Source organism: Mesorhizobium sp. M0633, from assembly GCF_040320645.1.
In the GTDB taxonomy this organism is placed as follows: domain Bacteria; phylum Pseudomonadota; class Alphaproteobacteria; order Rhizobiales; family Rhizobiaceae; genus Mesorhizobium.
The window spans coordinates 1-54,117 of record NZ_JAMYQC010000014.1 but is presented as its reverse complement, the minus strand read 5'-3'; the positions used below and the strand labels follow the sequence as shown (position 1 = coordinate 54,117).

The 54,117-nt window shown below is 63.4% G+C and carries 54 protein-coding genes and 3 pseudogenes; 29 read left to right on the top strand and 28 right to left on the bottom strand.

Annotated elements, in window-relative coordinates; genetic code table 11:
- Positions 1-102: 102 nt before the first annotated feature.
- The 5 genes from NKI47_RS16750 to rph are packed head-to-tail and all read right to left on the bottom strand — an operon-like array spanning position 103 to position 3,412.
- Entirely contained in the window at positions 103-426 is a 324-nt protein-coding gene (locus tag NKI47_RS16750) for a low molecular weight protein tyrosine phosphatase family protein (RefSeq protein ID WP_023678977.1), read from the bottom strand.
- A 4-nt stretch (positions 427-430) separates the two neighbouring features.
- Positions 431-1,594 carry a radical SAM family heme chaperone HemW gene (gene hemW, locus NKI47_RS16745; RefSeq protein ID WP_352575340.1) on the bottom strand — a complete coding sequence of 388 codons (1,164 nt, stop codon included), beginning with the start codon at positions 1,592-1,594 and terminating at the stop codon, positions 431-433.
- A complete protein-coding gene (gene rdgB / locus NKI47_RS16740) occupies positions 1,591-2,253 on the bottom strand; it encodes an RdgB/HAM1 family non-canonical purine NTP pyrophosphatase (protein WP_023678979.1) in 663 nt (220 codons plus the stop codon). Before rdgB ends, hemW begins: the two co-directional genes overlap by 4 nt.
- Complete coding sequence (locus NKI47_RS16735) at positions 2,253-2,663, bottom strand: VOC family protein (RefSeq protein ID WP_023678980.1); 411 nt, start codon at positions 2,661-2,663, stop codon at positions 2,253-2,255. Before NKI47_RS16735 ends, rdgB begins: the two co-directional genes overlap by 1 nt.
- A gap of 32 nt (positions 2,664-2,695) precedes the next feature.
- A complete protein-coding gene (rph, locus tag NKI47_RS16730; RefSeq protein ID WP_023678981.1) occupies positions 2,696-3,412 on the bottom strand; it encodes a ribonuclease PH in 717 nt (238 codons plus the stop codon).
- A 146-nt stretch (positions 3,413-3,558) separates the two neighbouring features.
- On the opposite strand from rph, the gene hrcA reads away from it, so the two are divergent.
- The 6 genes from hrcA to NKI47_RS16700 all read left to right on the top strand — a co-directional run bounded on the left by hrcA (position 3,559) and on the right by NKI47_RS16700 (position 9,011).
- Entirely contained in the window at positions 3,559-4,671 is a 1,113-nt protein-coding gene (gene hrcA / locus NKI47_RS16725; RefSeq protein WP_036239090.1) for a heat-inducible transcriptional repressor HrcA, read from the top strand.
- 36 nt (positions 4,672-4,707) lie between these two features.
- Positions 4,708-4,905 carry a hypothetical protein gene (locus tag NKI47_RS16720; RefSeq protein ID WP_023678983.1) on the top strand — a complete coding sequence of 66 codons (198 nt, stop codon included), beginning with the start codon at positions 4,708-4,710 and terminating at the stop codon, positions 4,903-4,905.
- 99 nt (positions 4,906-5,004) lie between these two features.
- Complete coding sequence (locus NKI47_RS16715) at positions 5,005-6,360, top strand: PQQ-dependent sugar dehydrogenase (RefSeq protein WP_352575336.1); 1,356 nt, start codon at positions 5,005-5,007, stop codon at positions 6,358-6,360.
- 87 nt (positions 6,361-6,447) lie between these two features.
- Positions 6,448-7,065, top strand: coding sequence for a LysE family translocator (locus NKI47_RS16710; RefSeq protein WP_352591732.1), 618 nt, complete (start codon positions 6,448-6,450; stop codon positions 7,063-7,065).
- 166 nt (positions 7,066-7,231) lie between these two features.
- Positions 7,232-8,212, top strand: a complete 981-nt coding sequence (gene cysK, locus NKI47_RS16705; protein WP_023678986.1) for a cysteine synthase A — start codon at positions 7,232-7,234, stop codon at positions 8,210-8,212.
- A gap of 175 nt (positions 8,213-8,387) precedes the next feature.
- The gene (locus tag NKI47_RS16700) at positions 8,388-9,011 is read left to right on the top strand and encodes a glutathione S-transferase family protein (RefSeq protein WP_352575452.1); all 624 of its coding nucleotides are present in this window, start codon (positions 8,388-8,390) and stop codon (positions 9,009-9,011) included.
- 15 nt (positions 9,012-9,026) lie between these two features.
- Here the strand turns inward: NKI47_RS16700 and NKI47_RS16695 are convergent, their stop codons facing one another.
- A complete protein-coding gene (locus NKI47_RS16695) occupies positions 9,027-10,283 on the bottom strand; it encodes an RNA polymerase sigma factor (protein WP_352591729.1) in 1,257 nt (418 codons plus the stop codon).
- Positions 10,283-10,636, bottom strand: coding sequence for a YciI family protein (locus NKI47_RS16690; protein WP_023718846.1), 354 nt, complete (start codon positions 10,634-10,636; stop codon positions 10,283-10,285). The genes NKI47_RS16695 and NKI47_RS16690 overlap by 1 nt, the downstream gene beginning before the upstream one ends.
- Positions 10,637-10,894: 258 nt before the next feature.
- On the opposite strand from NKI47_RS16690, the gene NKI47_RS16685 reads away from it, so the two are divergent.
- From NKI47_RS16685 to NKI47_RS16675, 3 genes are all read left to right on the top strand, one after another.
- A complete protein-coding gene (locus NKI47_RS16685; protein ID WP_352457892.1) occupies positions 10,895-11,854 on the top strand; it encodes a TAXI family TRAP transporter solute-binding subunit in 960 nt (319 codons plus the stop codon).
- 161 nt (positions 11,855-12,015) lie between these two features.
- Positions 12,016-14,112 carry a TRAP transporter permease gene (locus tag NKI47_RS16680; protein ID WP_352591726.1) on the top strand — a complete coding sequence of 699 codons (2,097 nt, stop codon included), beginning with the start codon at positions 12,016-12,018 and terminating at the stop codon, positions 14,110-14,112.
- Positions 14,109-14,492, top strand: coding sequence for a DUF1850 domain-containing protein (locus NKI47_RS16675; protein ID WP_352451865.1), 384 nt, complete (start codon positions 14,109-14,111; stop codon positions 14,490-14,492). The genes NKI47_RS16680 and NKI47_RS16675 overlap by 4 nt, the downstream gene beginning before the upstream one ends.
- 75 nt (positions 14,493-14,567) lie before the next feature.
- Here the strand turns inward: NKI47_RS16675 and NKI47_RS16670 are convergent.
- The 3 genes and pseudogenes from NKI47_RS16670 to NKI47_RS16660 form a co-directional block, all read right to left on the bottom strand.
- A pseudogene (locus NKI47_RS16670) lies at positions 14,568-15,149 on the bottom strand (DUF4166 domain-containing protein); the annotation flags it as partial.
- A 767-nt stretch (positions 15,150-15,916) separates the two neighbouring features.
- Complete coding sequence (locus tag NKI47_RS16665; protein WP_352591904.1) at positions 15,917-16,297, bottom strand: thiol-disulfide oxidoreductase DCC family protein; 381 nt, start codon at positions 16,295-16,297, stop codon at positions 15,917-15,919.
- 257 nt (positions 16,298-16,554) lie between these two features.
- Positions 16,555-16,701: a hypothetical protein gene (locus NKI47_RS16660; protein WP_023678994.1), complete on the bottom strand. Its 147-nt coding sequence runs from the start codon at positions 16,699-16,701 to the stop codon at positions 16,555-16,557.
- Positions 16,702-17,108: 407 nt separating this feature from the next.
- Between NKI47_RS16660 and NKI47_RS16655 the strand changes: the two genes are divergently transcribed.
- The 3 genes from NKI47_RS16655 (at position 17,109) to ligD (ending at position 21,094) form a co-directional block, all read left to right on the top strand.
- Positions 17,109-17,615, top strand: a complete 507-nt coding sequence (locus NKI47_RS16655; protein ID WP_352591901.1) for a YciE/YciF ferroxidase family protein — start codon at positions 17,109-17,111, stop codon at positions 17,613-17,615.
- A 119-nt stretch (positions 17,616-17,734) separates the two neighbouring features.
- Complete coding sequence (gene ku / locus NKI47_RS16650; protein WP_352591723.1) at positions 17,735-18,586, top strand: non-homologous end joining protein Ku; 852 nt, start codon at positions 17,735-17,737, stop codon at positions 18,584-18,586.
- 9 nt (positions 18,587-18,595) lie between these two features.
- Positions 18,596-21,094, top strand: coding sequence for a DNA ligase D (gene ligD / locus NKI47_RS16645; RefSeq protein ID WP_352591720.1), 2,499 nt, complete (start codon positions 18,596-18,598; stop codon positions 21,092-21,094).
- Between the two features lie 119 nt (positions 21,095-21,213).
- Here ligD and NKI47_RS16640 read toward each other — a convergent pair whose 3' ends face one another.
- A complete protein-coding gene (locus NKI47_RS16640; protein WP_352591717.1) occupies positions 21,214-21,888 on the bottom strand; it encodes an ArsR/SmtB family transcription factor in 675 nt (224 codons plus the stop codon).
- A 69-nt stretch (positions 21,889-21,957) separates the two neighbouring features.
- On the opposite strand from NKI47_RS16640, the gene NKI47_RS16635 reads away from it, so the two are divergent.
- The 3 genes from NKI47_RS16635 (at position 21,958) to NKI47_RS16625 (ending at position 22,943) form a co-directional block, all read left to right on the top strand.
- On the top strand, positions 21,958-22,173 hold the full coding sequence (locus NKI47_RS16635) for a DUF1127 domain-containing protein (RefSeq protein ID WP_023678999.1): 216 nt from the start codon (positions 21,958-21,960) through the stop codon (positions 22,171-22,173).
- Positions 22,174-22,269: 96 nt separating this feature from the next.
- Positions 22,270-22,602, top strand: a complete 333-nt coding sequence (locus NKI47_RS16630; protein WP_352591714.1) for an NIPSNAP family protein — start codon at positions 22,270-22,272, stop codon at positions 22,600-22,602.
- Positions 22,599-22,943 (top strand): antibiotic biosynthesis monooxygenase family protein, encoded by a 345-nt coding sequence (locus NKI47_RS16625; protein ID WP_352591711.1) that lies wholly within the window; start codon positions 22,599-22,601, stop codon positions 22,941-22,943. The genes NKI47_RS16630 and NKI47_RS16625 overlap by 4 nt, the downstream gene beginning before the upstream one ends.
- A gap of 6 nt (positions 22,944-22,949) precedes the next feature.
- Here the strand turns inward: NKI47_RS16625 and mbfA are convergent, their stop codons facing one another.
- Positions 22,950-23,933, bottom strand: coding sequence for an iron exporter MbfA (gene mbfA / locus NKI47_RS16620; RefSeq protein ID WP_352451856.1), 984 nt, complete (start codon positions 23,931-23,933; stop codon positions 22,950-22,952).
- Positions 23,934-24,114: 181 nt separating this feature from the next.
- Between mbfA and NKI47_RS16615 the strand changes: the two genes are divergently transcribed.
- The 3 genes from NKI47_RS16615 (at position 24,115) to NKI47_RS16605 (ending at position 26,361) form a co-directional block, all read left to right on the top strand.
- Positions 24,115-24,432 (top strand): hypothetical protein, encoded by a 318-nt coding sequence (locus NKI47_RS16615; RefSeq protein ID WP_023679003.1) that lies wholly within the window; start codon positions 24,115-24,117, stop codon positions 24,430-24,432.
- 205 nt (positions 24,433-24,637) lie between these two features.
- Complete coding sequence (locus tag NKI47_RS16610; protein ID WP_352591708.1) at positions 24,638-25,615, top strand: threonine ammonia-lyase; 978 nt, start codon at positions 24,638-24,640, stop codon at positions 25,613-25,615.
- 92 nt (positions 25,616-25,707) lie between these two features.
- Positions 25,708-26,361: a glutathione S-transferase family protein gene (locus NKI47_RS16605; protein WP_352591705.1), complete on the top strand. Its 654-nt coding sequence runs from the start codon at positions 25,708-25,710 to the stop codon at positions 26,359-26,361.
- Between the two features lie 36 nt (positions 26,362-26,397).
- Here the strand turns inward: NKI47_RS16605 and NKI47_RS16600 are convergent, their stop codons facing one another.
- Genes NKI47_RS16600 through NKI47_RS16585 form a run of 4 tightly spaced genes read right to left on the bottom strand, consistent with a single transcriptional unit; the run spans position 26,398 to position 30,126 of the window.
- A complete protein-coding gene (locus tag NKI47_RS16600) occupies positions 26,398-27,534 on the bottom strand; it encodes an ABC transporter permease (protein ID WP_023679006.1) in 1,137 nt (378 codons plus the stop codon).
- An 8-nt stretch (positions 27,535-27,542) separates the two neighbouring features.
- Positions 27,543-28,463 carry an ABC transporter ATP-binding protein gene (locus NKI47_RS16595; RefSeq protein ID WP_023679007.1) on the bottom strand — a complete coding sequence of 307 codons (921 nt, stop codon included), beginning with the start codon at positions 28,461-28,463 and terminating at the stop codon, positions 27,543-27,545.
- On the bottom strand, positions 28,460-29,413 hold the full coding sequence (locus NKI47_RS16590; protein WP_352571577.1) for an HlyD family secretion protein: 954 nt from the start codon (positions 29,411-29,413) through the stop codon (positions 28,460-28,462). Before NKI47_RS16590 ends, NKI47_RS16595 begins: the two co-directional genes overlap by 4 nt.
- Positions 29,410-30,126 carry a CerR family C-terminal domain-containing protein gene (locus tag NKI47_RS16585; protein WP_352571576.1) on the bottom strand — a complete coding sequence of 239 codons (717 nt, stop codon included), beginning with the start codon at positions 30,124-30,126 and terminating at the stop codon, positions 29,410-29,412. The genes NKI47_RS16590 and NKI47_RS16585 overlap by 4 nt, the downstream gene beginning before the upstream one ends.
- 88 nt (positions 30,127-30,214) lie before the next feature.
- Here NKI47_RS16585 and NKI47_RS16580 point away from each other — a divergent pair, with 88 nt between their 5' ends.
- The 3 genes and pseudogenes from NKI47_RS16580 (at position 30,215) to NKI47_RS16570 (ending at position 32,469) form a co-directional block, all read left to right on the top strand.
- Entirely contained in the window at positions 30,215-30,688 is a 474-nt protein-coding gene (locus NKI47_RS16580) for a CYTH domain-containing protein (RefSeq protein ID WP_352571575.1), read from the top strand.
- Complete coding sequence (locus NKI47_RS16575; protein WP_352591700.1) at positions 30,685-31,632, top strand: CHAD domain-containing protein; 948 nt, start codon at positions 30,685-30,687, stop codon at positions 31,630-31,632. The genes NKI47_RS16580 and NKI47_RS16575 overlap by 4 nt, the downstream gene beginning before the upstream one ends.
- Positions 31,633-31,673: 41 nt before the next feature.
- Positions 31,674-32,469, top strand: a pseudogene (locus NKI47_RS16570) (C40 family peptidase).
- 126 nt (positions 32,470-32,595) lie between these two features.
- Here NKI47_RS16570 and NKI47_RS16565 read toward each other — a convergent pair.
- Complete coding sequence (locus tag NKI47_RS16565) at positions 32,596-33,399, bottom strand: helix-turn-helix domain-containing protein (protein WP_352575308.1); 804 nt, start codon at positions 33,397-33,399, stop codon at positions 32,596-32,598.
- Positions 33,400-33,514: 115 nt separating this feature from the next.
- Here NKI47_RS16565 and NKI47_RS16560 point away from each other — a divergent pair, with 115 nt between their 5' ends.
- On the top strand, positions 33,515-34,375 hold the full coding sequence (locus NKI47_RS16560) for an SMP-30/gluconolactonase/LRE family protein (RefSeq protein ID WP_352575306.1): 861 nt from the start codon (positions 33,515-33,517) through the stop codon (positions 34,373-34,375).
- Between the two features lie 36 nt (positions 34,376-34,411).
- On the opposite strand, the pseudogene NKI47_RS16555 reads toward NKI47_RS16560, so the two are convergent.
- The 3 genes and pseudogenes from NKI47_RS16555 to NKI47_RS16545 all read right to left on the bottom strand — a co-directional run.
- Positions 34,412-34,635: pseudogene (locus tag NKI47_RS16555) on the bottom strand (sodium-independent anion transporter); the annotation flags it as partial.
- A 259-nt stretch (positions 34,636-34,894) separates the two neighbouring features.
- Entirely contained in the window at positions 34,895-35,596 is a 702-nt protein-coding gene (locus NKI47_RS16550; protein ID WP_023679016.1) for a phosphatase PAP2 family protein, read from the bottom strand.
- A gap of 14 nt (positions 35,597-35,610) precedes the next feature.
- Positions 35,611-35,949, bottom strand: coding sequence for a hypothetical protein (locus NKI47_RS16545; protein ID WP_023679017.1), 339 nt, complete (start codon positions 35,947-35,949; stop codon positions 35,611-35,613).
- Between the two features lie 201 nt (positions 35,950-36,150).
- Between NKI47_RS16545 and NKI47_RS16540 the strand changes: the two genes are divergently transcribed.
- Complete coding sequence (locus NKI47_RS16540) at positions 36,151-38,142, top strand: PhoX family protein (protein ID WP_352591698.1); 1,992 nt, start codon at positions 36,151-36,153, stop codon at positions 38,140-38,142.
- Positions 38,143-38,243: 101 nt separating this feature from the next.
- On the opposite strand, the gene NKI47_RS16535 is transcribed toward NKI47_RS16540, so the two are convergent.
- From NKI47_RS16535 to NKI47_RS16520, 4 genes are all read right to left on the bottom strand, one after another.
- The gene (locus tag NKI47_RS16535; RefSeq protein WP_352591695.1) at positions 38,244-38,924 is read right to left on the bottom strand and encodes a GNAT family N-acetyltransferase; all 681 of its coding nucleotides are present in this window, start codon (positions 38,922-38,924) and stop codon (positions 38,244-38,246) included.
- Positions 38,921-39,412 (bottom strand): MarR family winged helix-turn-helix transcriptional regulator, encoded by a 492-nt coding sequence (locus tag NKI47_RS16530; protein ID WP_023679020.1) that lies wholly within the window; start codon positions 39,410-39,412, stop codon positions 38,921-38,923. The genes NKI47_RS16535 and NKI47_RS16530 overlap by 4 nt, the downstream gene beginning before the upstream one ends.
- Before the next feature lie 161 nt (positions 39,413-39,573).
- Complete coding sequence (locus NKI47_RS16525; protein ID WP_352451914.1) at positions 39,574-40,335, bottom strand: ABC transporter permease; 762 nt, start codon at positions 40,333-40,335, stop codon at positions 39,574-39,576.
- Positions 40,336-40,349: 14 nt separating this feature from the next.
- Positions 40,350-41,276, bottom strand: coding sequence for an ABC transporter ATP-binding protein (locus NKI47_RS16520; protein WP_352571566.1), 927 nt, complete (start codon positions 41,274-41,276; stop codon positions 40,350-40,352).
- 242 nt (positions 41,277-41,518) lie between these two features.
- Here NKI47_RS16520 and NKI47_RS16515 point away from each other — a divergent pair, with 242 nt between their 5' ends.
- From NKI47_RS16515 to NKI47_RS16505, 3 genes are all read left to right on the top strand, one after another.
- Positions 41,519-42,892: a cytochrome ubiquinol oxidase subunit I gene (locus NKI47_RS16515; protein WP_352591691.1), complete on the top strand. Its 1,374-nt coding sequence runs from the start codon at positions 41,519-41,521 to the stop codon at positions 42,890-42,892.
- Positions 42,889-43,893 carry a cytochrome d ubiquinol oxidase subunit II gene (locus NKI47_RS16510; protein ID WP_352571564.1) on the top strand — a complete coding sequence of 335 codons (1,005 nt, stop codon included), beginning with the start codon at positions 42,889-42,891 and terminating at the stop codon, positions 43,891-43,893. The genes NKI47_RS16515 and NKI47_RS16510 overlap by 4 nt, the downstream gene beginning before the upstream one ends.
- A gap of 99 nt (positions 43,894-43,992) precedes the next feature.
- Positions 43,993-46,527, top strand: coding sequence for a mechanosensitive ion channel family protein (locus NKI47_RS16505; protein WP_352591688.1), 2,535 nt, complete (start codon positions 43,993-43,995; stop codon positions 46,525-46,527).
- 198 nt (positions 46,528-46,725) lie between these two features.
- Here the strand turns inward: NKI47_RS16505 and msrA are convergent, their stop codons facing one another.
- The 4 genes from msrA to NKI47_RS16485 form a co-directional block, all read right to left on the bottom strand.
- Complete coding sequence (msrA, locus tag NKI47_RS16500) at positions 46,726-47,454, bottom strand: peptide-methionine (S)-S-oxide reductase MsrA (protein WP_352591685.1); 729 nt, start codon at positions 47,452-47,454, stop codon at positions 46,726-46,728.
- 77 nt (positions 47,455-47,531) lie between these two features.
- On the bottom strand, positions 47,532-47,852 hold the full coding sequence (locus NKI47_RS16495) for a hypothetical protein (protein ID WP_352571561.1): 321 nt from the start codon (positions 47,850-47,852) through the stop codon (positions 47,532-47,534).
- 79 nt (positions 47,853-47,931) lie between these two features.
- Positions 47,932-48,642 carry a DUF1223 domain-containing protein gene (locus NKI47_RS16490; RefSeq protein WP_352591682.1) on the bottom strand — a complete coding sequence of 237 codons (711 nt, stop codon included), beginning with the start codon at positions 48,640-48,642 and terminating at the stop codon, positions 47,932-47,934.
- A 214-nt stretch (positions 48,643-48,856) separates the two neighbouring features.
- On the bottom strand, positions 48,857-49,921 hold the full coding sequence (locus NKI47_RS16485) for a TadE/TadG family type IV pilus assembly protein (protein ID WP_352591679.1): 1,065 nt from the start codon (positions 49,919-49,921) through the stop codon (positions 48,857-48,859).
- Positions 49,922-50,079: 158 nt separating this feature from the next.
- Between NKI47_RS16485 and lepA the strand changes: the two genes are divergently transcribed.
- The 3 genes from lepA (at position 50,080) to holA (ending at position 53,883) form a co-directional block, all read left to right on the top strand.
- A complete protein-coding gene (gene lepA / locus NKI47_RS16480; RefSeq protein WP_352591676.1) occupies positions 50,080-51,885 on the top strand; it encodes a translation elongation factor 4 in 1,806 nt (601 codons plus the stop codon).
- Positions 51,886-52,143: 258 nt separating this feature from the next.
- Complete coding sequence (locus NKI47_RS16475) at positions 52,144-52,656, top strand: hypothetical protein (protein ID WP_352591673.1); 513 nt, start codon at positions 52,144-52,146, stop codon at positions 52,654-52,656.
- 183 nt (positions 52,657-52,839) lie between these two features.
- Positions 52,840-53,883: a DNA polymerase III subunit delta gene (gene holA / locus NKI47_RS16470; RefSeq protein ID WP_352591670.1), complete on the top strand. Its 1,044-nt coding sequence runs from the start codon at positions 52,840-52,842 to the stop codon at positions 53,881-53,883.
- Positions 53,884-54,117: the final 234 nt, after the last annotated feature.

Below are 54,117 nucleotides of genomic sequence, written 5' to 3'. Positions count from 1 at the left end.
GCGCCAAACACCGCCACAAGCACGAGGCTTGACCCCGCAAACCTTAGCGATCGGTCGAGACAGTTCTCGAAGCGCGGTTGCGAATGCTCCGCGATGTATCATTCAACCCAGATACTTCGAGACACGCGCCTCCAGCAGGCCCACCAGAGCCGGGTCCATGAATGCATAGTCGTCGGGAATATCGAGGCAGATTACTCGAGCCTTTTTCAGGCTTGTCTTGAATTTCTGCTGCAGTTTGGCGCGGTGCGTTTTTTCCATCACGAAGATGATGTCGGCCCAGGCGACGAGTTCATGCGTCAACGGTATGTCGGCATCGTGATTAGTGCCGGCCGAAGCGACCTCGATGTCCCGCCGCTTGGAAAACACCTGCTCCGCCGTCGGGCTGCGCAAGCGATTCTGGCTGCAGATGAAGAGAACGTTCTTCAACGTGCTATCTGGCCAAATCCGCCACGACCGCATCGAGCACGATCATGCCGGCCGGCGTGGCGCGCAGGCGGGCATTGCCGATCGGCGCCACCAGGCCTTCGTCCTGCAGCACCGACAGCCGTGCCGTCGACAGGCCGCGCCCTGAAAATGCCTCGTAGCGGGAAAGGTCGATGCCTTCCGCCAGCCTCAGCCCCATCAGCAGGAACTCGTCGGCCTCTTCCGACCGCGTCAGGACCTCGCCGCCGGTAACGCCATGACCCTTGGCCTCGACCAGATTGGCCCAGGTCTCCGGCATTTTCTCGGCGATCGTCACCACGCGGCGGCCATTTTCGACGAACCGGCCATGCGCGCCGGGACCGACGCCGACATATTCGCCATAACGCCAATAGGTGAGATTGTGCCGGCTTTCGGCGCCGGGCCTGGCGTGGTTGGAAATCTCGTAGGCCGGCAGTCCGCGCGCGGTGGTGATCTCCTGTGTCAACGCGTAGAGATCGGCGGCAAGCTCATTGTCTGGAATGATGAATTTCCTTGCCGCATGCAGTGCATGGAACGGCGTGCCTTCCTCGATGGTCAGCTGATAGAGCGACAGATGGTCTGCGGCGTGGCCGATCGCCTGCTCGAGCTCCGTCTGCCACGCTTTAAGCGTCTGGCCCGGCCGCGCGTAGATCAGGTCGAACGACAGCCGTGGGAATATCTCGCGCGCCAGGCCGATCGCATGCAGGGCCTCATCGACATTGTGCAAACGGCCGAGGAAGCGCAGATCCTTGTCGTGCAGCGCCTGCACGCCAAGCGATACCCGGTTGACGCCGGCCGCGCGATAGCCGCGAAAGCGCTCGGCCTCGACCGAGGAAGGATTGGCCTCCAGCGTCACCTCGATGCCATCAGGCACCGTCCAGTTCTTCGCCACTGCATCCAGCACCGCCGCCACGGTCTGCGGCTTCATCAGCGATGGCGTGCCGCCGCCAAGAAAGATGCTGGTCACCTCGCGCGGTCCGGTGCGGCCGCGCATCGTCGCCAGCTCGGTCTCGAAGGCGCGGGCAAAACGCTCCTGGTCGACCGGCTGGTGGCGGACATGGCTGTTGAAGTCGCAATACGGGCATTTGGCCGCGCAGAACGGCCAGTGGACGTAGACGCCGAAACCAGGCCTGCGGTCGAGCAGCATGGTCATACGCCGGCCAATCGGGCTTGCGCGAATTTCTGGAAGGCGCGGGCACGGTGCGACAATGTGGTTGGCTGGCCGGGCTTCCAGCCATGCTTTTCCTTCGCGCTCATCTCGCCGAAGGTCTTTTCGAACCCGTTGGGCAAGAACACCGGATCGTAGCCGAAGCCGAGCTCGCCGCGCGGTGGCCATACCAGCGTGCCCTCGACCTCACCGCGAAAATATTCCGCCTGGCCATCGGGAAAGGCCAGGCAGATGACCGCGACAAAGCGGCCCTTGCGCTGGGCAGGCGTGATCGCGCCAACTTCTTGCAAGGCCACTTCCGTGCGCTGCATGGCCATGCCGAAGTCGCGGGAGCCGTCCGGCGTCTCAGCCCAGTTGGCGGTGTAGACGCCGGGTGCGCCGTCGAGCGCATCGACACACAGGCCGGAATCGTCCGACAGCGCCGGCAGTCCAGTGGCCTTGGCGGCGGCCAAGGCTTTTATGAGGGCGTTCTGCTCGAAAGTGGTGCCGGTCTCGTCCGGCTCCGGCAAGCCGTATTCCTTTGCGGACTTCGCTTCTATGCCGAATGGCGCCATCAGATCGGCGAATTCCCGCAATTTACCGGCATTATGGCTGGCGACGACGATCTTATGCCCGTCAAGCGAATGGACAGTTGGCGAATGCATCAGATGCCCCAGATTCTTGGCTCGGCGAATTCGATCGAATTGCCCGACGGGTCGCGAATATAGATCGAGCGGCCGCCCTGCGGCCATTCGAACTCGCTTTCGATGGCAATTTTCTTCGCCTCAAGATGCGCTTTCCAGCGTGGGATTTCATCCGCGCTTGCGGCGAAGCAAAGATGGCCCTGGCCGACCGCGCCATGCGGCGGTACTTTGAGCTTGGCGTCGGCCGGCGGCGGCACTTTGGTCGCCTCGGCATTGAACATAAGCAGCACGCTGTCGCCGCAGCGGAAGAAGAGATGCCTGCCATCGACCTTGCCGAGCAGATCGAGCCCGAGCACGCCCGAATAGAACCGTTCCGCGGCAGCAAGGTCCGTCACGTAGAGTGCTGATTCCAGGATTGCAGAAGGGGTCACAGGATCGCCAATCTCATCAATATTGACCGCAGCTAAGCCACCGCCATTTGCTGCAAGCTGACCAGGCGCTGAATACCTTTCTTGGCGAGCCCCATCAGCGCCGCGAACTGCTCTTCCGAGAACGGCTCGCCCTCGGCCGTGCCTTGGATCTCGACGATGCCGCCCTTGCCGGTCATGACGAAATTGGCGTCGGTGCCGGCCGAGGAATCCTCGATATAGTCGAGGTCGATGACCGGCTGGCCATCATGGATGCCGCAGGAGATCGCCGCAACGTGATCCTTCAGCACCTTGCCCAGGCTCGCCATCTGGCGGGTTTCCATCCAGCGCAGGCAGTCGTAGAGCGCCACCCAGCCGCCGGTGATCGAAGCGGTGCGCGTGCCGCCGTCGGCCTGGATCACGTCGCAGTCGACGGTGATCTGCTGCTCGCCGAGCGCCTGCAGATCGACCACGGCGCGCAGGGAGCGGCCGATCAGCCGCTGGATTTCCAGCGTGCGGCCGCCTTGTTTGCCGGCCGAAGCCTCGCGGCGCATGCGCTCGCCGGTCGAACGCGGCAGCATGCCGTATTCCGCCGTCACCCAGCCCTTGCCGGAGTTGCGCATCCAGCCCGGCACCTTTTCCTCCAGGCTGGCCGTACACAGCACATGCGTGTCGCCGAACTTCACCAGGCACGAGCCTTCCGCATGCTTGGAGACGCCGCGCTCGAAGGAGATGGGGCGCATTTCGTCGAATTGGCGTTTGGAAGGGCGCATTCAGGCTTCTTTCTTTCTTCGGAATCTTGGCCGGGGAATCTTGGCCGGCTTGTAGCCGCACGGGGCGTGAGGCGCAAAGGAAAATGGACCGGTTGCGCCGACACCGCGGAAGTCTATATCTTCGGGGCGGAGGTTTTTGGCTCGAAATGACAAAGGCAGTCGATCCCGGTTTGCAGTCGCACGTGCTCCCGTCGCACGCGCTGCAATCGCCCGCGCTTCAATCGCTCGACATGCGTTCGCGCGACATCTTCCGGCGCATCGTCGATTCCTATTTGAGGGATGGCGAGCCGGTCGGTTCGCGCAGCCTGTCGCGCATCCTGCCGTCGTCGCTGTCGCCGGCCACCATCCGCAACGTGATGAGCGACCTTGAGCATCTCGGCCTGATCTATGCGCCGCACATTTCGGCTGGCCGGCTGCCGACCCAGGCAGGCCTGCGCTTCTTCGTCGATGCTTTCATGGAACTTGGTGACCTCTCCGACGAGGAGCGCCGCACCATCGAGGCCCAGGTGCGCGCCTCCGGCTCGGGCGCGACGCTGGAGCATATGCTGACCGAGGCCAGCCAGATGCTGTCCGGCATGTCGCGCGGCGCCGGCCTCGTGCTCGCCGCCAAGAATGAGGTGGCGCTTAAGCACATCGAATTCATCCAGCTAGAGCCGACCAAGGCGCTGGCCGTGCTGGTCTCGCAGAACGGCGACGTCGAAAATCGCGTCATCGATCTGCCCGCCGGCATCACCATCTCGCAATTGCACGAAGCCTCCAACTTCCTCAACGCCCATATCCGCGGTCGCACCCTGGCCGAGGCGCGGGTCGAGATCGCCCGCATCAAGGAAGAGACCAGGGCAGCCCTCGACACGCTGTCGCAGGATCTGGTCGAGAAGGGCCTGGCGGTCTGGGCAGGCGCTGAAAGCGGCGTGCCTGGGCGGCTTATCGTGCGCGGCCGCGCCAATCTCCTGGAAAACGTCACTGCCCAGGCCGACATAGAATTGCTGCGGCATCTGTTTGAGGATCTGGAGACGCAGGATGGGCTGATCCAGCTTCTCGACCTCGCCGAGGCAGGCCCAGGCGTGCGCATATTCATCGGTTCGGAAAACAAGCTGTTTTCGCTGTCTGGCTCCTCGCTGGTGGTGGCACCCTATCGCGACAAGGACGCGCGCGTCGTCGGTGCGCTCGGCGTCATCGGGCCGACGCGGCTGAATTATGCGCGCATAGTACCGATGGTCGACTATACCGCGCAGCTGATTTCGCGCATGCTGAGCTAGGAGCCGCCGCGGGCCTGCCGCAAGGAGGAGAAAAGAATGGCGCTGGAATCGTTCAAGGCCCAGATCAGTCTGCTGCTCGAAGAAATGATCAACCAACCAGAGGATCAGCACGAGGTGCAAGAGCAGTTGCGCGAGAAGCTGCAAGAGATGCGGGCGATGGGTTTGCCGCTGCCGGCCGATCTGGTCGCGCTGGAAAAGCGCCTCGACGACGACTTTTACGCCTCGGGCAACTGAACGGGTTCGGCTTCAAATCCTCGTGTGCTGGACGGCCGCTTGGAACGATCAATACCTGATGCCGTTTGCCCTGTTCGAGGCGAATCCCGGAGGACGTTGATGATCCGATCTGGCGGCTTTGCGGCCGTTGCCGCTGCCCTCCTTGTTGCGACACCGGCAGCCGCCCAGCAGGCGGACCAGAATGTGCTCAAAGGCGAAGCCGCGTTTGGCGATTGGCACGCCGACAGGCCTGGCGTCAGACGCCTGATTGGGCCGCGAGACATGCCGGCAGCCGACCCCGCCCAATCCGCTTCGAACGGCGCCGGCGTGGCGGAACGGCCCGAGAGCGCCAAGCCAGAATTGCCGTCGGGCTTTTCGGCTGAAATGATCGCATCCGGCATCGTCAATCCACGTGTCGTGCGCGTCGCTCCGAATGGCGACCTGTTTGTTGCCAACAGCCATGCCGACCAAATACGCGTCTATCGTCTCGCCGAGGGCAGCGCCAAGCCCATCGAGAAAGCGATCTTCGCCAAGGGGCTCAATTATCCCTACGGCATCGCCTTCTATCCGCCAGGAGACAAACCGCAATGGGTTTATGTCGCGAACAGCGACAGCATCGTCCGCTTCCCCTATCGCGATGGCGACCTGAAGACATCCGGCAAACCAGAAACCATTGTCGCCCAAATCCCGTCGGGTGGTCACACGACCCGCGACATCGCCTTCTCGCAGGACGGCAAAACGCTTTATTTGTCGGTTGGCTCCGCCTCGAACGTCGCCGAGGATATAGGCAAGGAGCCGGATAGCGGCCTCGACGCCTGGGCCAAATCAAAGCCGCTCGGGGCGGCCTGGGGCTCCGAGGACGGCCGTGCCGATGTGCTCGCCTTTGACCCGGATGGGAAAAATCCCCGAACTGTCGCCACCGGCCTGCGCAACTGTACGGGCATGACCGTGCAGCCCTCCACCGGCGCATTGTGGTGCGTCGTCAATGAGCGCGACGAACTCGGCGACAATGTGCCGTTCGAATTTGCAACAGCGGTCAAGGACGGCGGATTCTATGGTTGGCCTTGGTACTACATCGGCAATAACGAGGATCCGCGCCATCAGGGCGAGCGGCCAGACCTCGCCGGCAAGGCCACTGTCCCCGATGTATTGATGCAGGCGCATTCGGCGCCGATGAATATAGCCTTCTACGACGGCAAGAACTTCCCGGCGGATTACCAGGGTGACGCCTTCGTCGCCATGCATGGTTCGTGGAACCGTGGCGCCAGGACCGGCTACAAGGTGGTGAGGCTCAAATTCAGGGATGGCAAGCCGACCGGCGAATATGAGGACTTCATGACCGGCTTCGTCATCTCGAACGACGCCGTCTGGGGCCGCCCGGTCGGTGTCGCGATGGCCAAGGACGGCTCGCTGATCGTCACCGAGGACGGCAACGGCACCATCTGGCGCATTACCTACGAAGACCGCCGCTCCTGAACGGCGGGGTCGCCAGCTGCGCTGGCGCAATCGAATCCGGGCCGAGGGAATTCACCCAACTTCAACATTGTGCGACAAGCGCGAATCATGACACTCACCGGGTTTCTCGCCTATAGTGCTGCCCTCGGCATCGCCGCGGCCATCCCCGGCCCCGGCGTCACCGCGCTCGTTGCGCGTGCGCTGGGTTCCGGCTTCCGCTCGTCGCTGGCCATGTCGTTCGGGCTGATGCTCGGCGACCTGACCTATCTCACTGCCGTGGTGCTCGGCCTGGCTTTCGTCGCGCAAACTTTCGGCATGGTCTTCCTGGCCATCAAATGGCTGGGCGTCGCCTACCTCGCCTTTCTTGGCTGGCGTTTCTGGACGAGCGGCATCACGCCGGAGACAGTGGAGGCGAAGAAAGGCAAGGGCGGCTTGGCATCCAGCTTTGTAGCCGGCCTCGCCGTCACGCTCGGCAATCCGAAGACGATGATCTTCTATCTTGCCATCACCCCGACCATCGTCGATCTGAAGACGATCACGCTGGCCGATTACGGCATCCTCGTCGCGCTCACCATCGTCGTCCTGCTCGTCGTGCTGGTGCCCTATCTGGCGCTGGCGGCCAAGGCGCGCTGGTTCCTGAAGTCGCCGCGGGCGCTGAGGGCACTCAACCGCACCGCCGCGGGCTTCATGGTCGGTGCGGCGGCGGCAATTGCCGCCCGCCAATAGATCTCCTTCGCCAATCCGCCCAAGGATTGCCACGCCTTGCAAGGGCGGGGGTACTCAGCACGAACTTCACTCGGATATTTTTCGATCGACAGCCTATCTTGCGCGGCGGATGGCTCTATCCTAGGCCCCGCCCGACTCTTGCCGCTTGACCTCTGGGAGGAAATCAATGAACAAGCCCGCCACCCCCGCACACGTGCCCGGCCGCGGCCGCATCTACAATTCGATCACCGAGACGATCGGCGACACGCCGCTGGTGCGGCTTGATAAATTCGCCAGGGAGAAGGGCGTCGTCGCCAATCTGCTGGCCAAGCTCGAATTCTTCAACCCGATCGCCTCGGTCAAGGACCGCATCGGCGTGTCGATGATCGAGGCATTGGAGGCTTCGGGCAGGATTACGCCCGGCAAGACCACCCTGATCGAGCCGACCTCGGGCAATACCGGCATCGCGCTCGCCTTTGCCGCCGCTGCCAAGGGCTACAAGCTGATCCTGACCATGCCGGAAACCATGTCCGTCGAACGCCGCAAGATGCTGGCTCTGCTCGGTGCCGAACTGGTGCTGACCGAAGGGCCGAAAGGCATGAAGGGCGCCATCGCCAAGGCGGACGAGCTGGCGGCAACGCTGCCCGACGCTGTCATTCCGCAGCAATTCGAAAACCCGGCCAATCCGGAAATCCATCGCCGCACCACGGCCGAGGAAATCTGGAACGACACCCATGGCGAAGTCGATATCTTCGTTGCCGGCATCGGGACCGGCGGCACCATCACCGGCGTCGGCCAGGTGCTGAAGAAGCGTAAGCCCTCGGTGCATGTCGTCGCCGTCGAACCGGAAGCCTCGCCGGTGCTGTCGGGCGGCCAGCCAGGCCCGCACAAGATCCAGGGCATTGGCGCCGGCTTCGCGCCAAAAATCCTCGACACGACGATCTATGACGAAATCGTCAAGGTCTCGAACGAGGATTCGGTTGCCAATGCACGGCTCGTCGCTCGGCTCGAAGGTGTGCCGGTCGGCATCTCGTCGGGGGCCGCCCTGCAAGCGGCGATCGTCGTCGGCTCGCGGGCCGAGAACAAGGGCAAGAACCTCGTCGTCGTCATCCCCTCTTTCGCCGAGCGCTATCTCTCGACGATCCTGTTCGAGGGATTGGGCGCTTAGACACGAGCGTTTTTGACCGGTCAGTAGCGATCCTTCGCGATGCCCTCCGACATCAAATACTCTGTATCACGCGTCGGCGTGGACCGCTGAAAAACCACCTGTGGCGGGCGTCGTTCGCTTGAGCGGCGGGTCCCTTCCGTATCAAATCGTCGCTGCCCGGCAGGTGGAGGACTTCATGTACAAGCTCTATACGCGTGCCAATACCGGCGGCTTTGTCATCGAGGCGGCGCTCGCTTTGGCGGGCGTGCCTTTCGACCAGATCGACGTTCCGAAGGGCCGACCCGACCAGGCCTTTTTAGATATCAGCCCCTTGAACCAGGTGCCGGTCCTGATCTTGCCGGACGGACGCTCGATGACCGAATCGGCGGCGATCTGCATCCTGCTGGCCGAGCGCCACCCGGAAGCAGGACTGGCGCCCGCAGCAAGTTCGGCTGACCGTGCCGACTTCCTGCGCTGGATGTTTTTCATGTCCTCCGTCATCTATTCGGCTGACCTGCGGTTCTTCTACGCTCATCGCTACACGACCGATCCCCGCGGCGTGGACGCTGTCAAACGGGCGGCGGTCTCGGAAATGGATCGCAGCTTCGCCATTCTCGATGCCGCCCTCGCAGGCCATGACTGGCTGGCCGGCGACCGGCTCTCGCTGGCCGACATCTATCTCGTCATGTTGGTGGCCTGGCATCCGGAGGTCGCGAAGGTTCCAACCGCTTGGCCGAATATCGAACGCCTGTGGGCCAATTTGCGGGAACATCGAGTGATAAAGAGGCTGAATGCTTCCCACGACATGTGGCCGGCCTAAGCACTCCGCCTTGTCTCAGTGTCTTTCCGCGTGGCCGAGCCATGCCCGTCGTTCCTGCAGGAACCGGCGCACGGCCGGATCGCGTTCGAGGCCGATAGCCCGGTCATAGGCCTCGCTCGCTTGCGGAACTTTGCCGAGTCTGGCCAGCAGGCCCGCGCGGGCGGCCCAGTAAGGTTGATAGTCATACAGCCGCTTGTCGCCGCTGAGTTGATCAAGCGCGCCCAATCCTGCTGAAGCACCTTCGGCCTCGGCAATCGCCACCGCACGGTTGATCGACACCACCGGCGAGCCGGCAATCACCGACAGCGCGTCGTAGAGCTCCTTGATCGCGACCCAGTCGGTACAACCGGTCAGCCGCCGTGTCGTATGGGCGGATTGCACGGCGGCCTCGAGCTGGTAGCGGCCGACAACACCCTCGGCGGCCGCGCGCCCGAGCAGCGCCTCCGCTTCATCGATCAGGGTGTCGTCCCACAATGCAAGATCCTGCTCGGCCAGCGGCACATAGTCACCCGCCGCATTGCGCCGGGCTGCACGCCGCGCCTCGGCGAACAGCATCAGCGCCAGCAGGCCGAGTGCTTCCGGCTCATCCGGCATCAGCGAGGCGATCAGACGGCCGAGCCAGATGCCTTCGGTCGCGAGATTGCGGCGCCGCGTTTCGGTGCCGGCCGGGTCGGACCAACCTTCGGCAAACGCCGCGTAGATCGCTTCCAGAACGGTGCCCAGCCGCTCGCCGAGCTCGGCCCGCTCCGGCACGCGGAACGGAATGCCTGTCTCGCGAATTCGCGTCTTGGCGCGCACCAGCCGCTGGCTCATCGTGGCTGGCGAGACAAGAAAAGCCGAGGCGATGGTCGCTGCGTCGAAGCCCAGGACCGTCTGCAGGATCAGCGGTGCTCGCACGCCGGCCTCAATCGCGGGATGGGCGCAGGCAAACATGAGCCTGAGCCGCTCGTCCGGCAGGTCTTCCTCGGCCATGCGCGCCTCCATCTCCTCGGCGATCAGTCTCAGGTGGTCGCGGCCCGCCTCGCGTGTCAGCCGCCGTCTGACCGCGTCGACGCGGCGCTTGCGTGCCACCGCCAGCAGCCAGGCTTCCGGCTTGTCGGGCACGCCCGCCTGTGGCCAACGCTCGAGCGCCGCTGCAAAGGCATCGGCCAATGCGTCCTCGGCAGCGGCCACGTCGCGCGTGCGTGCGGCGAGATAGGCGACCAGCTTGCCGTAGCTTTGCCGGGCGGCCGCTTCCGCCGCCGCCCGCGCAGTATCGGGCAATTCCGGCATCACATGGTGAGTTCCCAGATCGGCCGCACCTCTACCGTGCCGGTGCTGGCGCCCGGGCAGCGCGCCGCCCAGGCAATGGCGGCGTCGACGTCCTCCGCTTCGATCATATAGAAGCCGGCAAGCTGCTCCTTGGTGTCGGCATAGGGGCCGTCGAGCACGTTGGTCTTGCCATTGGCCATCCGCACCGAGGTAGCGGATTGCGTCGGCTTCAGCCGGTCGCCGGCGAGCCAGGCGCCGGATTTCTTCAACGCTTCGGTGTAGGCGACGTACGCGCTCGACATCTGTGTCACCGCATCTGCTGGCGCGGCTGCCATCCCCGCTTCGTTTCCATAGATCAAAAGCATGTATCGCATGGTCTTCTCCCGTTTCTCGAAGGCCGCATCGTTGCGAGCCGGACTTATGTCGCGCGGCCCTGCCGGATTTCGACAAGCGCTGGAAAAATCTTTCTGCCGCGATGCGACCTCGCGCAAGCGCCAACGTGTTGCGGCACTGCTTAGCCGTTCGTCTAATCGCTGCTATTGCGGGTTGGCATTTCCCGCCCGCTGTCTAAACTCGCTTCGCTTCGTGCCGCCGAGGAGGGCACGGCGGCGAATTTTCAGGGAGGAAATCGCATGCTCAATTTCAGGACGAAATTTGTTGCAGCCGGCGTGCTGGCGCTGTCCCTTGGCCTTGGCGCGGTATCGGTCAAGGCACAGGAATTCATCAACGTGCTGACCGGCGGCACGTCCGGCGTCTACTATCCGCTCGGCGTCGCGCTGTCGGAAATCTACGGCAAGGGCATCGAAGGCGCGCGCACCCAGGTGCAGGCGACGAAAGCGTCGGTCGAAAACCTCAACCTGCTGCAGCAGGGCAAGGGCGAGATCGCCTTTGCGCTCGGCGATTCCGTCAAGCTGGCCGCCGAAGGCAATACCGAAGCAGGCTTCCCAGGCAAGCTCGACAAGCTGCGCGGCATTGCCGCCATCTATCCCAATTACATCCAGATCGTCGCCAGCAAGGAATCCGGCATCAAGACGCTCGCCGATCTCAAGGGCAAGAGCCTTTCGGTCGGCGCGCCGGCCTCAGGCACCGAGCTCAACGCCCGCACGATATTTGCCGCTGCCGGGCTGAAATACGAAGACCTCGGGCGGATCGAATATCTGCCCTTCGCCGAATCGGTGGAGCTGATCAAGAACCGCCAGCTCGACGCCACGCTGCAGTCGGCTGGCCTTGGGGTCGCGTCGATCCGTGACCTCGCCACCTCAGTGCCGGTAAACATCGTTGCCGTGCCGGCGGAGGACGTCGCCAAGATCGGCTCGCCCTATCTTTCCGTGGTCATCCCCAAGGGCACCTACGAGGGCCAGACCGAGGATGTTGCGACCGCCGCCGTCGGCAATTTCCTGATCACCAGCGCCGATGTCTCCGACGAGACCGCCTATCAGATGACGAAACTGCTGTTCGAGCATCTCGACCAGCTCACCGCTGCCCACGCCGCCGCCAAGGCGATCGACCCGGCCAAGGCGCTCGACGGCATGCCGGTGCCGCTGCATCCAGGCGCCGAGAGGTATTACAAGGAAAAGGGATTGGTGAAGTAAGGAGCCATCCCTCCCCCTTGAGGAGAAGGTGAACAGCTGCCGAAGGCGAATGGACGGGTAGGGTCGGTTGAGGTCGCGCACTGCCGCACCGACCCCACCCGCCTCGCTTCGCTCGGCACCCTCCCCTCGAGGAGGGGACCGCCCCGCCAGGAACCCCGCTAATGACCGTAACCCCGACCGCTCTTTCCCCCACAGCGGAAGCTCCTGTCGAAGGATTGCCGCCTGGCTTCGGCGAAGGCATCGCCGGCAAGGCGGCTTTTTTTATCGCCATCGCCTTCTCCATCTTCCAAATCTACATCGCCGTCTATGGCAGCCTGCCGAGCCAGGTTATACGCGCCATGCATGTCGGCTTCCTGCTGCTGCTCGGCTTTGTCCTAATCGCCAATCTGCGCGCCAAAAGCGTCCCGGCGAAAGCAGTGTTCTGGACGCTCGGCCTGCTTGGTTTCGCCACCGGTCTGTACAATTGGGTGTTCTATGCCGACCTCATCCGCCGCTCCGGCTTTCTCACCACGCCTGACCTGATCGTCGGCGCGGTGCTGGTCGTGCTGGTCTTCGAGGCGGCGCGGCGGTTAATGGGGCTGCCGCTCGCCGTCATTGCCTTCATCTTTCTCGCCTACGCATTTGCCGGCAATCATCTGCCGCCGCCGTTCATCCATCGCGGCTATGATTTCGCCCAGCTCGTCGACACCTTCGCCTATGGCACCGAAGGCATCTACGGCACGCCGATCTATGTCTCGGCCGCCTACATCTTCATCTTCGTCGTTTTCGCCGCCTTTCTTGAGCGCGCCGGCATGATCGCGCTGTTCAACGATTTTGCGCTTGGCCTGGTCGGCTCATGGCGCGGCGGCCCGGCGCAAGTCTGCGTGCTGTCCTCGGCGCTGATGGGCACCATTTCCGGCTCCGGCGTCGCCAATGTGGTGGCCAGCGGCCAGTTCACCATCCCGCTGATGAAGCGCTTCGGTTTCCGCTCGGCTTTCGCCGGCGCCGTCGAGGCGACCTCGTCGATGGGCGGCCAGATCATGCCGCCGGTGATGGGAGCGGTTGCCTTTATCATGGCCGAGACCCTGAACATCCCCTATGCCGCGGTGGTCAAGGCGGCGATCATTCCGGCGCTGCTCTATTTCGGCGCCTGTTTCTGGCAGGTGCACCTGGAAGCCGGCAAGGCCGGCCTGCACGGCATGGCCAAGGCCGACCTGCCCAATCCGTGGGATGCGGTCAGACAACATTGGCCGCTGGTACTGCCTCTCGCAGCACTGATCTACCTGCTGTTTGCCGGCTACACACCGGTGTTCGCCGGCACCATGGGCCTGGCGTTGACCATTGTGCTTATCCTCGGCACGCCGCTGGCAGCATCGATCGGGCCGCTCGCCTTCCGCATCGTCTTCTGGCTGGCGCTCGGGCTTGCCGCGGCTTCCTTCATGAAATTCGGCGTCAACATCCTCAGCCTGGTCATCGCCGTGCTGGTCGCCGCCTGCCTCACCTTCAAGGGCGGGCGCGAGACGCTGCGCATATGCGTGGATTCCCTTGCCGAAGGAGCAAAGAACGCGCTGCCGGTCGGCATTGCCTGCGCCATTGTCGGCATCGTCATCGGCACGTTGACGCTTACCGGCATCGCCTCGACCTTCATCGGCTGGATCATCTCCATCGGCGAGAACAATCTGTTCCTGTCGCTGTTGCTGACCATGCTCACCTGCCTGGTGCTCGGCATGGGTATCCCGACCATCCCTAACTACATCATCACCTCGTCGTTGGCCGGGCCGGCATTGCTCTCGCTCGGCGTGCCGCTGGTGGTCAGCCACATGTTCGTCTTCTATTTCGGCATCATGGCCGACCTCACTCCGCCGGTGGCGCTGGCCGCCTTCGCCGCCGCGCCAATGGCCAAGGAGAGCGGCCTCAAGATCGGCATCCAGGCCACCAAGCTTGCCGTCGCCGGCTTCGTCGTGCCGTTCATGGCGGTCTACACCCCGGCGCTGATGTTGCAGGACCCCGGCCCGATCGCCGCCCAGTTCGGCTATCCCGTCGAGGTCGTCTATATCGTTGCCAAGGCCTGCATGGGCATCGTCCTGTGGGGCGCCGCGGCTGTCGGGTTCCTCGCCCGGCGCATGGCCTGGTGGGAACGTCTCGTCGCCTTCGCCGCCGGCGTGCTGCTGGTTGCCGCGCTGCCGCTCACCGACGAGGCGGGCTGGGCGCTGTCCCTTGCCTGGATCGGCTGGCACTGCTGGCGCGCGCGGCAGGCTTCGCTGGCTAATTCAGCATGAGCCTCTGCATCGTCGCGGCCGGCAAGACGGTGACGCTCGCGGTCGCTGCCTTCACGCTCTCCTGGGTGCATTCGGTGGAGAAGACCCAGTGGCAGGAAGACTGGAAGGTGCTGCCGTCCGGCCTGCAGCTGGTCGAGGCCCGCATCAAGGGATCGGGCGCCGGGATGGAGCCGCCGCAAGGCTCGGTGCTGAGAAACGGCTGGTGGGTCTATGCGCCCAAGGTCGGGCCACAGCGGCGCCTCGCGCTCGCCGCCTCGGGCGCCACGGGTCAGGGCTGGACGCTGTGCACGGCGCAGGACTGTCGCGAACTGGCCAAGCTGGCAGGCGGCACGATCTCGCTGGAGCCGTGCGGGCCGGAGGGCTCCAGCCAGCCGCGGTAGCGGGCGATCATGCCGGCAAGCGGATGCGAGATCTCGACATGGAAGCGGAAGCGGCCATTTCACCGTTTCGTAGGAAGTCGAGCGTGGACCGAGCCACATCGGAAGCGGCAGGCCAAAAAAACTCCAGCGGCGCAAGACCAGCGCCAGCCGGCCGTCTTCGGCAACCAGCGCCATCGCGAAGGTCAGCGGGCCGAAGCGTTCGCACAGCAAGCGCTGCGATCGACCCCGGCCTGCGGACTGTAGGCTCGAAAAACTGTGCTTGCCGAATGTCCGGGTCCAGGTCTCGCCGTCCTTGTCGGTGTCGAAGCGGACATGAACCGGGATGTCCTCGCTTGCCCCGGGGAAGCCGACCGTCCAGGCCATTAGCCGGCCAAGAACATTGCGCCCGCGTTCGACGCGCGCGCGGCCTGCGGCCGTGATCGTACGGTCATGCATTGACCGAATTGCCTCGGGAAGGCCTTGCCAGGCGGCACCGAGCAGCTCGGCATAAAGCGGCTTGTCCTCGTCCGCCGCCCCGTTCCTGAAGCCGGTGTAGATTGTCCGCCCGGCGAACAGGGCTTCATAATCCCGGAGCTCCAAATCGCGCACCCCCGCCCGTGCGCCCGGCGCGGGCTGATGTCCGGCCAGCGCTTTGCGGGCCAGTGCTTCGACCGCCATCGACGGGATCAGCGGCCCGTCATTGCCCTCGGCCAAGAGATGCCACGAGCGCTTGACGATGGCGCCCGCCCGGTCCGATCCCTCCACCTCGACGAACATGCCGCCGCGATGCTCGCCCCAGCGCAGCCGGTTCGTTGCCTGATGCATCAGCGGCGCCAGTGGCGAAAGCGAACCGATCAATCCGGCGCGCACCAGCCAGGCGAGGCCGATCAGGGCGCGGTGCAGCACCTCGGGTACCGGCCCGGCTCCCATCCAGATGGTCCTCGCCTCCGGCCAAAGCGCGGCCAAGGCGCGCAGGTCCGGAACGTCGACCAGAGAAAACAGCGCGTTTCGAAGCGGCAGCCGGCCCGGCGGCGCGATAGTGTAGCGCAGCTGCTCGGTAAACGGACGGCCTTGTTCGGGACGGCCATTGCGAACAAGCCGCACCGGCCGACCGGCATAACCGGCGATAGCCCGGATGACGTTCGCGCCGACGCCGGCAAAGGGCGAAGGCGCGATGCCGCCGCGAATGCCGTCGACCCGCGTCAGGTCCGAAGACAGGCGACGCACCACCGCCGCCGTCAGCACCGGAAAGCTCGAGACGCCGGACAGCACGAAGACGCCGGCGTTTCGCGCCGCCTCGCCCGGCGACAAAGAGGATCAGATGCGGCTCGCCCTCCAAAAGCTCGACGGTGCGACCGCCAAAGGTGCCATAGCCGCCGACGACAAGAACCTTCATCCGCAGTTCCCCCAAAATGCCCCGCCCGCTCCCGGCCACGGCAACGAACCTAGCAGATCAATCTTGCCCTCACCTCGGCGGAAGGGATTTCGCAATTGTCCTTCTTGCCGAACAGGGCGTAGCGGTTCTTTGCGATGCGGTCGTAGAGCCAGTCGCGAAGCGGGCGCGGCAACAGCAGCAGGATCCGCGCCGCCCGCCACGGCCAGCCGAGTTCGGCCATGACGGCAACGAAACTGTCCAGGCGGGTGAAAGCCACGCCATCGACGATGACGAGATTGGTCTCGTAGCGATCCGTCCGCAGCCCGTATTTCTTGAACAGCATCTCGCCGAAGGGCGACTGCGCCGTTACGAAATGGAAGCGGCCCTTGCGGTCGAGCTTCACCACCATGCGCACAAAGCCCGAGCACAACACGCAAATACCGTCGAACACGATCAACGGGCGACTTGATTCGAATTCTGGCGGCTCAGGAGAATGGTTCGGCTTGACGATCACGTGACGCCCGGCAGCTGGTGTCAGGCGACACTAGGCCTGCCGGCGGCTGGATCAAAGCCCGGAATGCTAGAGGCTTGGCGTTGTCGCACGCCGTCTGCCGGTCAGCGCAGGGCGCTCGGCGCGATAGGTCGTTGACCGATTGTCGGCGTCGGGCCGGCAGATACGGCTGTCGTGACGGCTCTCCATGCTCATCATCAGCGCACGCTGATCCCAAGCGTGTTGCCACGGCGCGCGCAGGCGGGGCCTGGGCCGCGCATATAATAGCGCTCAGGCCGATAGGTCGGCGCGACGAATTCGCGGATGGCGGCGGCATAGCCGGCGATTTGATTCCAGAAGCTCATTTTACTCGGTCCCTGTCCCGTTTCGGATGTCCCTTCCGAATTGCGGGGATCATAGCGTCCAGGCGTGAATAGTCGGTGAACGCGATGTTAATCTCTGGTCGAAAATGCCTTTGTTCATGGCTGGAATGCGGCTGATTCGCGGTGTTTCCATGCAGTCCGTCGGCATTTCGTCCAGTGTGACTTTTGCATCACATATGTTTCGCCTGAATGTCGCAGAGGCGCGGTTTTGTTTCAGGTTTTGCCGGACCGCGAAATTTCCGTGCACGCGGCCGGAAAACCAGGAACCGGCCCGTCAGCCGCACGTTGATTTCCCAGTGCCGGGACGAACCGGCTTCGCAGACTGTGGTGCTCGGGTGGGCCGCAGCCAAAAAATCCGAAACTGCAAGAGCAATGGAAAGGCAAAGGCCATGGGTTTCTTTTCGAAGGATATCAAAACCCTCGACGACCTCTTCGTGCACACGCTGCGCGACATCTATTACGCTGAAAAACAGATCGAGAAATCGCTGCCGAAGATGATCGACAAGGCGAGTGATCCGCAGCTGAAAGCGGGCTTTGAGAAACATCTCGCTCAGACCAAGGGTCATATCCAGCGTGTCGAGCAGGTGTTCGAACTGCACGGCGTGAAGGCCAAGCAGGTCGACTGCCCGGCCATCGACGGCATTCTCGAAGAAGCCGACGACGTCAGCGGCGACATCGCCGACAAGGAGGTCCTCGACGCTGCGCTGATCGCCTCCGCCCAGGCGGTCGAGCATTATGAGATGACCCGTTACGGCACCCTGATTGCTTGGGCCAAGCAACTGGGCCGCAGCGACTGCGCCAATGTGTTGGCCAACAACCTCAAGGAGGAGCAGGCAACCGACCGCAAGCTTACCGAAATAGCGGAAAGCAAGGTCAACCTGCAAGCCGTCGAGTAGGGCAGTGAGCGAGAACAAGGCAAGGCTGGGTTGAAAGCTCGGACTTGCCTTTTGCGCCGCCGGAACCGGAACGGACTTTGCCCGTTCTCGGTTGAACATTGTCGCGCAGGGAGTTTGTCATGGCGCCGCGCCCGGCCTGGAGAGGGTATCTCAAGCTTTCGCTGGTCACTTGCGCCGTCGAACTGACCAATGTCGTCACCCAGGCCGAGAAAGTCTCGTTCCGCGTGCTCAACCGCAAGACCGGCAATACCGTCAAGCGCGTCTATGTCGATTCGGCAAGCGGCAAGCCGCTCGATGAAGGCGACGAGATCAAGGGCTACGAGATCGGCGACGGCGACTTCGTCCAAATCGAGGAGGAGGAGATCGAAGCCGTGCAGATCGAATCCTCGCATACGATGAGCCTCGATGGTTTCATCGAAAAATCCTCGATCCAGCAGATCTATCTCGATGCGCCCTACTATGTGACGCCTGCGGACGAGGTCTCGGAAGAGGCCTTCGCCGTCATCCGCGACGCCATGGCCGCCAAGAAGACGGCGGGGCTAGCCCGCATCGTGCTCTATCGCCGCGAACGTCCGGTGGTCATTGAGCCGTTGGGCAAGGGTCTGCTGCTGACGACCCTGCGCTATGGCGATACGGTTCGCAGGCCCGAGATGGTGTTCGGCGACATCAAGCCGGTGAAGACCGACGCCGAGATGATCAGGCTGGCCGAACACATCGTCGATGAGAAACAGGCGAAGTTCGATCCTTCCGAATTCGAGGACAAATACGAAAACGCCCTGATCGAGCTGGTCCGCGCCAAGAAGGCCGGCAAGAAGGCACCGAAGACCAAGGCGGAACCACGGCCCTCCAACGTCGTCAACCTCTTCGATGCGCTGAAGAAGAGCCTTTCGTCGGAAGCCGGTGCGCCGGCAAAGACCGAACGCCCGGCAAAAGGCGCCAAGTCCAAAGCCGCCCGGCGCAAATCTGCTTAGGATCCGCCCATGGCCAGCCTCGAGCAGTATCACGCCAAGCGCAATTTCAAGAAGACGGCCGAACCAGCCGGCAAGGTTTCGCACGGCAAGAAAGCCGTGCCGGGTGGCATCTTCGTCATCCACAAGCATGCCGCCACCAGGCTTCACTACGACCTTCGTCTCGAGCACGGCGGCGTGCTGTGGAGCTGGGCGGTGACGCGAGGCCCGAGCCTCGACCCGCACGAAAAGCGGCTCGCCGTGCATGTCGAGGACCACCCGATCGACTATGCGCCGTTTGAAGGCACCATCCCGAAGGACCAATATGGCGGCGGCTCGGTCATTGTCTGGGATGAGGGAACTTGGGTCCCCGATGGCGACCCGGCAAAGGCGATGAAGAAAGGCCATATCAGTTTCGAACTGCATGGCCACAAATTGCATGGCGCATGGCATCTGGTGCGGCTGAAGCCGCGTCCGGGCGAAAAGCGTGACAACTGGTTGCTGATCAAATCCGACGATGCCGCCGCGCGTCCGGGCGAGGACATTTTGCAGGAGGCGCCGCAATCGGTGAAATCCGGCCTGACCATCGAGGAGGTCGGCGAAGGCAAGACCGCCGACGGCAAGAAGCCAAGGGTCTGGCAGTCCGACAGGCCGGCTACCGGCAAGAAGGCAGTCGCGGCAAGGCGGCTCGAATTCATCGAACCGGCGCTCGCAACGCTGGAGCGGGACGCGCCGCCCGGCAAGGACTGGCTGCATGAGGTGAAGTTCGACGGCTATCGCATGCAGTCGCAGCTTACCGGCACCGAGGTGCGGCTTTTGACACGCGCCGGCCTCGACTGGACCGACAAATTCGGTGGCGCAATTGTCGCGGCACTTGGCGGCCTGAAATGCACCGATGCGATCATCGACGGCGAAATCGTCGTGCTGGCGGATAACGGCGTCTCGTCATTCTCGCTGCTGCAGCAAGATCTGTCGGCGGGCCGCACGGATCGTTTCATCTACTACGTTTTCGACCTGTTGCGTCTCAACGGTGAGGATATCCGTTCCGAGCCGCTGGTCGAGCGCAAGGAAAGGCTGCGCACTTTGCTCGCCGGACAGGCCGAGGATCAGGCCGTGCGCTTCAGCGACCACTTTGCCGAGCCCGGCAAGATCATGCTGGAGCATGCTTGCCGGCTGGGGCTCGAAGGCGTCGTCTCCAAGCGCGCCGATGCGCCCTACCGCAGCGGCCGTGTCCCGTCCTGGGTGAAGTCGAAATGTACGGCGCGCCAGGAATTCGTCATCGGCGGCTACATGCCGTCGGACAAGACCGGGCGGGGCCTGCGCTCGCTGCTGGTCGGCTATCACGAGGGCGGCAAGCTGCGCTATGCCGGCCGCGTCGGCACCGGCTTCACGGCCAAAAGCACCAACGAGCTGAAGAAGAGGCTTGATGCGCTGAAGACGACAACCTCGCCCTTCGACAGGGCGGTGCCAAGGGGCAAGGGGCTGGTCTGGGTCAAGCCCGAACTTGTCGGCGAAGTGGAGTTTCGCAGTTGGACGTCGGACCGTATAATACGCCACGCGTCGTTCCAGGGATTGCGCGAGGACAAGCCGGCGGAGGAAGTCGTGCAGGAGAAACCGAAAGCACGCTCAGCCACGGCCGAGCCGAGGCCAAAGCCCGCCGAACCCGCCGGCGCGGCGAAAACCTCGGTTACACTGTCCCGCCCCGACAAGCTTCTGTGGCCCGAGGAGAACGTATCGAAGCAGGATCTGGTTGATCACTACGCGCTGGTCTGGCCGCGCATGAAGCAATTCGTCATCAACCGGCCGCTCAGCCTCGTGCGGGCGCCGGACGGCGTTGGCGGCCAACGGTTCTTCCAAAAACATGCCTCGGCCGGCATGCACGACAAGATCGCAGTGATGAAGGATCCCACCGACGGCGAGGAGATATTGTTCATCCGCGATTTCGACGGTGTCGTGGCCCTGGTGCAGCTCGGCGTCGTCGAGATCCACATCTGGGGCTCGACCACGGACGAACTGGAAAAACCCGACCAGATCATCTTCGATCTCGATCCCGACGAGGGTGTCGACGTGAAGGCAGTGCGTGCCGCGGCGCTCGATATCCGCAGCCGGCTCGACGAACTGTCCCTGCCTAATTTCGTCAAGACCTCGGGCGGCAAGGGCTATCATGTCCTCGTCCCGCTGAAGCCGTCGGCGGACTGGGACGAGGTCAAAGGCTTCGCCCATGAGTTCGCCCGAGCGCTCGAGCAAGCCGCACCCGACCGCTACACGGCGACGCTGTCGAAGAAGGCGCGCACGGGCAAGATTTTCGTCGATTATCTGCGCAACGGCCGCGGCGCCACCACGGTTGCGCCTTATTCGTCGCGCGCCAAAAAAGGCGCCACGATATCGATGCCAGTGACCTGGGCGGAAATCGAGGCCGGATTGCCGCCGAACGCCTTTCCGATCGGCGACAAGACGACGCTGAAGCGGCTCGGGCAAGCCGATCCCTGGGCGGATTTTTTCAAGCAGGCCAAGCCGCTCAAGCGCGGCTAATGCATGTCGCGCAAAAATGTGCAGCGGTTTGCGACAACGACATGCTTCAAAACAAAAAGTTACAGCGGTTCGGCGTTTCCGTGAAACGACGAACCGTTCTAGCGCATTGAAGCGAGCCGTCAGGCGAGAAACGTCGTCTCGAAGGCCTGCTTGCCTACCGGTGAAAAGATCACGGCACGGCTGTCCTTCTCGCGCCGTGCCCATTTCTCGGCGAGGATCTTGTCGAGAATGGCGGCGCCCAGCGTGCCGGCGAGGTGCGAGCGCCTCACGCTCCAGTCGAGGCAGGCGCGGCACACCGGTCGCCGCGCTTTGGTATGGATGTCGATGCCGATCGCGGCGAAATGCGAGGTGGCCGACGGCCCAAGCTGAATCTCCTCATCATCGCGCAGGAGCACTTGTCGAGCGACGAGACGGTCCAGCATCGCCACCGCCTGCTCGCCGGCGAGGTGGTCGTAGCAGACCCGCGCCACGCGCATGGCCGCGTCGCGAGGGCCGGGTCGCACCCTCTGCGGCCCGACCGCGGCGGCAACGCCGGTGATAGCTTCGATCATTCCTGCCACCTGCGGGCAGGCGAGGCCATAATAGCGGTGCCGCCCCTGGCTCGCCAGTGTCAGCAGCCCGCCTTCCATCAGCTTCGACAGATGCGAGCTCGCTGTCGGAAGCGACACCCCGGCTTCGAGTGCCAGTTCGCTCGCCGTCAGTGCAGTGCCGCCCATCAGTGCGGACAGCATGTTTGCCCGCGCCGGATCGCCCACCAGGCTGGCTGTGCGGGCTATGTCAGGTCCTTCGCGCATAGTTCGTTCCTCATCGAAGCATCCTCGTCAGATAAAGCATTAGTCTCGATGCAAATCAAGGAGACAACGATGCCTGCAAGGACCATTCTCAGCGCCGCGCCTGCTCGCCGGCCGTTCCCGTTCATTGTCTTGCGCCGCTTGCGGCTGCGGCTCCTGAAGCGGTGGTACGACCGTCATTTGCAGCGTCTCGACCTCGCCGAGATCGACGATCATCTGCTGCGTGACCTTGGCCTGACACCTGAAGACGTCCGCCGCGAATGCGCGAAATCGTTCTGGCAGGCATGATCAGCGAGGGATTTGCCTAGCATATCGATCTTCGGAACGTTTCGATCCGGCTCGAACTGTGACCGCAAGAAAACATCCACCGCCAAGGAGGCGAAAATGACCATCACCTGCTTCATCCGCTACGAGATCGATCCGTTCGGCAAGGCGGCGTTCGAGGAATATGCACGCAATTGGGGGCAGGCGATCCCGCGCTGCGGCGCCGATCTGATCGGCTATTTCGCGCCGCGCGAAGGCTCGGCCACCACGGCTTATGCCGCCTACAACATCGACAGTCTTGCGGCCTACGAAGCCTACCGCGCCCGGCTCGCCGCCGATCCCGCCGGCAAGGCGAACTACGAGTTCGCCCGACGGGAAAAATTCATTCTGAAGGAGGACCGCATCTTCCTCAAGCTGGCCTCCGGGCCGCATGCTCCTTTGGTGAAGCCATGATCGCCGTCATCTTCGAGGTCGAGTCGGCGGCGGGCAAGCGCGATGCCTATCTCGGCATCGCCGCCGACCTGCGCCCACTGCTCGACGGCATCGACGGTTTCCTGTCGATCGAGCGCTTCCAGAGCCTTGCCGATCCGAACCGCATCCTGTCGCTGTCCTTCTGGCGCGACGAGGACGCGGTGAAGACCTGGCGCAACACGCAGGAACATCGGCAGGCGCAGAAGGCCGGGCGCGGCGGTATCTTTGCGGACTATCGTTTGCGCATCGCCCATGTCGTGCGCGATTACGGCCTGACCGAACGCGCCGAGGCGCCTCAGGACAGCCAGGCGGTAAATGGTTAAGGACTGTTAGGCATTCCCGATCAGCACCCCTGCCGCAAACACCAGCGCGCCACCCAGCACCACCTGGAAGGCGGCGCGCCAGAATGGCGTCTGCATGTAGCGGTTCTGCACGAAGGCGATCGCCCACAGCTCGAAGAAAACCACCACGGCGGCGACAATGGTCGCCGTCCAAAAAAGCGGGATTAGATAGGGCAGCGCATGGCCGAGCCCGCCCAGCGTCGTCATGACGCCGACGGTCAGCCCGCGTTTTGCCGGCGAGCCGCGGCCCGATAATTTGCCGTCGTCGGAAGCCACCTCGGTGAAACCCATCGAGATGCCAGCGCCGATCGAGGCGGCAAGCCCGACCAGAAAGGTCTGGAACGTATCATGCGTGGCAAAGGCGGCGGCAAAGATCGGCGCCAGCGTCGACACCGAGCCATCCATCAGCCCGGCCAGCCCCGGTTGGACATAGGTCAGGATGAACTGGCGCTGCTCGGCTGCCGTTTCTTCGTCCTTGACCGCGCCCGGCACATGCTTTTGCTCCAGCCGCTGCGCCAGTGTCTCGTGGCCCTGTTCTGCGATCGCCAGGTCGTCGAGCAGCTTTCGCGTCGACGCATCGCCTGTGCGTTTGGCCGCCTCGATATAGAACAGGTAGGCCTGCCGCTCCATGGCCTCGGCTTGGCTGCGCACATGATCGATGCCGAGCGGCCTCACCAGCCAGTCCGGCTTGCGTTCGTAATAGCCCTTCACATGTTCGCGCCGGATCAGCGGTATGCGCTCGCCGAAACGCTTGCGGTAAAGCTCGATCAGCGAATCGCGATGGCCGTCCTCCTCCTCCGCCATCTCCTCGAACACCTTGGCCGATTGCGGAAAGCTCTCCGCCAGCCCGTCGGCATAGGCGCGATAGATGCGCCCGTCATCCTCCTCGGAGGAGATGGCGAGCGCCAGGATCTCCTGTTCCGAGAGCGATTCAAAGGGACGGCGGCCGAAGCCGAAAACGCGGGAAAGCATGAGAAATTCACCCTAGTTTAGAATAGTTCTAAACTATGACCTCGCACGTCGCCGGTCAATCGTGTGCGCTCCACTCATGCTCAAAAGGTACAGGCTTCAAAATCCCGAACACATCGCCGTTGCTATCGGCAAACGTTCACTTATATAACCGAATCTCAACTAAGAGAAAGGAACGCCGCAGATGCCGGAAAAACAGCAGCTGTTTGATCCCAAACCGGTTCTCGACCTTATCGCTAATATTGAGGCGGATCTGCAGCGCCTGAAAGGCCTGGTCGAGCAGCAGGTCGAAAAATTTGATCCCGCCAATCCGCACAACAAGGCTCCCGACGGCAAGTTGACCGAGGAGGGCGTCGAGTGCTGCTATCGGCTGTTCGACGAGGGCAAGTCGCGCTATTCGGTTGCCCAGCAGATGAAGATCTCCTTCGCCGCCGCCACCCACCGCTTCAACACGTGGCGCAAGATGGGCGGCCCCAAACGGCAAAAGACGCTGTTGGGGTGAGGAGCGGCAGGCTATGCCGGTCAATCGACAACGATTTGTCGACTGAAGCGGCGAACGCATGGCAGAGGGCCGAGGAGGCGGTGGGGACAGTCACGCCCCACTCTCCTGCCTCCAAGGACGAATTGTAACGGTCACATTTTTTCATTGGTGCGCCGCCTCCCTTTCCGTGCAGCATAGGCGGTCTCATCTCTTGTAGGACCTAGCCATGACCACCCCTCCCGGCATCGCCGATATTCACAGCGCAGCAGCGCGATTGTCCGGACGGATCGTCGAAACGCCGCTGATCGAATCGCCGGAGTTGAACAATCGCTTCGGCGCCAGGATCCTGTTCAAGCCGGAGACGTTGCAGCGCACCGGCTCGTTCAAGTTCCGCGGTGCATACAACAAGCTCTCCTCGCTCTCGGCGGAAGAACGCGCCCGCGGCGTCGTCGCCTTCTCGTCGGGTAATCACGCGCAAGGCGTTGCCGCCGCGGCGGGGATGTTCGGCGTCAAGGCCGTAATCGCCATGCCTGCCGACGCGCCGGCGATGAAGGTCGGCAATGTCAGGAAGATGGGCGCCGAAGTGATCACCTTCGACCGGGTCCGCGACGATCGCACTGCCGTCGTCCGTTCTTACGTGGAAAAGGGCATGGTCCTGGTGCCGCCTTACGACGATCCGGCCATCATCGCCGGCCAGGGCACGGTCGGCCTCGAATTGATGCGCCAAGCAAGAGCGCTTGGCGTCAGCCTCGATGCGGTAGTGGTTCCCTGCGGCGGCGGCGGCTTGAGCAGCGGCATTTCGATCGCGGTCAAGGACGCCTCGCCGGGCACCGCCGTCTGGGCCGTGGAACCCGAGCATTTCGACGACACACGCCGCTCGCTGATCAAAGGCGCCAGGGTGTCGAACGCGCCCGGCCACACCTCGATCTGCGATGCCCTTCTCGTCGCCGAGCCGGGCGCCATCACTTTCGAGATTAACCGAAAGAATCTCGCCGGCGCCATCGCCGTTTCCGACAAGGCGGTGGCACAGGCGATGCGCGATGCGATGGCTTGCTTGAAGCTGGTCGTCGAACCTGGCGGTTGCGTCGGCTTGTCCGCGCTGTCGTCAGGCGAGATCGACCTTGCCGGGAAATCCATTGCCGTGGTGCTCTCCGGCGGCAATGTCGATCTCAGCACCTATGCCGAGATCATTGCTGCCGGCTAGGATAGCAACCAGTTCCAGCTCATGTGCCGATTCGAGGTGCTCAAGCGTCCGTTGCACCCGGTCGAACCGGTACCCTTCAAAGACTGAGATCAATGAAACTGTTCTTCAGCCGCAATCCCAATCCTCGCCTCGCGGTCGCGGTGGCACGGTATCTCAACGCCAAGGTCGAGTTTGAATTCGCCTCTCCCTTCGCTCCGGGCCAGGCCGAGCGATTTCGGCCGCTCAATCCAAATCTTTCATTGCCCATCCTTATAGGTTCGGGAAAAAGCCTCTGGGAGGCCGACGCCATAGCCTGTCGGCTTTCGCACGATATGCATTCGGATTTCTGGCGCGCTGGCGACGACGAGCCCGAGATGATCCGATGGCTGAGTTGGGGGAAAGAGAACTTCGCAAGAGCCTGCGATGTCGTGCATTTCGAACGCGGGACCAAACAGCGCTATGGGCTCGGCCCGATAGATCAGGCGCGGGTTGAGGAGGGCCTTAGCGACTTCCGGACGGCCGCTGCCATACTTGATGCCGAGCTTTCCCAGCGAGAATGGCTGGTCGGCGCTTCGGTTTCCTATACCGACTTTCGAATGGCGACGTTTCTGCCCTTCAACGATCTCGCCCGATTGCCGCTCGATGACTATCCCTCTGTCAGTCGCTGGTATCTTCAACTCGAAGAAATCGACGCCTGGCGCGATCCCTTCGAAGGGCTCAATGCGCCTGAATTGACACCGGTCCCGGGCCAGGCCAAGTCCGTGTGAATCTCGATCATTTGCACAAGCGGATCGAGTTCGACCCTAATCCAGCGTCCGGCGGAACCGCACCAGCGCAATACCGGCGAACAGCGCCACGAACACCACCAGCCAGCCGATTTCCGTTGCCACCGCCGGCAGTTCGGCGCCCTTCAGCATCACCGCGCGGATGATGCGCAGGAAGTGCGTCAGCGGCAGCACCTCGCCAAAGACCTGCGCCCAGTCCGGCATGCCGCGATAGGGGAACATGAAGCCGGACAGCATGATCGACGGCAAGAAGAAGAAGAAAGTGAGCTGCAGGGCCTGCATTTGCGTGCGGGCGATCGTCGAGATCGTGTAGCCGAGCAGCACCAGCGCCAAGACGAAGATAAGGACCGCCGTCAACAGCAGCGACATCGATCCGGTGAAGGGGATGGCAAACAGAAGCTTCGAGGCTGCCAGCACCACCAGCACCTGCACGGCGCCGACCGCCAGATAGGGCAGCACCTTGCCCAGCATGATCTCGAGCGGGCTTGACGGCATCGCCAGAAGGTTCTCCATCGTGCCGCGCTCGGTCTCGCGCGTCAGCGCGATCGAGGTCATCATCACCATCGTCATCTGCAGGATGACGCCGAGCAGGCCGGGCACGATGTTGTATTGCGAGACGGCTTCCGGATTGTAGCGCCGGTGCACCACCACCTGGAGCTGGCCCCGGGCAGCCTCGGCCGCCGTTTCCTGCATGCCGCGTGCCCTGAGCAGCGCCTGGTTGGCGACGGTGCCGAGCGTCGAGATGGCGCCGCTGGCGACGGCCGGATCGGTCGCATCCGCCTCGATCAGAATCTGCGGGCTGTCGCCGCGCTCGACCCGCCGGGCAAAATCGGCGGGAATGGTGACGACGAAGGCGACGTCGCCGCGCGCCATCAGGAATTCGGCTTCGGCGGCACTTTGCGCGACGTGGTCGAAGCGGTAATAGCCGGTGGTCTGCAGCGCCGAAACCATGGCTCGTGTGTAAGGATCGCTGCTCATCGCCACCAGCGCTGCCGGCAGGCTCTTCGGATCGTTGTTGATGGCATAGCCGAACAGCACCAGCTGCATCAACGGCACGCCGAGCATCATGGCGAAGGTGATGCGGTCGCGCCGCATCTGGATGAACTCCTTGATCAGCAGCGCGCCTAGCCTGGCGAACGAAAAGATGCTGTTTATCCCATTTTTCATCCCATGTTGTCCTTCGAACCGGACATGAACTGGATGAACACATCCTCCAGGCTGGTCTCGCCGGGCGTCACCGTAACGCCCTCGTGCTCTTTCTCGACATCGGCGAGCGCTGCCTGAAGTGCCGTCCTGTCGGAGCCGACGACATGCAGCGTCGCGCCGAACGGCGCCACCTGGTCGACGCCGGGGCGGCCATGAAGTGCGGCAGCGACCTGATCGAGCCGCGGCCCTTGCAGGACGAAGGTGGTCAGCCCGGCATTCCTCACCACGTCCTCGACCGTGCCGGTGGCCAGCATCTTGCCGTAGGAGATGTAGCTGATGCGATGGCAGCGCTCGGCCTCATCCATGTAATGGGTGGAGACCAGCACGGTCAGGCCGCCGCTCGCCAGCCGGTGGATCTCGTCCCAGAATTCGCGTCGCGCTTTCGGGTCGACGCCCGCCGTCGGTTCATCGAGCAGCAGCAGTTTCGGCTTGTGCATGATGCAGGCGGCCAGCGCCAGCCGCTGCTTCCAGCCGCCGGACAGGGTACCGGCCAACTGGTTCCTGCGCGATGTCAGGCCGAGCTCCTCAAGCGTCTTAGCCACGTGCTCGTCGAGCGGCTTCAGCCGGTACAGCCGAGCCACGAATTCGAGATTCTCGCCGATCGTCAGATCTTCGTAGAACGAGAATCTCTGCGTCATGTAGCCGACTTCGCGTTTGATCCGCAGGCTGTCGGTGCGGATGTCGAAGCCCAGAACCGTGCCTTCGCCCTCATCCGGCGTCAGCAAGCCGCACATGATGCGGATGGTCGTCGTCTTGCCCGAGCCGTTCGGCCCGAGGAAGCCGACGATCTCGCCCTCGGCCACAGCCATAGTCACATGATCGACGACGGTCTTGTCGCCAAAGCGTTTGACCAGGCCGTGCACGTCGATGACGTTCATTTTCCGATGTCCGCCAGATCGACGTCGACGATCTGCCCGGGCTGCAAGGCGCTGGCGTCGCCCTCCGGCCGCGCTTCGACCAGATAGACCAGCTTTTGCCGGGTCTCGAGCGAGTAGATCACCGGCGGCGTGAATTCCGGATCGGGCGACACATAGCTGACGCGTGCCTTCACGCCCGACCCGCAGCCGTCGCAATGGACGTTGAGCAGCGTGCCGACGTCGACCGAGGAGAACGCGCTTTCCGGCACATAGACGCTGAGCTTCACCGCGCCGTCCGGCAGTATCGAGATAACCGGTGCCGTCGGCCCGGCCGTATCGCCGGGATTGCGGATCACGTCGTTGACCCGGCCGGGCGAAGGCGCCGTCAGCACGCGCTTCGACAGCCGCCATTGTGCTTGCTCCAGCGCCGATTGCGCCTGCCTGACCTGATTGTCGGCGGCCTTGATAGTCTCGGGCCGTGCCGGCAGGCCGCCGACCGCGAGATTGGCCTCCGCCTGGCCGACCTGCGCGTTGGCCGTCTCCAGCGTCGCGGAAGCCGTGTCGTAGTCGGCCTGTGTGCCGGTGCCGCGTTTGAACAGATCGCTGGCGCGGATGTAACGGCGTTTGGCGTCGGCGGCTTGCGCCTTGGCCATGTCGACCTGCGCCTTGAGCACCGCAATCTCTTCCGGCCGCTTGCCGACCTGTAGGTCGGCAAGTTGCGCCTGGGCCTGCGCAAGGGCCGCCTCGGCTTGTGCGATGGCGATCTTGGCGTCGGCGTTTTCCAGCGTCACCACCGGCGTGCCGGGCGCGACGCGGTCGCCGCGCTTGACCGCAATCGTCTCGACCTGCGCCACCTCGATCGGCGCGAGCAGGACGTAGTCGCCCTCGACGTAGCCGACGGCGAGCGGTGCTGCCGGCGCGCAGGCGCTGAAAAGCTGGGCGGCAAACGGCAAAGAACAGAGCAGGCTCATGATCCACGATCCTTCCGGACAGCCAAATCGCGCCGAGCTAAAATCGCGCTGAGATTGTCGGTTATTGTTGCCGCGATCTTGCCGGCCTCGTCGTCGCCGATCTCGCGCCAGCCCATCCGGCGCATAACTGCCTCGCGGCCGATGCGGAAATAGACGACCTGGCCGATCAGCGTAAATACGGTGAGTTTAGTGCGCTCGCTCTCGGCCGGCTCGCCCGTCGCCTGTTCCCAGATCAGGCAGAGTCGGTGATGCGCCGGTTCGAACACGCCATCATAGATACGGTCGAGCGCGGCGGTTGGATGCGACAGCTCACGCAGGACGAACTGTACAATCTCGCCGGCTTCCGGCCTTGCCGCGATGAAGGCGACCATCCGCTCCAGTGCGACGGCCAAATGTGCCCGCGCGGCCTCGGTGTCCGCCAATGCCGCGGCCGGCGCTTGCAGATTGCCGATCGCCTGGCCGGCAACGGTCTGGATGGTGTCGACGATGTAGTCGGCCGCGGCGTTGCGGAGCCCTTCCTTGCCGCCGAAATGATAGGCGATCGAGCCGATATTGGCCTTGGCCTCAGCCGCGATCTGGCGCGTTGACGTGCCGTCGAAACCCTGGCGTCCGAACAGCTTCAGCGCCGCGCGCACGAGTGCCGTCCGCGTCATATCCGCGGCGGTCTTGGGCGCCTCATGAGGAAGGCCGCTGGCGCTGGGCGATTTGATCATGGCCAACAATTTAATCAATCGAATGATTAAAGTCAAGTGCGGTCAAGCGGCTTGCCAACTCTGGCCGTGCGCGCTTTAGTGCCTGGCCATGGGCAAGGAAATCGAGCGTAAGTTCCTGGTCTCAGGTGACGAATGGCGGGCAATGGTCGAGGCGGACATTCATATCCGTCAATTCTACCTAGTCGCCGAACCCAGCCGCACGGTGCGTGTGCGCATCAGCAACGATGCGGCCGCCAAGCTGACGCTCAAGTTCGGCAGCCAGGCACGCGAGCGCGATGAATTCGAATATCCGGTACCTTTGGCGGAGGCGCAGGAGATGCAGGCCTTTGCCATCGGACATGTCATCGAGAAGACACGCCACCATGTTAGACACCGCGGCTATCGCTACGAAGTCGATGTCTTCGGCGGGACGCTTGCGGGGTTGGTGATCGCCGAGCTCGAGACGCCGGATGATGTACAGGACGAAATGCTGCCACATTGGCTCGGCCGTGAAGTCACCGGCGAGCCGAGATTTTACAACGCGTCGCTCGCCCTTGGGGGGATTCCGGAGATCGTCGCATGAGCTTTCGTATCGATCCGCGCATGTCGCTGACCGGAGAGGTCAGGCGCATCTTCGCCGAGGAGATCGGCAAGGCGCTTGTCCATCTGGACGCCGCGCGTGACAGGCCCGAACAGGGGCTGCACAAATGCCGCAAACGGCTGAAGAACGTCCGCGCCTTGCTGCGCCTTGTCCGTTCCGGAGACGAAACATTCTGCGTGACGGAGAATCAGTGCTACCGCCAGGTGGCGGCCCTGCTTGCCGGCCCGCGCGAGGCGACCGCACTGGTGGAAACAATCGACCGGCTGGCGGCAAGCTTTCCCGAGCAAAGTGCCGGCGATGGCCTCGGTGCCGTGCGTGACAGGCTCGTCGCGCGCCAGCATGAACTGCATGGCGGAGCAGGCCTCGATGCTGCGATAGGCGCGGCGATTTCCGCTTGCGAGAAAGGTGTCGCCCGGATCGACAAGCTCGCTCTGCCCGACCAGCCGGAGCAGGCTGCCGACGTGCTCGCCGAAGGCGCGCGCACCACTTTGCGCCGCGCCAGGAAAGCGCTGGACAAGGCGGCTTCGCGCGGCGAAGCCGATGACTTTCACGATCTGCGCAAGGCGGCCAAGACGCATGGCATGCACCTGTCGCTGCTCGGCAGGCTGTGGCCGACGCCGATCAAGACGCGGCGCAAGGCCGTCGACGAATTGGGCGAGCGGCTTGGCGAGCTCCACGATGTGTTCGTCATGCGCGCGCTTCTAGATGCCGAGGACCAACCGCTCGGCCCCCCTGAGGAGACGCGGTTGCTTGCCAAGCTGCTGAAGCGCTCGGAAAAGGGCCTGAAAAAGACCTGCCTCGCCGAGGCGGCCGAGCTTTTCGGCGACAGTCCGAAGCGCTCGACGAGGAAGCTCGCCCGCAAGGTGCGCGAAGATCTCACAGCGGCACCGCAGCACGAAGACGCCGGCGCGCCTGGCGTGGGCTGATCATGGTCTAATTTGCCGCCCTGTGGTAATCGCCGTCTGGCATGACCGAGCCCGGCGACACGCTTCTGACCGACTTGGCCGCTGGCTTGCAGGCCGGCTGCAGGAGGAATCGTCCGGCTACGAGCCTTACACGCCGTCGGATGCCGAAACGCTGCGCCGCACGCTTGAGCCCGGCGACATCCTGCTCATCGAAGGTAACCAGAAGATCTCGGCGGCGATCAAATACCTCACCCAGTCGACCTGGTCGCATGCCGCCTTCTATGTCGGCGATGCATTACCGGAGCCGGAGGACGGATCGGAGCGGCGGCGCCTGATCGAGGTCACGCTCGGCGATGGCTGCATCGCCGTGCCGCTATCGCGCTATCGCAGCTACAACACCCGCATCTGCCGTGCGAGTGGCCTGGCTCCGGATGACCGCGAAGCGGTCGTCGCCTTCATGATCGGCAGGCTCGGTCTCAGATACGATCTCAAGAACATATTCGACATGCTGCGCTACTTCTTGCCGACGCCGCCGGTGCCGGTGCGCTGGCGCCGCCGCATGCTGGCTTTCGGTTCCGGCGACCCGACGCGTGCCATCTGCTCGTCGCTGATTGCCGAGGCCTATGGCCTGATCCGCTACCCGATCCTGCCGGAGATTACGCGGGCGCCTGGCCGTGCCTCGGCCCAGTCGAGCTATTCGCGCAGGGAATCCTGCACATCCGCCATCACTCGCTCTACACTCCGCGCGATTTCGACCTGTCGCCCTATTTCCGTATTGTCAAGCCGACGCTGGAATACGGCTTCGACTACCGGCAGATGGTCTGGGATGACAAGGTGGCGAACAAGACCGCCGAATAGCCGCTCGATCTTGTGTTTGAGCAGGGGACCCTCTGAGAACCGGTTTGCTGCCGATACTCAGGGGTAAGAAGCTCAGTCAGACTGGCTGCCGCCAACAGCCCGGACTCGGTCGTTCTGCATTTAGACCTAGGCCGGCAGACGTCGTCCGTTTGCGGCAGCCGCAACTCGATCGTCCGTCCGTGCGCCTGCGTCGCGCGGATGCGGCCCGATCGGCATGATCACCGGGAACGGCGTTGCGCCGAACGCAAACGTCCATTTGTAGCCGACCAGTCCGTCTTCGGGCGTCGTGTGCTGGTCGTGATGAGCAAGCAATTTGGCGCGCTCCGCCAATTCCTCCGCCTCGCGCCTGACCATTTCCGCCGTTTCCGGCCGCATCCGCCTGGAGAAGCTGACGAACGTCGACTCGCGCTCAAGATGGGTGATGGCCCAGCCGATGAAATTCTTGTTGGTCGTCTCGAACAGCGGCCGCAATGGCCCGTCGAAATTCCACTGGATCGGCGCCTCGACCAGCAGCCTTGCCGACAGGCCGCGACCGAGCGCGACCAGGCCGAGTTCCTCGAGCTCGCGCAGATAGAGGAACATCGAAGCCTCGCTCAGCCCTTGTGAGCGCATGATGCCTTCGGGCGTGAATTTCTCGGAAAGCATGACAAAGACGAACAGCAGTGCCGGCTGCCCGGCGAGCTTGCGCTCGATCTCCGGCGCGATCTGGTTGGCGGGTCCTGGTCCTCTGTTCATAGAGCCGAGCACGTTCTCCAACTCTACGCCGGCGGCAGTGCAGATCTCCATCAGCCGGTCGAGCTTGCAGTTGCGCTCGTGGAAGATGCGCTTCACCGTCGGCTCGGAAACACCCATCCGCTCGGCAAGGACGCGATAGGTGATGCCCTTTGCCTTAAGCGTCCGCTTCAGCGCTTCGAAGATCAGGCCGTTCATGGGATGCACCTCTTTTGCACGATTTGGTATCAGCCTTCGGTACTAGTCCTGATAGATCTTCCCGAAAAGTATCGAAAGGCCTAGCTCTCCGCTAGTCCATTACAGGAGACTAGCCATGAAGAGCCTCTTCACCTCGATACTTCTCGCCCTGGTCGGCATCGCGGCCGCGCCGGCAGTTCAGGCCGCTGAACTCTGGCGCACCGGCGGCCTCGAGCAGCCTGAATCGGCGCTGTTCGACGCCGCCGGCCAGCGCGTTATCGTCTCGAACATCGTCGGTAATCCCGGCGAAGCCGACGGCAACGGCTATCTGTCGATCCTGTCGATGGACGGCAAGCTAGTCACGCAACACTGGACCGACGGCATGGACGCGCCCAAGGGCATGGCGATTGCCGGCGGCAAACTCTACGTCGCCGACATCACCCATGTGCGCGTCGTCGATCTCGCAAGCGGCAAGCTAACATCGACGATCGACGTGCCGAACGCGGTCTTCCTCAACGACGTGACCGCCGACGCGTCCGGCAAGATCTACGTCACGGATATGCTTGCCGATACGATCTATCGCATCGACGGCGACCGGCCCGAACTGTTCGTCAGGGATGCGGCGCTTGCTTCGCCGAATGGCATCTTCGCCGATGGCGGCCGGCTGATCGTCGCTTCCTGGGGCAAGGGCATCAAGCCCGACTTCAGCACCGCGGAGCCGGGCGGCCTGCTCTCGGTCGATCTTGCTACCAAGGCCGTTTCGCCACTGCCCGGCGCGGAAAAGTTTGCCAACCTCGATGGCGTCGTTGCCATCGGCGGCAGCATCTACGCCACCGCGTATATGACCGGCACGCTCTACCGCTACAAAGCCGGCGGCACGCCGCAAGCGGTTGCGACGTTCAAGCCGGGCAGCGCCGACATCGGCACCGACGGCAAGTCGACAATCTTCGTGCCGCTGATGAACGACGGCGAGATCGCGGCATTGGGCCTCGACTAAGCCAGCCATCGGCTCAGGCGGCGGGCGCGGCTTTCTTCAGCTGCGCCCGCGATCCGTGATCGAGGCGGCATAAGTCACCAGCGGCCGCTTGACGCCGTGGTTGATCAGCATGCGGCGTATCTGCGGCGAAGCGCCTGATATAATGAAGCGAACGCCGGCGCGGCTCGCCTTGTGGGCCGCACCCTCGATGACATTGGCCGCCGTTGATCGAAGAACGGCACCGCCGAACAGTCGAGGATGAAGTTCCTGCGCTGGCGCGGTCGGCGACGTCTTCCTGCACCAAGGATTGATGGTCTGCCTCCAAACATGCAGCACTCTTTGCCAGCCGATGCGCTGTCATGCTACAAACCTCGGCATCGTTTGGCGGGACATCCACTGCGATCCCGATTTCACAGGCACGACTTCAAAAGGATGAGCGGGTGAAGATATTCAAAGCGTTGGCGACCTCGACAGCCTTGCTGTCGATGGTTTTCCTGCTGGCAGGCTGCGGTCATGGCCTGATCAACAGGCTGATTTGAGTCAGGTGCCGTCGGCCCGCCCAAGCCATCGCTGCAGGAACCGTGCCGCAAGCCAGCACAGCATCGCCCAGGCAAAGCCGGCGCACCAGCCGGCCAATACGTCGGACGGCCAGTGGACGCCGAGATAGATGCGGCTGATGCCGACCACCACCGTCGTCAGCACCGCCAGCCCGAGTACATAGATCTTCGTTGTCCGCCCGGGCAAAAACCGCGCCGCCATGCTGCCCAGCGTCAAATATGTCACCGCCGACAGCATGGCGTGGCCGCTCGGAAACGAAAGCGATGCCACATCGGCGAGATGCGAGACCAGATCAGGGCGCGGCCGGTCGATGTCGAATTTCAGCACGCTTGACAGGAGCTGGCCGCCCGCTACCGCGACGAACATGAGAAGCGCCGCGCCTGGCCTGCGGATAAGGAGCAGGTAGACGATCATTGCTGCCGTGATCACCACCAGTACGCTGGCGCTGCCGAGGCTGGTGATGTCGCGCATCGCCCCTTCCAGCCACGCCGGTCCGATCGGATTGTCGGGCTGCCCGGCCTTGCGGAAGGCAAGCAGGATTTCGGTGTCGAAGGCATGCGGCGTGGTGGCCCGCGCCAGCTCCATCAGCTCCTCGAACCCCCACAGCCCGCCGGCAATGACCAGCCCGGCCAGCAGAACCGGGAACTCCAGCCAGTTGCGCAGTCTGCTTGCAATCTTCTTCATCGGCCCGATCGCAGTTACAGCCTTTGCAGATAGGGCCCGAGCGTGATCAGCGCCACAGCTGCGATGGCAAGCACGATGCCGGTTGCCTGTAAGGCATTGACGCGCTCGCCGAAGAAGACCAGCGCCACCACATTCACCGACACCAGCTGGATCACCGCCGACAGGCTGAACGACACCGACATGCCGAATTCACGGATCAGCCTCAGCATGATCAGATTGCCCAGCGAATAGAGCGCCAACGTCAGCACAATCTTGCCGAGGCTCGGCGCCAGCCCCCACTGTTTTGCGGCCATCGCCGCCAGCAGGAAGATCACCGTCGAAACGCAGAGCTGCCCAAGTCCCCAGAAACTCACTTTTGTTCCTCCCGATGCGGTCCCTACGCGCCTGCCGCAGCTCTTGTTTCCGAAGCGCCGGTCGCGGTCAAGCGGGGCCGATGTTGGATACGAAATCGCAGGTGGCAATTAGCCGGCATGTCATCAAACTGTGACCTGCCGGCGATACCGGACTGGCCAGGCAACACGCTCCAGCAATCCATCCAGCCAGAGGCAGGCCCTATGACCGAACATCGCACCCCTGACGCCCATTTCCGAACCAGCCTGCTCGAGGAAAACGACGGGCCAGGAGCCAATCCCACCGACAACCGCACCATGGGTGAGATCATCGCCGCGCGGTTCTCGCGCCGCGGCTTCCTCAAGAGCTCGCTTGCCGTCTCGGCCATAGCCGCTACCGTCAGCCCGCTGGCGCTGATCACCGCCGACAACGCCCGCGCCGCCGAAGGCTCCGCCTTCGCTTTTGACGAGCTCGAGGCCGGCATCGACGACAAGCATCACGTTGCATCCGGCTATGACGCCGATGTACTGCTGCGCTGGGGCGATCCGCTGTTCGCCGATTCGCCGGAATTCGATCCGACAAAACAGTCGGCGGAAGCCCAGGCCAGACAATTCGGCTACAACAACGACTATGTCGGCTATATCCCGATCGACGGCTCGGCCGAGCACGGCCTGCTGGTGGTCAACCACGAATACACCAATCCGCACCTGATGTTTCCGGGCCTCGTCACCATCGTCGACGGCAAGGCCAAGCAGGCGCCCCTCAGCAAGGAACAAGTCGACGTCGAGATGACGGCGCATGGCGGCACTATCGTCGAGATACGCAAGGTATCAGGCAAATGGCAGGTCGTTCGCGACGGCAAGCTCAACCGCCGCATCACCTCCAACAGCGAGATCACGCTCTCCGGCCCGGTCGCCGGCCACGACCGCGTCAAGACCAGCGCCGATCCGACCGGCACGAAGATCATCGGCACCATCAACAATTGCGCCGGCGGCGTCACGCCATGGGGCACCTATGTCATGGCCGAGGAGAACATCCACGGCTATTTCTCGGGCGAGCTGCCGCAGGGGCATAAGGAAGCCGCCAATTACAAGCGCCTCGGCATTCCCGAAGGTGCCTATGAATGGGCAGCGCATTACGACCGTTTCGACATCGGCAAGGAGCCGAACGAGCCGAACCGCTTCGGCTGGATCGTCGAGGTCGACGTCCAGGATCCGACTTCGGCGCCGAGGAAGCGCACCGCGATGGGGCGCTTCAAGCATGAGGGCGCCGAATCGATCGCCGCCAAGGATGGCCGTGTCGTCTTCTATCTCGGCGACGACGAGCGCTTCGACTATGTCTATAAGTTCGTCACCACAGGCAAGTTCGATCCGGACAACCGCGCCGCCAACATGGATTTGCTCGACGACGGCACCTTGCATGTCGCCAAGTTCGTCGAGGACGGTTCGGTCGAATGGCTGCCGATCGTCTTCGGCCAAGGGCCGCTGACGGCGGAGAACGGCTTTGCCAGCCAGGCCGACGTGCTGATCGAGACGCGCCGCGCCGCCGACCTGCTCGGCGCCACCAAGATGGACCGTCCGGAAGACATCCAGCCCAATGCCACCAACGGCAGGGTCTATGTCATGCTGACCAACAATTCGAAGCGCAAGGCCGACCAGGTCGACGCCGCCAACCCGCGTGCCGAAAATGCCTTTGGCCACATCATCGAGATCGTCGAGGACGGCGGTGATTTCACCGCGACAAAGGGCAGGTGGGAAATCCTGCTGAAATGCGGCGATCCCGCTGTGGCCGACGTCGGCGCCACCTTCTCGACCGCAACCACCGCCAATGGCTGGTTCGGCATGCCGGACAATTGCGCGGTCGATTCGGCCGGCCGCCTCTGGGTCGCCACCGACGGTCAGGGTCCGAAGGCCACTGGCCGCACCGACGGTCTGTGGGCGGTCGATACGGAAGGGCCGGCGCGGGCGACCTCGAAACTGTTCTTCCGTGTGCCGATCGGCGCCGAAATGTGCGGTCCCCTGTTTGCGCCGGACGACCAGACCGCCTTCGTTGCCGTCCAGCATCCGGGCGACGGCGGCGAGGACTGGGAGGCTTTCGGCCGTCCGTCCTACTATGAGGATTTGTCGACGCGCTGGCCCGACTTCAAGCCGGACATGCCGGTGCGCCCGGCGGTCGTTGCCATCACCAGGCAAGGCGGCGGCAAGATCGCGGTCTGACACGCAGCAAGGTCTTGCAGTCTCAAGGAAGGATTTCGGCCATACGAAATCCTTCCTTCCGATACGGGATGCATCCATGCTGCGCATCATGCGCCGACTAATCATTCGGTGCGCTGAACCACGGCCACATTCATTGTGCTTCGCAACCTGAAGCCAATGGACTCGTATAACGCTATGGCCGCGGCGTTGCTGGCATAGGCGTGGAGATAGGGAACTTCGCCGCGCGCCACTATCCGGTTTGCCACGAATAGGGACAGCAGCTTTCCTAGGCCACCGCCGCGAAATTCCGGATGTGAGCACACCCCGCTGAGTTCGGTATAGCCAGGTTGCTTCATGCGCTCGCCGGCCATTGCCGCAAGCCTGCCCTCGATTTTCACACCCCAAAAATCGCCCAAGCTCAAGGCTTCGAGCGTGAATGGGTCAGGCTTGGTGAGCAATGCCAGGGCGAGCATCTCAGCAGCATCGTCTCGGGTCAGACGTTGCACACGTTTGTCAGACACGGTTTGCAACGGCTGCTCGGCAATCATTTGAACCCCGGCTGCGGTCGAAGTCGCGAAAAGCCCCGTGGACAGAGCAATCGCGTCCGCTTGAAGCAGGATCACACTCTCGCCCGGGGAGACAAGGTTTTCGAGCGCCCGCAGGCTTTCCGGGTCGTCCGCGCCAGTGGCGGCGAAAGGGACGATCGACGGCCGATATCGCATGGCGAGGTTGTCACCCTCCGCGAAGGCCCGATGTCGCGTCTGAAGCGCGCTCCAGATAGGGCGGTCGAGCAGATGTCTCATTGCGCGGCACCCTCAGGCTTATTTACACGACGGTCGAGAGGGGCAGCGGCGAGGCCGTCCTCGATGGCAGCCAGCTGCTCAAGAAGCGGCCCCGAAAAACCTGCGCACAAATCCGCGACCACGTTCTCGATGCAAGGCCAGACGTCGCGCTTTGCGACATCGACCAGCCGCCGGCCGTCCCGAGTAAGCGAGACGATCCTGCGCCGCTGGTCATCGGTCGACGGACTGACCTCGAGCAGTCCCAATCCGGCCAGAAGCGAGACGCTTCGCGTCACACCCGGCTGCGCGATGCCAAGGGATTGCGCCAGTTCCCCGACCGACAGCGGACCCAGCCTGTCGAGCGCGGCCAGCAGCGGGTATTGGCTCGCCTGAACCGGGACATCCAGCCTGTCGAGCAGGCGCTGCGCCTCCGCTTGCAGTTGCTCGCCTATACGCTTCAGCCTGCTGCCCAGGCACAGGAAGCCAAGCGATCGTATGACGTCTTCCATAGGTCGATTCATCCCATGAACATCGATAACATGATATATAACAATGCATGAAAAGCAAGATCGAGGCATTCAAGCGCGGGTTCCAGGCATCGGGCGTATGTCGCCTTCGGCAAGGAAAGGTCGATCGATAAGGCTGCTTCGCCTGGACGAGGCCCGTTCGATCAGTTGCGCAGCCGGTAGCCGGTCCTGAAGATCCAGGCGACGATCGCTATGCAGATGAGCAGGAAGACCACCGTCATGCCGAGGCTGACGCCGACCGAAACGTCGGACTTGCCGTAGAAGCTCCAGCGGAACCCACTGACCAGGTAGACCACCGGGTTGAACAGCGTCACCGTGCGCCAGATGCCGGGCAGCATGTTGATCGAATAGAAGCTGCCGCCGAGGAAGGTCAGCGGCGTGATGATCAGCAGCGGCACCAGCTGCAGCTGCTCGAAGCTCTTCGCCCAGATGCCGATGATAAAGCCGAACAGGCTGAAGGTCACCGCCGTCAGCACCAGGAAGGCGAGCATCCAGAACGGATGCTCGATCGTCAGCGGCACGAACAGCGAGGCCGTCGCCAGGATGATCAGGCCAAGCACGATCGACTTTGTCGCCGCGCCCCCGACATAGGCGATGACGATCTCCAGATAGGACACCGGCGCGGACAGCAATTCGTAGATCGAGCCGACGAATTTCGGAAAATAGATGGCGAAGGAGGCGTTGGAGATCGATTGCGTCAGCAGCGACAGCATGATCAGCCCCGGTACGATGAAGGCGCCGTAGCTGATGCCGTCGATCTCGGTGATGCGCGAGCCGATGGCCGAACCGAAGACGACGAAATAGAGCGACGTCGAAATGACCGGCGAAACGATGCTCTGCAGCACAGTGCGAAGGGCGCGCGCCATCTCCACCCGATAGATCGCCCATACCGCATGAAGATTCATGGCCGCGCGCGGGTTCATGCCGGTTTCCTCACCAGATTGACGAAGATCTCCTCGAGCGAGCTGTTTTCCGTATCGATGTCGCGGAACTGGATGCCGGCCGCCTCGAGCTCGCGGATCAGCGAGGCGACGCCCGGCCGTTCGCTCTGGTTGTCATAAGTATAGGTCAGCTGTCCGCCATCCGGCGAAAGCTCCAGCGCGTAGTGCGAAAAAGCATCGGGAACGGTGGCCAGGGGACTGCGCAGTTCCAGCACAAGCCGTTTGCGGCCAAGCTTGCGCATCAGCTCGGCCTTGTCCTCCACCAGCACGATCTCGCCGCGGTTGATGACGCCGACGCGGTCGGCCATCGCCTCGGCTTCTTCGATGTAATGCGTGGTCAGGATGATGGTGACGCCGTCTTCGCGCAGCCGGCGCACCATCGCCCACATGTCCTGGCGCAGCTCGACATCGACGCCTGCCGTCGGTTCGTCGAGGAACAGGATGCGCGGCTCGTGCGACAGCGCCTTGGCAATCATCAGCCGGCGCTTCATGCCGCCGGACAGCGTGATCGCCTTGGCGTCCTTCTTGTCCCAGAGCGACAGGTCGCGCAGCACCTTTTCGACGAACGCCCTGTCCGCCGGCTTGCCGAACAGGCCGCGGCTGTAGTTAACCGTCGCCCACACGCTCTCGAAGGCGTCGATGGTCAGTTCCTGCGGCACCAGCCCGATCAGACTGCGCGCGGCGCGGTAGTCGCGGTTGATGTCATGGCCGTCGACGGTGACGGAACCCGACGAGCGGTTGACGATCCCGCAGACGATCGAGATCAGCGTTGTCTTGCCGGCGCCATTCGGCCCGAGCAGCGCAAAGATCTCGCCGCGCACGATGTCGAGATTGATCTCCTTCAGCGCCTTGAAGCCGGTGGCGTAGGTCTTGGTGACCCCGGAAATCGAGATGATCGGCTGCATGGCTGAAAACGACTGCTTGAAACAGAGTTGTTGATTTAATCCGCTGAATGTCGGTTCGCAAATCCGGATGTCAATGGCGCTCCTGACAGTTCTGGACCATCGAGGTCGCCGGAATAGGCAACACCTGCCTCGTAAAAGCAGATTAACCGCACTGCGGCGTTCCGCCTCGCGGCGGGACGCCGCTTTGACCGTCCGGTGCATCAAGCCTATCCTTCAACAAACAAGCAGCAGCCGGAGCCGCCATGGACCCGCTCATTCTGTCGCGCATACAGTTCGGCGCGAACATCTCGTTCCACATCCTGTTCCCGGCGATCACCATCGCGCTCGGCTGGGTGCTGCTGTTCTTCAAGCTCCGCTACAACGCGACAAACGATTCCGCCTGGATGCGCGCTTATTTCACCTGGGTTAAGGTATTCGCGCTGTCCTTCGCCATGGGCGTGGTTTCCGGCGTCACCATGAGTTTTCAGTTCGGCACCAACTGGCCGGGCTATATGGAGACGGTCGGCAACATTGCCGGCCCGCTGCTGGCCTACGAAATCTTGACCGCCTTCTTCCTCGAGGCGGCGTTCCTCGGCATCATGCTGTTCGGCTTCCGCCGTGTCTCGAACCGCGTCCATACACTGGCGACGGTGCTGGTGGCCGGCGGCACCACCTTGTCCGCCTTCTGGATCATCGCGCTCAATTCGTGGATGCAGACGCCGGCCGGCTTCGAAATGCGCGATGGTGTTGCGCACGCCACCGACTGGTGGGCCGTTGTCTTCAATCCGTCCATGCCCTACCGGCTCGTCCATATGCTGCTTGCTTCGGGCCTGACCGTCTCGTTCCTGGTCGCCGGCCTGTCGGCGCTGCGCTATCTCTACGGCGATCGCTCGGAATCGATGTGGAAGGCGCTGCGCACCGGCGTCTTCACCGCCGCGATCCTGATCCCGATCCAGATCTTTGCCGGCGACCAGCACGGCCTCAACACGCTGGAACACCAGCCGCAGAAGATCGCCGCGATGGAGGCCAACTGGAACACCGGTCCCAACGTGCCGCTGGTGCTGTTTGCGCTTCCCGATGAAGCGGCCAAGGAGAACAGGTTCGAGCTCATCATTCCCGATGGCGCCAGCCTCATCCTCAGGCACAGCGCCGGCGGCATCGTACCGGGGCTGAACGATTATGCCGGCAACCATCCCCCGGTATTTCCGGTGTTCTGGGGCTTTCGCATCATGGTCGGCACCGGCCTCCTGATGCTCGCCGTCTCCTGGTCGGCGGCCTTCTTCCTCAAGCGCCGCCACGGCCTGCCCAAGCCGCTGGCGCTTGTCATGGTGCCGATGGCGCTGTCCGGCTGGCTGGCGACGCTGGCCGGCTGGTACACCACCGAGATCGGCCGCCAGCCCTGGCTGGTCACCGGCGTGCTGCGTACCGCCGATGCTGTCGGGCCGGTCGCCGGCAGCCATATCGCGCTGTCGCTCGCGGTCTATCTCATCCTCTATGTGCTGCTCTTGATCGCCTATCTCGGCGTGTTGGTGCATCTGGCATTGAAGGCGGCGAAGGATGGTGACACCTCGCCGCTACCGGGCGTCATGAACAGGCCGCTGTCGCAGCCGGTTGCGCAACCAGGAGAAACATCATGAGCTTCGACTGGCCGACCCTGCTGCCTCTGATCTTCGCCGGCCTGATGGGCCTCGCTATCCTGATCTACGTCATCCTCGACGGCTTCGATCTCGGCATCGGCATCCTGTTCGCCGCAGCCGAAGACACCGAACAGGATACGATGATCGCCGCCATCGGCCCGTTCTGGGACGCTAACGAGACCTGGCTGGTGCTGGCGGTGGGCTTGCTGCTGGTCGCCTTTCCATTGGCGCACGGCACCATTCTGACGGCGCTCTACATTCCGGTCTTCGTGCTGCTGGTCGGCTTGATCCTGCGCGGCGTCGCCTTCGATTTCCGCGCCAAGGTGCCGGCCGGCAGGAAGCACCGCTGGAACCGCATCTTCTTCCTCGGCTCGGTCATCGCTTCGCTGGCGCAAGGTTATATGCTCGGCGTCTATGTGCTCGGCCTCGACGTCGGCCCTGGCGGCATGGCGTTCGGCGCGCTGGTGGCGCTCTGCCTTGCCGCGGCCTACGCGGCGATGGGCGCGGCCTGGGTCATCTATAAGACCGAAGGCGATCTGCAGAAGAAGGCGGTGCTGTGGCTGCGCACGGCGTTGGTGCTGACCGCGCTCGGCATGGTCGCGGTATCGCTGGCCACGCCCTTTGCCAGCGCGCGCATCTTCGACAAATGGTTCGTCTGGCCGGCCATGCTCTATTTGTCGCCGCTGCCGATCCTGTCGGCAGTGCTGTTCCTGTGGCTGTGGCGCCAGACCTTCCATCTGCCGAAGCCCGACGACCGCCACGCGCTGCTCCCGTTCCTGACATTGGCCGCGATCTTCACGCTCGGCTTTGCCGGCCTCGCCTGGTCGTTCTACCCCTTCGTGGTGCCCGACCGGCTGACCATCTGGCAGGCTGCTTCGGCACCCGAAAGCCTGGCCGTCATCCTGGTCGGGACGGTCGTCGTGCTGCCGATCATCATCTTCTATTCGTTCTTTGCCTACCGGGTGTTCGCCGGCAAGGCGACGGATCTGACCTATGACTGACCGGTATCGCCGTCGCCTGAAACAGAATATTCATCTTCAAGCGGAATAACCTTCTCTGGCCGGCCCAGCAGAATCGCCGGCAAGAAGAAGGGCAACAGAATGAACCCCTTTTCTGCGGCAGGACAGGATCGGCTGCTGCTTTTGCTGATCCGGACGGTCGCGCTGATCGGCGCACTCGCGCTTGCCGGCCTGCTGCCGGCCATGCCGCAGGCGCATGCCCAGGACGCGGCCAACTGGACGGGCGTGTGGGACACGAAGTGGCGCGGCGGCGGCGCCCAGATCAAGTTCGAGCAGACGGGCACTGACGTAAAGGGCGTGTACCCGCTTTATAACGGCCGTATCGAGGCCAAGGCCGAAGGCGACAAGCTTGTCGGCCACTGGTTCGAAGGCGACCGCCAGGGCGCCTTCACCTTCGTCCAATCGCCTGACGGCGGCAGCTTCATGGGCCGCTTCGATGCCGCCACCGCCGAATGGTGGACAGGTGTGCGCGTCAGCGCCGTCGAGGACGTCCGTGTCGACCAGTCGAGCCCGATGAGCACCATGCGCTCGTTCCTGCAGACAATGAACGAGAGCGGCGCCGACAATGTGCCGCGCGCCACCGGTGGCGGCATGGGTCTTGCCGGTCTGGCAGCGGGTCTCGTCGACGTCACCGAGGCCGACCGCGGCGGCCTCAACATGCCCGATTACACCAAGCTTCTGTTCACCGTCATCGACAACGCGACGTTCCGTCTGTGGAGCATGCCGCATGATGCGATTTCCGGAGACGAGGTGACGGCGACGCTGCCGCAATACGGCACCAGGATCTCCTTCGACGTCACTTTTCGTCGCAAGAATGGCGACTGGTTCATCGTCGGGCCGCCACTTGCCCAGCTCCAGGCCAAGCTCGCCGAATTCCAGGAAGCGCGTGGCGAAGCCGTCGACATGGTCGACGATCCGAGCAGGCTCGCCTCGCCGCGCGACACGTTCAAGGTATTGTTGAGCGGCCTCACCGAAGCCGGCGACCCGGCCCAGGCGGCGCTCGACCTGCGCAACTACAGTCAGGCGGTGCGTGGCGACGAGGCGTTCCTGCTCGAGCGCTATCTCAAAAAGGTCATCGACCGCATCGGCTACGTCTATTGGCAGGAGATCCCCGACGATCCGAAGAGCAACACCCCCTTCGTCTATTTCGAGCATCCCGTCGGCAACATCGTCATCGGCCCGGTCGAGACTGAGAAGGGCAAGATCTGGCAGTTCACGCCCGAGACGCTCGCCCACATCCGCGCGCTCTACGCCGATGTCGAAGACGTGCCGGTGGCGCCGGAATTCGCCGCCTTCGCCAGCACCGACCCGTTCTTCATCGCCCGTGGCCTCGCCCGCGAGATCAGCCCCGGCCTGCTCACCCGCGCCGGCCCGATGGAGCGCTGGCAATGGTCGATGCTCGGCCTTGCCGCACTGGCCGGCATCGTCTTCGGCTTCATCGCCAATGCGCTGATTTCCTTGTTTGTGCGAAGGACGGACAGCCCGGCCTTCTTCCGCATTGTCGAATGGGCGGTGCGCTCGATCGTGCTTGGCTTCTTCCTGCTGTTGACGCTGCGCCCGCTCGGTCTGCCGCAAGTGGTCGCCGCCCCGGTCAAGGCAATCGCCTGGAGCCTGGTCGTGATCGGCGCCGTGCCGGTGGTCTGGCACCTGATCGGCAAGGTCGCCGACCATTACCGTGGACTGTGGCAGGTGCCCGGCTATCACGACACGCTGATTTCGCTGTCCACCGGCGTGGCGCGCGTCGCCGTGCTGGTCGTCGCCTTCCTGCTGCTGGCCGAAGTGCTCGCCATCCCCTACGAAGGCGTCATCGCCGGTCTCGGCATCGGCGGTCTGGCGGTGGCGCTGGCCGCGCAGCCGACGCTGCAGAACTTCCTCTCCGGCCTGACGCTCTATGCCGATCGGCCGGTCAGCGTCGGCGACTTCTGCAAGTTCGGCGACCAGTCCGGCACGATCGAGCATATCGGCATGCGCTCCACCCGCATCCGGTCGCTCGACCGCACGATCATCTCGGTGCCAAACTCGGATTTCGCCGGCATGCAGATCGAGAACTACGCGCATCGCGATCGCACCCGGTTCGCGACGACGCTGCAGCTGCGCTACGAAACGACGCCCGATCAGCTACGTTACGTCCTGGCCGAGCTGCGCAAGCTGCTGATTGCCCATCCGCGCGTCACCGATGAGCCCTGCCGCGTGCGCTTTGCCGGCTTCGGCGCCTATTCGCTCGATATCGACGTGTTCACTTATATCAAAACCGCCGACGTGGCCGATTTTCAAGCCATCCGCGAGGACATCCTGTTGTCCATGATCAACATCATGGATGATGCCGGCGCGCAGTTCGCCTTCCCTTCGTCACTGGAATACAGAGCCACCGACCTTCCGGTCGACGACGAAAAACGCATCGCCGCGGAGAAAAGGGTCAGCGATTGGCGCGAGGCGCAAAACCTGCCTTTCCCCGACTTCAGCCAGATCGACAAATTCGCCCTCAACAACACACTTGCCTACCCGCCTGAGGGCTCGGCGCATTATCGCGAGACGGAGCCCGACCCGGACTCGGCCGAGGCAAAGGCGACGCTGGAGAAGGTGCGCTGGAGCCTGCCCTGGAAAAAGGGGGAGTAGTGCGAAGCGCGGAAACTGCTGATCTCCCCCCTCGAGGGGGAGATGTCGCTGAAAGCGACAGAGGGGGTCGCCGCGCGTGGAGTGCCAACTTCGTCTTCCTCGATATGCCGGACCGCGTCGCGCCAACCGAACCGACCCCCTCTGGCCTGCCGGCCATCTCCCCCTCAAGGGGGGAGATCAGCAGGCCCCCCGCAAAACTCAGCTCTTGTTGGCGGCCAGCACCAGCACCGGCTTTTCGCTGTAGAGGTTGGGGAACAGCCGCTTCAGATTCTCGACCTTGGGCAAATCGTTGTAGACGATATAGGGATAGGTCGGGTTGAGCGTCAGAAAGTCCTGGTGATAGTCCTCGGCCGGATAGAAGGATTTGCCGATCTCCAGCGTCGTCACGATCGGCTTGGGAAACACCTTGGCCTTGTCGAGCTGGGCGATGTAGCTTTCGGCGATCTTTTTCTGTGCGTCGTTTTCGGCAAAGATCGTCGAACGGTACTGGGTGCCGCTGTCCGGGCCCTGGTAGTTCAGTTGCGTCGGGTTGTGCGCCACCGAGAAATACACCTGCAGCAGCTGGCCGTAGGTCACCTCGGACGGCTCGTAGGTGATCTCGACGGATTCGGCATGGCCCGTCCGGCTGGTGCCGACCATTTCATAGATGGCCGTGTCCTTGTCGCCGCCGGTATAGCCGGAAACGGCGCTGGTGACGCCCTTGACGTGCTGGAACACGCCTTGCACACCCCAGAAGCAGCCGCCGGCGAAGACCGCCTTTTCGGTGCCGGCGGTGGCCTTCTCGTCCAATGCCGGCGGCGGGATCACCACCGCGTCTTCGGCCGAGACTGCCGGCGTCTGCCAGAGCACGGCCGCGGCGGCCGTGAGGATGAGCGCGGCAAGTGCTGCTTTTGCGAAAATCGACGATCGTTTCAGGGCTCCGGTCATGTCTGATCTCCCATGATGCTGGTGTGGATTATACGACGGATAGGTCCGCCGGGCTCTCACATTGCTGTGCGCATCGCCTATTTGGCCGGAGCCATGGCATCGCAGGCCTTGGTCGCTTCGGCTTTCTTCATGGCGTCCGTCTCGGCGGCGGCCTTGGCCATGCAGTCGGCCTTCATCGGATCTGTCGCCTTCATCGCGGTCGTGGCCATCGCGTCAGCCGCCATGGCGCCGGCCGGCTTCATTGCGTCCGTTGCCGGTTTCATGGCGTTTGTTGCCATGGCGTTCGCCGGCTTCATCGCATCTTCGGCCCGCGCCGCGCCTCCTGCGAACAGCGCCGTCGAGCAAAGTGCGAAGGCGAGTGCCGCCAGGGTCGGGCGATTGGTCAAAGGATTGGTCATGATGATCTCCTAGGGTTTGGCAGGGGTTGACGGCATGCAGCGGCGCCGCTGCGGCGTTGCGCAAATTTCGGAACGGGTTCTAATTCGCTGCGGCAGCGAGGATCGGCCCGCCGCCCGGCACCTGCACCAGCACCGCTGTGCTGAGGCCGCCCGTCGTCGCCGGCAGCGGCAGTGCGGTGGCGTCGCCGGTCCAACTGCCCAGCCTGGTCAGCGAATGCACGACATTGGCGTGCGGCAGCGTGCGGCCGGTGTTTTCTCCGCGCGCCACCGGCACCTCGACGACGCCCTTGCCGTAACGCACCAGCCAGACATCGGCCCTGCCGCCGGGCACCGGACCGGCGCCGATGCTGACCTTTCCGCCGGCGAGCGACAACGAAGGTCCGTCAGCGTGGCCGCCGCTCGAAATCAGCTGCTCGATCTCGCCCGGCCTGGCGCCGACGGCATCGGCCCTGCCGTTGACCACCACTTGCGGCGTGAACGGGCCGGAACGGCCGAGCGACGGTTCATAGCGGACCTGGCGCTGGGTGAATTCTTCTTTGCCGAATGTGTCCTTCCAGCCGAGATAGTCCCAGTAGGTGACGTTGAAGGACAGCGCCAGCACGTCGGGCCGGTCCTTGACCTTGATCAGATTGGCGTTGGCCGGCGGACAGGACGAGCAGCCCTGGCTGGTGAACAGCTCTACGACGGTCAGCGTCTGGCCGGCGGCCGCGCTGGTTGCCGACAGCACAGTCGCGGAAAACAGTGCCGCGGCGAGCCCCATCAGGGCTGTGCTTCGTTCCGATCCGGTCATCGCTGTTCTCCTGTGCGGTTCCATGTCCACACTTCGCCGCCGACACACGGTTCGTTACAGCATCACCGCTTCGTGATCGTTCGCAGCTCTCCCACAGGGGGCGAAGGGAAGACGGTCGCTCGCAACCAACACGCCACCCGGTGTGACCGGGGCGGCGGTGTGATGGACGGCAGCCTAAGCGGGCCGATATGCCCTCGCACTCAGCTGCGGCGGCCTATTGTGTCAACAGCGTTTCGGATGCCCGCTGATTGAAGGCGCATTTGCCGGTTACTGTGTAGAAAAAGTCCGCGTTGGAATCGGTGATGGTCGGAGATGTCGGCACCGACGATCCCCCGTCTTCCCACGCTTGTGTGCTGGTCTGGCCGCACGGCACCAGCGTAAAGATATCGACCGTTTGGCCACTGGCGATCTCGACGCCGTTCGCGTAGAGGCGGTTCGATGTTGCCGGATCGTTCGATTTGAGCACCGTTGGATTGCCTGACGGGACATCCATCTGCAGATATAGCTGGTCCATCTGGCTGACGTCGATCACCGCGCCGGCACCGGTCGCGGGATACATTGTGTTGACACAGGTGGTCGTGTATTTCCTGCCGTATGAGTCAGTCTGGACGATCGTGGTGCTAGGCAAGGCGTAGAAGCTGAGCACCGTGGTGGTCGTACACACCTGCTGCTGGACCATAGTGATCGTCGCTCCGTTGATGGTGGAGACGGTCGCCGTGCCATAGCCTTTCGGATCGCCATAACCGTTGTATATGTAGGTGATCTTCATCAGCTTGTTGGCCACCGTGTCCCCGAATTTGGTGCCGTAGAGCGTCATTGTCTTGCCCCACCAGCCCGAGACCTTGGTCACCTTGAACGTGGCTTGCACCAATGCCGGCCGCTTTGTCACTGCCGACGCAACGCCGACCTGCACTGTGTTGATCCTGGCGATCTGCATGAAATTCGTCGGCATGGCAAAGCCGGCCGAAGCCTTGATGCTGGCGGCGCCGTCGGTGGCGACGACGAAGCTGTCGAGCTTGGCCGTGCCTTGCCCGCCATTGGCCAGGTATGCCTCCTGCAGTTTTACCTGGCGGTCCGCCAGTGAGGTGTCCGTCGCAAGCGTCGTGATCGACAGCGACGCTGCATCGAGGGCGTTCTGCATCGATGCCCTGGTTGAAACCGCAGAGGTATAGTCGATGGAAAAACCCAATGCGGCAACCATCGGGATAAGCAAGATGGCGAGCAATGGCGCGAACGAGCCGCTCACCGATTTGAGAAATTTGCGTGCTGACAACGGCATTCCGATCCCCCCGAAACGGCGACGGCCGGTGGGCTACCACGCCGGGCGCGAACTATGCTCTAATCTCATGGATCAAAGTTTAACGACTTTGCCGCCCCGCCGCCGCACCCGCGCCCCGCCGCTTGCCGATGTAGCGTGCCCCTGCTAAAGCGCGCCGCATGACCACGCCGATCAAAAACATCCGCAACTTCTCCATCGTTGCCCATATCGACCATGGCAAATCCACGCTTGCCGACCGGCTGATCCAGTCGACCGGCGGGCTGGAGCTGCGCGACATGAAGGAGCAGGTGCTGGACTCGATGGACATCGAGCGCGAGCGCGGCATCACCATCAAGGCGCAGACGGTGCGGCTGAAATACCGCGCCAACAATGGCCAGGATTATGTCCTCAACCTGATCGACACGCCCGGCCATGTCGACTTCGCCTATGAAGTGTCGCGCTCGCTCGCTGCCTGCGAAGGTTCGCTGCTGGTCGTCGACGCCTCGCAAGGCGTCGAGGCGCAGACGCTGGCCAATGTCTACCAGGCGATCGACAACAACCATGAGATCGTCGTGGTGCTGAACAAGGTCGACCTGCCCGCCGCCGAGCCCGAGCGCATCCGCGAACAGGTCGAGGAGGTGATCGGCATCGACGCCTCCAACGCCGTGCTGATCTCGGCCAAGACCGGGCTAGGCATTCCCGACGTGCTGGAAGCGATCGTCAACGATCTGCCGCCGCCGCGCGAGGGCGACATCACGGCCCCGCTGAAGGCGATGCTGGTCGACAGCTGGTACGACGCCTATCTCGGCGTCATCGTGCTGGTCCGCATCATCGACGGCGTGCTGAAGAAGGGCCAGACCATCCGCATGATGGGCACTGGCGCCAGGTACCTGGTCGAGCGCACCGGCGTCTTTACGCCAGCCCGCATCAATGTCGACGAGCTCGGCCCCGGCGAGTTCGGTTTCTTCACCGGCTCGATCAAGGAGGTTGCCGACACCCGCGTCGGCGACACCATCACCGAGGACAAGCGGCCGACGGCGCAAGCCCTGCCCGGCTTTAAGCCGGCGCAGCCGGTGGTGTTCTGCGGCCTGTTCCCGGTCGACGCCGCCGATTTCGAGGATCTGCGCGCCGCTGTCGGCAAGCTGCGCCTCAATGACGCGTCCTTCTCCTTTGAAATGGAAACCAGCGCCGCGCTCGGCTTCGGCTATCGCTGCGGCTTCCTCGGGCTGCTGCATCTCGAAATCATCCAGGAGCGGCTGGAGCGCGAGTTCAATCTCGATCTCATCGCCACCGCGCCTAGCGTCGTCTACCGCCTGCTGTTGAACGACGGCTCGGTCAAGGAACTGCACAACCCGGCCGACATGCCCGACGTGGTCAAGATCCAGGCCATCGAGGAGCCGTGGATCCGCGCCACCATCCTCACCCCCGACGACTATCTCGGCGGCATCCTGAAGCTCTGCCAGGACCGGCGCGGCATCCAGGCCGACCTGTCCTATGTCGGCAAGCGCGCCATGCTGATCTACGATCTGCCGCTCAACGAGGTGGTCTTCGACTTCTACGACCGGCTGAAATCGATCTCCAAGGGCTACGCCTCGTTCGACTATCATTTGACCGACTACAAGGAAGGCGACCTGGTCAAGATGTCGATCCTGGTCAATGAGGAGCCGGTCGACGCGCTGTCGATGCTGGTCCACCGCACGGCGGCGGAAAAGCGCGGCCGCCAGATGTGCGAGAAGCTGAAGGAGCTGATCCCGCATCATCTGTTCAAGATCCCGATCCAGGCGGCGATCGGCGGCAAGGTCATCGCCCGCGAGACCATCTCGGCGCTGCGCAAGGATGTCACCGCCAAATGCTACGGCGGCGACGTCTCACGCAAACGCAAGCTGCTCGACAAGCAGAAAGAGGGCAAGAAGCGGATGCGGCAGTTCGGCAAGGTGGATATCCCGCAGGAGGCGTTTATCCAGGCCTTGAAGATGGGCGATTGAGAAGCCGGTTGGCGCGCACAGCGCGCCAAGCCATCGATCCAGTGAATCGATGGCAGGCTTCGAAAGCGGGGGAGCTGCCGGAGGCAGCGGGCCCCCCGCCAGCGCGGCGCTGAAGCTGCATGGTGGAGATTGGGCAGAAGAGTGCGACAGGTCAGCAAGCTGGATACGCGCCGGCCATTGCGACCCTTCAGGACAGCGGACCATCATTGGAGAATGTCCCGCCTTGAAGTATCCTTGCGGCTTCGGGGGAGACATCACATGCGCTCCACTCTGGACCTCGTCGCCGCGATCGGCCTCGCCATCGGCGGCGCTTTCGGACTCGCCGGCACCTTCGTCGAGAGCGCCGAACTTCGCGAAACGCTCTGGACGATCGACGGCGTGGCGCTCGTGGTGGCGACCGCGCTGTTGACGATGAAATATCAGCGCCAGGGCAATGACTGCGTGGCGGCTGGATTTTTGACCTTTCTCGCCGGCGAAAGCCTGCTGCTCTCCGGCAATGCGGCGGGGCTTGAGGCCAGCGTGCCCTCCTATATCGGCGGTATCTCGCTTTGGGCGGCGGCGCTGGTCATGGTCAGCGCGCCGAAAACCTTCGCGCTGTGGATGCGGCTCACGGCTGTCGTGGCCGCCTTGCTGTTTGTTGCGTCGGCGGGCCTGATCCTCTGGGGGGCGCCGTTGCTGCCGACCTCGGAGCCGCTGCCCGCTGCCGGATATCCCTTCCTGGTGCTCACATTCATCGGCTGGATCTGGACGCTGCTGAAGCCCAGCCGGTGAGGCCAGTCGGACCGCCCCCTCTCCGGCCGCTTCGCGGCCACCTCTCCCCCGCTTTGCGGGGGCGAGGAACCCACGTCTTGAGAGGCTGGTCGTCCTTCGCGCCCCCTCTGTCCCGTCGGCGTCTCGATACAATACCGCCATCCCTCCGTTCACCCCGCGCCCGCGTCATGCTAATCAGCACCCATGGCACAAAAGAAAGCATACGAGGTCGATGCATGGCTCGCGAAGCCGGATCCGCGCGTCTCGATCGTGCTGCTTTACGGTCCCGATCGCGGGCTGGTTGCCGAGCGGGCAAAGGCCTTTGCCGGCAAGACCGGCCTGCCGCTTGACGATCCGTTCTCGGTCGTCAGGCTGGACGGTTCGGAGGTCGATCGCGACGAGGGCCGCCTGCTCGACGAGGCCCGCACCGTGCCGATGTTTTCGGAGCGGCGCCTGCTATGGGTGCGCAATGCCGGCGCCCAGAAGGCGCTTGCCGACGACGTCAAGGCGCTGACCGTCGAGCCCGCGCGGGACGCCATCATTCTCATCGAGGCCGGCGACCTGAAGAAGGGCGTCGGCCTGCGCGCCGTGGTGGAGGCGGCGGACAATGCCATGGCATTGCCTTGCTATGCCGATGAGGCCAGGGACATCGATACGGTCATCGACGACGAATTGCGCAAGGCCGGCATGTCGATGACGCTGGAGGCGCGGCAGGCGCTGCGCCGCAATCTCGGCGGCGACCGGCTGGCCTCGCGCGGCGAAATCGAAAAGCTTGTGCTTTATGCGCATGGCCAGCCCGAAATCGGCCTCGACGACGTCAAGGCGACATCTGGCGATGTCTCCGGCCTCTCCTTCGATGCGGCGGTCGACGCCCTGCTCGAAGGCAGGATCGCCGATTTCGATACCGCCTTCACCCGCCATTGCCAGTCCGGCGGCCAGCCCTTTCTGGTGCTTTCATCGGCGATGCGGCAGTTGCAGACGATCCAGGCGATGCGCGGCCTGATGGACGCCGGCGGCCGCAATGCCGCTTCGGTCGTTGCCGCGGCGCGCCCGCCGGTTTTTTTCTCCAGGCGCAAGCTGGTCGAGAAAGCCCTCGAACGCTGGAGCAGCGAAGCGCTCGGCCGCGCACTCAACCGCCTGCAGACGGCGGTCCTGCAGACACGCCGGCGGCCGGATCTGTCGATCGCGCTGGCACGCCAGGCCCTGCTCGGCATTGCCGTGGAGAGTGCCAGGCTGGCGCAGAGATAGGAGCACCCGACCTTCTCCCCTTCTTGTGGGAGAAGGTGGATCGGCGCGCGGCGCCGAGACGGATGAGGGGTGTTGGACGGAATGAGGCGTCGGCGTTCCCTGGAACACCCCTCATCCGTCGCCTTCGGCGACACCTTCTCCCACAGGGGGCCTGTTGCGTAATTCGCTGATTGTGATTCTCTGAGACGAAGCTCGGAGGGAATCGCGATGGCAGTGAAGCAGATGGGCCAGTTG

Excerpts from the sequence above, each read along its gene's own strand:
- NKI47_RS16655 (WP_352591901.1), top strand. The coding sequence starts at position 17,109 with ATGGGTTTCTTTTCGAAGGATATCAAAACCCTCGACGACCTCTTCGTG.
- NKI47_RS16575 (WP_352591700.1), top strand. The coding sequence starts at position 30,685 with ATGAGCTTTCGTATCGATCCGCGCATGTCGCTGACCGGAGAGGTCAGG.
- NKI47_RS16525 (WP_352451914.1), bottom strand. The coding sequence starts at position 40,335 with ATGAATCTTCATGCGGTATGGGCGATCTATCGGGTGGAGATGGCGCGC.
- NKI47_RS16685 (WP_352457892.1), top strand. The coding sequence starts at position 10,895 with ATGCTCAATTTCAGGACGAAATTTGTTGCAGCCGGCGTGCTGGCGCTG.
- lepA (WP_352591676.1), top strand. The coding sequence starts at position 50,080 with ATGACCACGCCGATCAAAAACATCCGCAACTTCTCCATCGTTGCCCAT.
- NKI47_RS16690 (WP_023718846.1), bottom strand. The coding sequence starts at position 10,636 with ATGCGATACATGCTTTTGATCTATGGAAACGAAGCGGGGATGGCAGCC.
- NKI47_RS16585 (WP_352571576.1), bottom strand. The coding sequence starts at position 30,126 with ATGATCAAATCGCCCAGCGCCAGCGGCCTTCCTCATGAGGCGCCCAAG.
- NKI47_RS16565 (WP_352575308.1), bottom strand. The coding sequence starts at position 33,399 with ATGAACGGCCTGATCTTCGAAGCGCTGAAGCGGACGCTTAAGGCAAAG.
- NKI47_RS16710 (WP_352591732.1), top strand. The coding sequence starts at position 6,448 with ATGACACTCACCGGGTTTCTCGCCTATAGTGCTGCCCTCGGCATCGCC.
- holA (WP_352591670.1), top strand. The coding sequence starts at position 52,840 with ATGGCACAAAAGAAAGCATACGAGGTCGATGCATGGCTCGCGAAGCCG.
- NKI47_RS16625 (WP_352591711.1), top strand. The coding sequence starts at position 22,599 with ATGATCGCCGTCATCTTCGAGGTCGAGTCGGCGGCGGGCAAGCGCGAT.
- NKI47_RS16680 (WP_352591726.1), top strand. The coding sequence starts at position 12,016 with ATGACCGTAACCCCGACCGCTCTTTCCCCCACAGCGGAAGCTCCTGTC.
- NKI47_RS16550 (WP_023679016.1), bottom strand. The coding sequence starts at position 35,596 with ATGAAGAAGATTGCAAGCAGACTGCGCAACTGGCTGGAGTTCCCGGTT.
- NKI47_RS16660 (WP_023678994.1), bottom strand. The coding sequence starts at position 16,701 with ATGAGCTTCTGGAATCAAATCGCCGGCTATGCCGCCGCCATCCGCGAA.
- msrA (WP_352591685.1), bottom strand. The coding sequence starts at position 47,454 with ATGACCGGAGCCCTGAAACGATCGTCGATTTTCGCAAAAGCAGCACTT.
- NKI47_RS16560 (WP_352575306.1), top strand. The coding sequence starts at position 33,515 with ATGAAGAGCCTCTTCACCTCGATACTTCTCGCCCTGGTCGGCATCGCG.
- NKI47_RS16495 (WP_352571561.1), bottom strand. The coding sequence starts at position 47,852 with ATGACCAATCCTTTGACCAATCGCCCGACCCTGGCGGCACTCGCCTTC.
- NKI47_RS16700 (WP_352575452.1), top strand. The coding sequence starts at position 8,388 with ATGTACAAGCTCTATACGCGTGCCAATACCGGCGGCTTTGTCATCGAG.
- rdgB (WP_023678979.1), bottom strand. The coding sequence starts at position 2,253 with ATGCATTCGCCAACTGTCCATTCGCTTGACGGGCATAAGATCGTCGTC.
- NKI47_RS16540 (WP_352591698.1), top strand. The coding sequence starts at position 36,151 with ATGACCGAACATCGCACCCCTGACGCCCATTTCCGAACCAGCCTGCTC.
- NKI47_RS16535 (WP_352591695.1), bottom strand. The coding sequence starts at position 38,924 with ATGAGACATCTGCTCGACCGCCCTATCTGGAGCGCGCTTCAGACGCGA.
- NKI47_RS16485 (WP_352591679.1), bottom strand. The coding sequence starts at position 49,921 with ATGCCGTTGTCAGCACGCAAATTTCTCAAATCGGTGAGCGGCTCGTTC.
- NKI47_RS16515 (WP_352591691.1), top strand. The coding sequence starts at position 41,519 with ATGGACCCGCTCATTCTGTCGCGCATACAGTTCGGCGCGAACATCTCG.
- NKI47_RS16505 (WP_352591688.1), top strand. The coding sequence starts at position 43,993 with ATGAACCCCTTTTCTGCGGCAGGACAGGATCGGCTGCTGCTTTTGCTG.
- NKI47_RS16595 (WP_023679007.1), bottom strand. The coding sequence starts at position 28,463 with ATGAACGTCATCGACGTGCACGGCCTGGTCAAACGCTTTGGCGACAAG.
- NKI47_RS16580 (WP_352571575.1), top strand. The coding sequence starts at position 30,215 with ATGGGCAAGGAAATCGAGCGTAAGTTCCTGGTCTCAGGTGACGAATGG.
- NKI47_RS16640 (WP_352591717.1), bottom strand. The coding sequence starts at position 21,888 with ATGCGCGAAGGACCTGACATAGCCCGCACAGCCAGCCTGGTGGGCGAT.
- NKI47_RS16590 (WP_352571577.1), bottom strand. The coding sequence starts at position 29,413 with ATGAGCCTGCTCTGTTCTTTGCCGTTTGCCGCCCAGCTTTTCAGCGCC.
- NKI47_RS16530 (WP_023679020.1), bottom strand. The coding sequence starts at position 39,412 with ATGGAAGACGTCATACGATCGCTTGGCTTCCTGTGCCTGGGCAGCAGG.
- hemW (WP_352575340.1), bottom strand. The coding sequence starts at position 1,594 with ATGACCATGCTGCTCGACCGCAGGCCTGGTTTCGGCGTCTACGTCCAC.
- rph (WP_023678981.1), bottom strand. The coding sequence starts at position 3,412 with ATGCGCCCTTCCAAACGCCAATTCGACGAAATGCGCCCCATCTCCTTC.
- mbfA (WP_352451856.1), bottom strand. The coding sequence starts at position 23,933 with ATGCTTTCCCGCGTTTTCGGCTTCGGCCGCCGTCCCTTTGAATCGCTC.
- NKI47_RS16490 (WP_352591682.1), bottom strand. The coding sequence starts at position 48,642 with ATGACCGGATCGGAACGAAGCACAGCCCTGATGGGGCTCGCCGCGGCA.
- NKI47_RS16675 (WP_352451865.1), top strand. The coding sequence starts at position 14,109 with ATGAGCCTCTGCATCGTCGCGGCCGGCAAGACGGTGACGCTCGCGGTC.
- NKI47_RS16695 (WP_352591729.1), bottom strand. The coding sequence starts at position 10,283 with ATGCCGGAATTGCCCGATACTGCGCGGGCGGCGGCGGAAGCGGCCGCC.
- NKI47_RS16475 (WP_352591673.1), top strand. The coding sequence starts at position 52,144 with ATGCGCTCCACTCTGGACCTCGTCGCCGCGATCGGCCTCGCCATCGGC.
- hrcA (WP_036239090.1), top strand. The coding sequence starts at position 3,559 with ATGACAAAGGCAGTCGATCCCGGTTTGCAGTCGCACGTGCTCCCGTCG.
- NKI47_RS16510 (WP_352571564.1), top strand. The coding sequence starts at position 42,889 with ATGAGCTTCGACTGGCCGACCCTGCTGCCTCTGATCTTCGCCGGCCTG.
- NKI47_RS16615 (WP_023679003.1), top strand. The coding sequence starts at position 24,115 with ATGCCGGAAAAACAGCAGCTGTTTGATCCCAAACCGGTTCTCGACCTT.
- NKI47_RS16715 (WP_352575336.1), top strand. The coding sequence starts at position 5,005 with ATGATCCGATCTGGCGGCTTTGCGGCCGTTGCCGCTGCCCTCCTTGTT.
- NKI47_RS16520 (WP_352571566.1), bottom strand. The coding sequence starts at position 41,276 with ATGCAGCCGATCATCTCGATTTCCGGGGTCACCAAGACCTACGCCACC.
- NKI47_RS16630 (WP_352591714.1), top strand. The coding sequence starts at position 22,270 with ATGACCATCACCTGCTTCATCCGCTACGAGATCGATCCGTTCGGCAAG.
- NKI47_RS16635 (WP_023678999.1), top strand. The coding sequence starts at position 21,958 with ATGCCTGCAAGGACCATTCTCAGCGCCGCGCCTGCTCGCCGGCCGTTC.
- cysK (WP_023678986.1), top strand. The coding sequence starts at position 7,232 with ATGAACAAGCCCGCCACCCCCGCACACGTGCCCGGCCGCGGCCGCATC.
- ku (WP_352591723.1), top strand. The coding sequence starts at position 17,735 with ATGGCGCCGCGCCCGGCCTGGAGAGGGTATCTCAAGCTTTCGCTGGTC.
- NKI47_RS16610 (WP_352591708.1), top strand. The coding sequence starts at position 24,638 with ATGACCACCCCTCCCGGCATCGCCGATATTCACAGCGCAGCAGCGCGA.
- ligD (WP_352591720.1), top strand. The coding sequence starts at position 18,596 with ATGGCCAGCCTCGAGCAGTATCACGCCAAGCGCAATTTCAAGAAGACG.
- NKI47_RS16720 (WP_023678983.1), top strand. The coding sequence starts at position 4,708 with ATGGCGCTGGAATCGTTCAAGGCCCAGATCAGTCTGCTGCTCGAAGAA.
- NKI47_RS16605 (WP_352591705.1), top strand. The coding sequence starts at position 25,708 with ATGAAACTGTTCTTCAGCCGCAATCCCAATCCTCGCCTCGCGGTCGCG.